45 protein-coding genes, 1 tRNA gene and 1 other RNA gene (1 of these 47 running past the window's edge) are annotated in these 57671 nt (G+C 59.4%); 13 read left to right on the top strand and 34 right to left on the bottom strand.

The window, feature by feature from the left end; genetic code table 11:
- The 3 genes from ACTQXM_RS06205 to ACTQXM_RS06195 form a co-directional block, all read right to left on the bottom strand.
- Nucleotides 1-354 carry the 5' end (the start) of a 4Fe-4S binding protein gene (locus tag ACTQXM_RS06205; RefSeq protein ID WP_154517950.1) on the bottom strand. The gene continues 900 nt to the left of window position 1, outside the view, so the window shows 354 of its 1254 coding nt (coding positions 1-354); the start codon lies at nucleotides 352-354; its stop codon lies off the left edge, out of view.
- A gap of 151 nt (nucleotides 355-505) precedes the next feature.
- The gene (locus tag ACTQXM_RS06200) at nucleotides 506-1573 is read right to left on the bottom strand and encodes a glycerol dehydrogenase (protein WP_441537280.1); all 1068 of its coding nucleotides are present in this window, start codon (nucleotides 1571-1573) and stop codon (nucleotides 506-508) included.
- Between the two features lie 151 nt (nucleotides 1574-1724).
- Nucleotides 1725-2939, bottom strand: a complete 1215-nt coding sequence (locus ACTQXM_RS06195) for an iron-containing alcohol dehydrogenase (protein WP_117794788.1) — start codon at nucleotides 2937-2939, stop codon at nucleotides 1725-1727.
- Nucleotides 2940-3439: 500 nt separating this feature from the next.
- On the opposite strand from ACTQXM_RS06195, the gene ACTQXM_RS06190 reads away from it, so the two are divergent.
- The 4 genes from ACTQXM_RS06190 (at nucleotide 3440) to ACTQXM_RS06175 (ending at nucleotide 7958) form a co-directional block, all read left to right on the top strand.
- A complete protein-coding gene (locus ACTQXM_RS06190; protein WP_154517956.1) occupies nucleotides 3440-4516 on the top strand; it encodes a hypothetical protein in 1077 nt (358 codons plus the stop codon).
- On the top strand, nucleotides 4516-5559 hold the full coding sequence (locus ACTQXM_RS06185) for a hypothetical protein (RefSeq protein WP_441537281.1): 1044 nt from the start codon (nucleotides 4516-4518) through the stop codon (nucleotides 5557-5559). The genes ACTQXM_RS06190 and ACTQXM_RS06185 overlap by 1 nt, the downstream gene beginning before the upstream one ends.
- Before the next feature lie 45 nt (nucleotides 5560-5604).
- On the top strand, nucleotides 5605-7782 hold the full coding sequence (locus tag ACTQXM_RS06180; protein WP_441537282.1) for a MurT ligase domain-containing protein: 2178 nt from the start codon (nucleotides 5605-5607) through the stop codon (nucleotides 7780-7782).
- A gap of 99 nt (nucleotides 7783-7881) precedes the next feature.
- Nucleotides 7882-7958: transfer RNA gene (locus ACTQXM_RS06175), tRNA-Glu, on the top strand.
- Between the two features lie 383 nt (nucleotides 7959-8341).
- Here ACTQXM_RS06175 and ACTQXM_RS06170 read toward each other — a convergent pair.
- A complete protein-coding gene (locus ACTQXM_RS06170) occupies nucleotides 8342-10429 on the bottom strand; it encodes a glutamine synthetase III family protein (protein WP_154517961.1) in 2088 nt (695 codons plus the stop codon).
- 494 nt (nucleotides 10430-10923) lie between these two features.
- Between ACTQXM_RS06170 and ACTQXM_RS06165 the strand changes: the two genes are divergently transcribed.
- The 6 genes from ACTQXM_RS06165 (at nucleotide 10924) to ACTQXM_RS06140 (ending at nucleotide 18288) form a co-directional block, all read left to right on the top strand.
- Complete coding sequence (locus tag ACTQXM_RS06165) at nucleotides 10924-11796, top strand: methylenetetrahydrofolate reductase (RefSeq protein ID WP_441537283.1); 873 nt, start codon at nucleotides 10924-10926, stop codon at nucleotides 11794-11796.
- Nucleotides 11796-12584 (top strand): hypothetical protein, encoded by a 789-nt coding sequence (locus ACTQXM_RS06160; RefSeq protein WP_441537284.1) that lies wholly within the window; start codon nucleotides 11796-11798, stop codon nucleotides 12582-12584. The genes ACTQXM_RS06165 and ACTQXM_RS06160 overlap by 1 nt, the downstream gene beginning before the upstream one ends.
- A 9-nt stretch (nucleotides 12585-12593) precedes the next feature.
- Nucleotides 12594-15152 carry a homocysteine S-methyltransferase family protein gene (locus tag ACTQXM_RS06155; protein ID WP_441537285.1) on the top strand — a complete coding sequence of 853 codons (2559 nt, stop codon included), beginning with the start codon at nucleotides 12594-12596 and terminating at the stop codon, nucleotides 15150-15152.
- A gap of 108 nt (nucleotides 15153-15260) precedes the next feature.
- On the top strand, nucleotides 15261-16625 hold the full coding sequence (locus ACTQXM_RS06150) for a PFL family protein (protein ID WP_427719427.1): 1365 nt from the start codon (nucleotides 15261-15263) through the stop codon (nucleotides 16623-16625).
- A 318-nt stretch (nucleotides 16626-16943) separates the two neighbouring features.
- Complete coding sequence (locus ACTQXM_RS06145) at nucleotides 16944-17831, top strand: methyltransferase domain-containing protein (protein WP_441537286.1); 888 nt, start codon at nucleotides 16944-16946, stop codon at nucleotides 17829-17831.
- Between the two features lie 157 nt (nucleotides 17832-17988).
- On the top strand, nucleotides 17989-18288 hold the full coding sequence (locus ACTQXM_RS06140; RefSeq protein ID WP_427795027.1) for a YhbY family RNA-binding protein: 300 nt from the start codon (nucleotides 17989-17991) through the stop codon (nucleotides 18286-18288).
- Nucleotides 18289-18350: 62 nt separating this feature from the next.
- Here the strand turns inward: ACTQXM_RS06140 and ACTQXM_RS06135 are convergent, their stop codons facing one another.
- The 12 genes from ACTQXM_RS06135 to ACTQXM_RS06080 all read right to left on the bottom strand — a co-directional run bounded on the left by ACTQXM_RS06135 (nucleotide 18351) and on the right by ACTQXM_RS06080 (nucleotide 31879).
- On the bottom strand, nucleotides 18351-21188 hold the full coding sequence (locus ACTQXM_RS06135; RefSeq protein WP_441547624.1) for an AfsR/SARP family transcriptional regulator: 2838 nt from the start codon (nucleotides 21186-21188) through the stop codon (nucleotides 18351-18353).
- Nucleotides 21189-21886: 698 nt separating this feature from the next.
- On the bottom strand, nucleotides 21887-22615 hold the full coding sequence (nagB, locus tag ACTQXM_RS06130; RefSeq protein WP_427747557.1) for a glucosamine-6-phosphate deaminase: 729 nt from the start codon (nucleotides 22613-22615) through the stop codon (nucleotides 21887-21889).
- Nucleotides 22616-22887: 272 nt separating this feature from the next.
- Nucleotides 22888-23355: a PTS sugar transporter subunit IIA gene (locus tag ACTQXM_RS06125; protein WP_427719420.1), complete on the bottom strand. Its 468-nt coding sequence runs from the start codon at nucleotides 23353-23355 to the stop codon at nucleotides 22888-22890.
- 100 nt (nucleotides 23356-23455) lie between these two features.
- Nucleotides 23456-24793: a phosphoglucosamine mutase gene (gene glmM / locus ACTQXM_RS06120; RefSeq protein WP_441032412.1), complete on the bottom strand. Its 1338-nt coding sequence runs from the start codon at nucleotides 24791-24793 to the stop codon at nucleotides 23456-23458.
- 123 nt (nucleotides 24794-24916) lie between these two features.
- Entirely contained in the window at nucleotides 24917-25312 is a 396-nt protein-coding gene (rpsI, locus tag ACTQXM_RS06115) for a 30S ribosomal protein S9 (protein ID WP_022094634.1), read from the bottom strand.
- A gap of 2 nt (nucleotides 25313-25314) precedes the next feature.
- Nucleotides 25315-25758: a 50S ribosomal protein L13 gene (rplM, locus tag ACTQXM_RS06110; protein WP_370450665.1), complete on the bottom strand. Its 444-nt coding sequence runs from the start codon at nucleotides 25756-25758 to the stop codon at nucleotides 25315-25317.
- Between the two features lie 157 nt (nucleotides 25759-25915).
- On the bottom strand, nucleotides 25916-26794 hold the full coding sequence (locus ACTQXM_RS06105) for a patatin-like phospholipase family protein (protein WP_441032408.1): 879 nt from the start codon (nucleotides 26792-26794) through the stop codon (nucleotides 25916-25918).
- A gap of 501 nt (nucleotides 26795-27295) precedes the next feature.
- Nucleotides 27296-28927 carry a recombinase family protein gene (locus ACTQXM_RS06100; RefSeq protein WP_441537288.1) on the bottom strand — a complete coding sequence of 544 codons (1632 nt, stop codon included), beginning with the start codon at nucleotides 28925-28927 and terminating at the stop codon, nucleotides 27296-27298.
- Nucleotides 28928-29036: 109 nt separating this feature from the next.
- Complete coding sequence (locus tag ACTQXM_RS06095; RefSeq protein ID WP_441537289.1) at nucleotides 29037-30026, bottom strand: HaeIII family restriction endonuclease; 990 nt, start codon at nucleotides 30024-30026, stop codon at nucleotides 29037-29039.
- A 20-nt stretch (nucleotides 30027-30046) separates the two neighbouring features.
- Nucleotides 30047-31012, bottom strand: a complete 966-nt coding sequence (locus tag ACTQXM_RS06090) for a DNA cytosine methyltransferase (protein ID WP_441547623.1) — start codon at nucleotides 31010-31012, stop codon at nucleotides 30047-30049.
- Nucleotides 31002-31250 carry a ribbon-helix-helix protein, CopG family gene (locus ACTQXM_RS06085; RefSeq protein ID WP_144090235.1) on the bottom strand — a complete coding sequence of 83 codons (249 nt, stop codon included), beginning with the start codon at nucleotides 31248-31250 and terminating at the stop codon, nucleotides 31002-31004. Before ACTQXM_RS06085 ends, ACTQXM_RS06090 begins: the two co-directional genes overlap by 11 nt.
- Before the next feature lie 41 nt (nucleotides 31251-31291).
- The gene (locus tag ACTQXM_RS06080) at nucleotides 31292-31879 is read right to left on the bottom strand and encodes a ParA family protein (RefSeq protein WP_441537291.1); all 588 of its coding nucleotides are present in this window, start codon (nucleotides 31877-31879) and stop codon (nucleotides 31292-31294) included.
- Nucleotides 31880-32243: 364 nt separating this feature from the next.
- On the opposite strand from ACTQXM_RS06080, the gene ACTQXM_RS06075 reads away from it, so the two are divergent.
- Nucleotides 32244-32597 carry a hypothetical protein gene (locus ACTQXM_RS06075; protein ID WP_441537292.1) on the top strand — a complete coding sequence of 118 codons (354 nt, stop codon included), beginning with the start codon at nucleotides 32244-32246 and terminating at the stop codon, nucleotides 32595-32597.
- On the top strand, nucleotides 32590-32868 hold the full coding sequence (locus ACTQXM_RS06070) for a hypothetical protein (RefSeq protein WP_427853631.1): 279 nt from the start codon (nucleotides 32590-32592) through the stop codon (nucleotides 32866-32868). The genes ACTQXM_RS06075 and ACTQXM_RS06070 overlap by 8 nt, the downstream gene beginning before the upstream one ends.
- 39 nt (nucleotides 32869-32907) lie before the next feature.
- On the opposite strand, the gene ACTQXM_RS06065 is transcribed toward ACTQXM_RS06070, so the two are convergent.
- From ACTQXM_RS06065 to ssrA, 6 genes are all read right to left on the bottom strand, one after another.
- A complete protein-coding gene (locus ACTQXM_RS06065) occupies nucleotides 32908-34158 on the bottom strand; it encodes a hypothetical protein (protein WP_441537293.1) in 1251 nt (416 codons plus the stop codon).
- 275 nt (nucleotides 34159-34433) lie between these two features.
- Nucleotides 34434-34892 carry a plasmid mobilization relaxosome protein MobC gene (gene mobC / locus ACTQXM_RS06060; protein ID WP_441537294.1) on the bottom strand — a complete coding sequence of 153 codons (459 nt, stop codon included), beginning with the start codon at nucleotides 34890-34892 and terminating at the stop codon, nucleotides 34434-34436.
- A gap of 301 nt (nucleotides 34893-35193) precedes the next feature.
- A complete protein-coding gene (locus ACTQXM_RS06055; RefSeq protein WP_441537295.1) occupies nucleotides 35194-35514 on the bottom strand; it encodes a hypothetical protein in 321 nt (106 codons plus the stop codon).
- A gap of 3 nt (nucleotides 35515-35517) precedes the next feature.
- A complete protein-coding gene (locus ACTQXM_RS06050; RefSeq protein WP_441537296.1) occupies nucleotides 35518-37383 on the bottom strand; it encodes a DNA primase family protein in 1866 nt (621 codons plus the stop codon).
- Nucleotides 37384-37395: 12 nt separating this feature from the next.
- Nucleotides 37396-37617 (bottom strand): helix-turn-helix domain-containing protein, encoded by a 222-nt coding sequence (locus tag ACTQXM_RS06045; RefSeq protein ID WP_022542943.1) that lies wholly within the window; start codon nucleotides 37615-37617, stop codon nucleotides 37396-37398.
- A 1166-nt stretch (nucleotides 37618-38783) separates the two neighbouring features.
- Nucleotides 38784-39147: a transfer-messenger RNA gene (ssrA, locus tag ACTQXM_RS06040) on the bottom strand.
- 239 nt (nucleotides 39148-39386) lie between these two features.
- Between ssrA and ACTQXM_RS06035 the strand changes: the two genes are divergently transcribed.
- Nucleotides 39387-39821, top strand: coding sequence for a hypothetical protein (locus ACTQXM_RS06035; RefSeq protein WP_427719414.1), 435 nt, complete (start codon nucleotides 39387-39389; stop codon nucleotides 39819-39821).
- Nucleotides 39822-39880: 59 nt separating this feature from the next.
- On the opposite strand, the gene ACTQXM_RS06030 is transcribed toward ACTQXM_RS06035, so the two are convergent.
- The 12 genes from ACTQXM_RS06030 to ACTQXM_RS05975 all read right to left on the bottom strand — a co-directional run bounded on the left by ACTQXM_RS06030 (nucleotide 39881) and on the right by ACTQXM_RS05975 (nucleotide 57378).
- Nucleotides 39881-40396 carry a type II toxin-antitoxin system VapC family toxin gene (locus ACTQXM_RS06030; protein ID WP_441537297.1) on the bottom strand — a complete coding sequence of 172 codons (516 nt, stop codon included), beginning with the start codon at nucleotides 40394-40396 and terminating at the stop codon, nucleotides 39881-39883.
- The gene (locus ACTQXM_RS06025; protein WP_441537298.1) at nucleotides 40393-40746 is read right to left on the bottom strand and encodes a hypothetical protein; all 354 of its coding nucleotides are present in this window, start codon (nucleotides 40744-40746) and stop codon (nucleotides 40393-40395) included. The genes ACTQXM_RS06030 and ACTQXM_RS06025 overlap by 4 nt, the downstream gene beginning before the upstream one ends.
- Nucleotides 40747-40889: 143 nt before the next feature.
- Nucleotides 40890-41312 (bottom strand): hypothetical protein, encoded by a 423-nt coding sequence (locus ACTQXM_RS06020; RefSeq protein ID WP_441537299.1) that lies wholly within the window; start codon nucleotides 41310-41312, stop codon nucleotides 40890-40892.
- 820 nt (nucleotides 41313-42132) lie between these two features.
- On the bottom strand, nucleotides 42133-43809 hold the full coding sequence (gene gatB, locus ACTQXM_RS06015; protein WP_427795986.1) for an Asp-tRNA(Asn)/Glu-tRNA(Gln) amidotransferase subunit GatB: 1677 nt from the start codon (nucleotides 43807-43809) through the stop codon (nucleotides 42133-42135).
- The gene (gene gatA / locus ACTQXM_RS06010; protein WP_441537300.1) at nucleotides 43809-45323 is read right to left on the bottom strand and encodes an Asp-tRNA(Asn)/Glu-tRNA(Gln) amidotransferase subunit GatA; all 1515 of its coding nucleotides are present in this window, start codon (nucleotides 45321-45323) and stop codon (nucleotides 43809-43811) included. The genes gatB and gatA overlap by 1 nt, the downstream gene beginning before the upstream one ends.
- A complete protein-coding gene (gatC, locus tag ACTQXM_RS06005) occupies nucleotides 45323-45634 on the bottom strand; it encodes an Asp-tRNA(Asn)/Glu-tRNA(Gln) amidotransferase subunit GatC (protein WP_035136890.1) in 312 nt (103 codons plus the stop codon). Before gatC ends, gatA begins: the two co-directional genes overlap by 1 nt.
- Before the next feature lie 167 nt (nucleotides 45635-45801).
- On the bottom strand, nucleotides 45802-46719 hold the full coding sequence (locus ACTQXM_RS06000; RefSeq protein ID WP_441537301.1) for a class C sortase: 918 nt from the start codon (nucleotides 46717-46719) through the stop codon (nucleotides 45802-45804).
- Nucleotides 46720-47763: 1044 nt separating this feature from the next.
- Nucleotides 47764-49521, bottom strand: a complete 1758-nt coding sequence (locus ACTQXM_RS05995) for a SpaA isopeptide-forming pilin-related protein (protein ID WP_441537302.1) — start codon at nucleotides 49519-49521, stop codon at nucleotides 47764-47766.
- Between the two features lie 114 nt (nucleotides 49522-49635).
- A complete protein-coding gene (locus ACTQXM_RS05990; protein WP_441537303.1) occupies nucleotides 49636-51306 on the bottom strand; it encodes a SpaA isopeptide-forming pilin-related protein in 1671 nt (556 codons plus the stop codon).
- Nucleotides 51299-54457, bottom strand: coding sequence for a SpaA isopeptide-forming pilin-related protein (locus tag ACTQXM_RS05985; protein ID WP_441537304.1), 3159 nt, complete (start codon nucleotides 54455-54457; stop codon nucleotides 51299-51301). Before ACTQXM_RS05985 ends, ACTQXM_RS05990 begins: the two co-directional genes overlap by 8 nt.
- A 588-nt stretch (nucleotides 54458-55045) precedes the next feature.
- Nucleotides 55046-55867: an HAD family hydrolase gene (locus tag ACTQXM_RS05980; protein WP_441537305.1), complete on the bottom strand. Its 822-nt coding sequence runs from the start codon at nucleotides 55865-55867 to the stop codon at nucleotides 55046-55048.
- 224 nt (nucleotides 55868-56091) lie between these two features.
- Nucleotides 56092-57378: an MFS transporter gene (locus tag ACTQXM_RS05975; protein WP_441537306.1), complete on the bottom strand. Its 1287-nt coding sequence runs from the start codon at nucleotides 57376-57378 to the stop codon at nucleotides 56092-56094.
- Between the last annotated feature and the right edge of the window lie 293 nt (nucleotides 57379-57671).

The raw sequence follows: 57671 nt of genomic DNA, 5'->3' as shown, positions 1-57671 counted from the left end.
GTCGTCATACAGGTTTTTGGGCGCCAGGCGCGGCGAGATGATTGCCTCGGTCGGACAGGCAGCGGCGCACAGGCCGCACTTGCGGCAGGAGTCGAGAATCTCGATGGAGTCTTCCTCGACCTCGATAGCGTTGACCGGGCACACATCCATGCACGCGGAGCAGCCACTCTTTTCGTTTTTGCAGGTCAGGCACGGAATGGTGTTGCCGCGCGGACGCTCCTTGTAGTCGGCGGGATTCCACTGCGGCGCCGACGGATCGAGCGCATCGGTCACACCGCCAAGCGGGTTTTTAAGAAAGTCGAAACCCTTGCTGATCTCGATAATGTCATCAAACAGATCGTGTTCCTGCGCCATGCGCGGCCCCTCCCTGAGCAGTGCAAACAAGCAAGAGATAATGATACGCCATCGGCCCACGCCTCGGGCAAATTACATGCGGCGCATCATTGAGACAAATAGCCTATGGCCTATCGCCGCCTCGATTGCACAAGGTCAATCAAGCGCCAAGCTATGCCTCGCACATGAGCTGCACGAGCTTTTGTTTGGTCACCTTGGCCTGTTCGTTAGCCATATTGCGCTCGTTCTTAAAAGTTGCGTCCGCAACGCTCAGCAGGTCATCATCGGAAATCTCACCAAGGCCCAGCTCCTCGAGTGTCGTCGGCAGACCAACGCACTGGCAAAACTCGAGCACCTGATCAAGCTCGGGCGCGCGCTCCAAACGAAGCTGCACCACCAGGCCAAATGCCACGGCCTCACCGTGCATGGCCTTGCACTCGGGCAGAATCGTCAGGCCGTTGGCGATAGCATGCGCCAACGCCAAGCCACCGCTCTCAAAGCCGACGCCCGAGAGTAGGATATTGCACTCGACCAGGCGCTCAACCGCCGGCGATATACGGCCCTTTTTGAGATCGCGCTTGGCAGCGACGCCGCACTCCATGAGTGTGTCATAGCAGGCACGAGCCGCAACCAAGGCCAAGTGTCCCGGCGCGCCACCGTGCTCGTTGGCGCCGTGCGCCGCGGCGCACGAACGCGCCTCGAAGTACGTTGCCAGTGCGTCGCCCATGCCAGCGACCGTCATACGCAGCGGGGCTGCCGCGACCACGCCGGTATCGACCACAACCAAATCTGGATTCTTTTCGAGCATCAGATAGCGGTCGAACGACCCATCCTCGTGATACAGCACCGAAATCGCGCTGAACGGACCGTCCATCGAAGCCGCCGTGGGGCATACACACAACGGCAACTCGGCATAAAACGCAACGGCCTTGGCGATATCGAGCATCTTGCCGCCGCCAATACCCACCACCATGTCGCAATACTCAGCCTGGGCTTCCTTAGCCATTTCGACAACGGCCTCTTCCGTACACGGACCGTTGTAAATCTTAAAGAACGGCTCGCTTAGATCTTCATCCAGAAATCCATCGACGATCTGCTTGCGCAGCCGGTCCTCGGTGCCTTGGTCAAACAGGACATAGGCGGAGCATCCCAACCACGACAGGTATCTGCCCTGACGCGAAAGTTCGCCCGGCCCCTGAACATACCGGCCGGGACCGCCATAAACCATAGGAAGTGCCATACGAGAATCCGCCCTTCATCAAACAACGATTGGTGCAAAGCCACCTGTCCCCTTGTGGCAACTTGGCGCATTGAGGACAGGTTAGATTGCACCATAGAAAAAGGGTCCCGCGCACAGAGCGCGAGACCCTTATCAGAACAATGTGTGCCGATTAGAACGTGACCGGGGTGTCGGTGTAGACGCACTCGAGCAGCTGCTCCATCTCCTCCTGAGACGGCTGGCGCGGGTTGGAGCCCGTGCAGGCGTCGAGGATGGCGTTGGCGGCAACGTCGTGCTTCTTAGCCTCGAACTCATCGTAATCGATGATGGACTCGTCGGCCTTCACGCCCTTGGCACCGTAGTTCTTGATGCCCTGCGGGATGTCGAGCTTGTCGTTGAGGTCGCGAATCTCCTGGACCAGAGCCTCGACCAGCTCGTCCTCGGTCTCGCCGGCGAGGTGCAGGATCTCCTTGGCGATGAAGGCGTAGCGGCTCTTGGCGCGAGCGTCCTTGGCGTTGAACTGGATGACCTTGCCCAGGTACATGGCGTTGGCGCAACCGTGGATGATGTGGTCGCCCTCAAAGGCGGCACCGGTCTTGTGAGCCATGGAGTGGACAATGCCCAGCAGACCCGAGGAGAAGGCGATGCCGGCGATGCACTGGGCGTCGTGCATGTGCTGGCGGGCCTCATGATCGCCCTGATAGGACTTGGGCAGCCACTCGACGATCTCGCGGATAGCATGCAGGGCGTTGGCGTCGGTGTACATGGAGCCAGCGGTGGAAACGTAGGCCTCGATGGCGTGAGTCAGAGCGTCCATACCGGTGTGAGCGCACAGCTTGGCGGGCATGGTGTAGGTGAGCTCGGGGTCGACGATGGCGACATCAGGGGTGATGTTGAAGTCGGCCAGCGGGTACTTGATGCCCTTGGCGTAGTCGGTGATGACGGAGAACGCGGTGACCTCGGTAGCGGTGCCGGAGGTAGAGGAGATGGCGCAGAAGTGAGCCTTCTGACGGAGCTCCGGGAAGGAGAACGGGACGACTGCCTCCTCGAAGGTCTCCTCGGGATACTCGTAGAACAGCCACATAGCCTTAGCGGCATCGATGGGCGAGCCACCGCCAATGGCGATAATCCAGTCGGGCTGGAACTCGGTCATGGCCTCGGCGCCCTTCATGACCGTCTCGACGGACGGATCGGACTCGACGCCCTCGAACAGCTTGACCTCGAAACCGGCCTCCTTGAGGTCGGCCTCGACGTCCTGCAAAAAACCGCCGCGGCGCATGGAGCCGCCGCCGGTCACGATGATGGCCTTGCTGCCCTTGAGGTTCTTCACCTCGTGGCGAGCGCCCTCACCAAAGTACAGATCGCGAGGATTGGTAAAACGTCCCATACTGTGCCTCCTAAACAAGCCCCTCTTAGACTTGCGTATATAACGGAGCACCCGATTGGCTCCGTTAGGACCGTTTTGCGCGTTGCCGGCGATGACAATGCGCGATGTCTAAACGTCTCAACGCTCAGACAAATAGTATTTTACCGTTCTGGTTGGTCAGTTATTTACCGAAAGTCGACAATGATGAAACGTTTTTTCTATCCCTGAAGACCCTTATGCGGCATTCATACTCCCAAGCTGGGCAAACGTTTTATCAAGGTTGACCACATATCCAGGGCAGGACTGTGCCCCTCCAAAAGACACACCGTTCGCCGCCAAAAACCGACCGTTTGCGGCACCGTGATACCACTCGGTCGTCCAAGGTGTCGACATTTGTGCGACATCCGTCTTCGTGGTGCAAAGGTGCATGTCCAAGTGCGGCGGTCCCAATGTGCCTCATGCGGGTAAACTAGAACCTTATATAGAGACATTTGAACCCTAACCGCAGCAAAGGAGGCCCCATGGCATTCGATCCCATTCAAGAAGATTGCCATCGCCTCGTTCTTGAGGCCTTGCGCCGCGACAATATCCCGCTCACCGACGGCCCTGCCGTAGAGCGTCTGATGGAACAATTCACCCGCAACCCCGCGCCGCTCATCGTGCACGACCGCGACCGCGCCGGACATCTGATTGCCAAGGTAGTCGAGGCTGTCGACTACCGCATTCCCTTTATCCCTGACGATACCCAGGCAGAGCAAGAAGAGACCGCTGCCGAAAACATGCTTCGCGAGGCAGCCGCACTCGACCCGACCAACTGGGACGCTCAGCGCATGTTGACCGCCCTCACCGCTAACTCCAACGAGGAGTACGTACAGTACTTGGTATCCAAGCGCGATGAAGTCGAGCACGACCTGGCACTCAAGATCGCCTCGGCGCAGGACCCCTACGAGCGCGAGGCCGCAGGCGACCTTACACGCCGCCCCTACCTGCGCTGGCTTGCCGCCCTTGCGTCGCGCGCCCTCATTAGCGGCCGTTACCGCCTGTCGCTCGAAACCGCAAACCGCAGCCTGGACTTTGCCCCCAACGATCCGGCCGGTGTCCGCCACACTGCGATGCTCGCCATGGCAAAACTCGAATACCCCGCCGAGGAGCTCAAACGCTTTCGCTCTGCCCACTCCGTCCCCTATCTTGCCAACACGCCGCTGCGCCGTCGTCCCAAGGACGCGGAGCGCGACTTAGACCCGTGGACGCTCATCGCGCTGATGAGCGCTGCCTGGCGCGAGCTGGACTACGAGGGCGCCGAACACTACTTGCGCATCCTTGCGCGCTCGTGCCCGCACGCAGCCGAGGCGCTTTACTTTCAAACCGAGTTTCCCGATGGCGTCTATGCCCGCGTCAACGTGGGCGTGGGCTCCACCGACGAGCTTGTCCTTGCGCTGTCCGAAGCGACGCCGGTACTGCAGGAGGGCTTGGGCGCCCCCGACAACGCCAGCTTTGCCGCCTGGGTCGCCACCAACGATATCGTGCGTTCCCAGATTGACGAGCGCATCCTGCGGGCGGCCGAGCAGGGCTTGCCGTTTAAGGGAGGAGACCTCTAATGGATCCGAGCGTCTACATCCCCGCCTACCTGGAGCGCGCCTACGTTGCGTCGCACCCCGAACTCACCGATGCAGCACGCGATCTTGTCCATAACGACGTAAGCGTCAACCCCCATAAGTATGCGCAGACCGAGCATGCCCAGGCGCTGCTGTCCTATGCCGGCGTTCACCGCCACCTGCTCGACGAGCTCCATCGTATCGAGGATATGGGCAGCGATGAGGAGTTTGAGCAGACGCGCAACCGCCTGTTCGACGATATGCGCGATGAGCTGCTCAAGATCGTCCGCATCGATGCGTATGTCTTCGATGCCCAGCTGCTTGCCATCATTTTGGCGGACACGCCCGTCGACGCCTGCCTGGGCGACCTGATGAAGCTCGAGGCGACCACAGCCGATTACCTGCGGCAAAGCGTGCCCGGATTCGATATGGAGGCCCCGCACTACTGGACCAACAAGGTGCTGGCAGACGGCGTGACGGCGGCCGATCTCACCGTGAGCGAGCCGGCGCTTATCGGGTGGCTCCACACGCTCGAGGCCATCTCGCAGCTGTGCATGGCGAGCGCTCGCTACCGTGCTGCCGTCAACTATTCTCGCCGTGTTCTTAAGGCGGAAGGCTATCCCACCCGAGCTGCCGGCACCGTGCTACTCGCCCTCGCTCGTTTGGAAGACGAGGACGGCTTTTTTGCCCTGGCCCACCAGCTCGAGGAGCAGATGGGGGCCGATGCCCTCGAGAACTCCCCCTGGTACCTACTCGCCCGCACGATCCTGCTGTTCAAAACAAACAAGATGCGCCCGGCGACACGCGCCCTGCGTGAGTTTGCCAACCGCTGCGAGGGCGGCGCGTTCTTTTTGCTGAACCCCATGTATCAGACGCCGTACCTTCCCTGCCGGCCCGAGCCGCACGACCCCTGGGACCTTTCGCACCAGGCAGTTTGGGAGGCCGACGGTATCATCTCGGATACTCCCGACTTTGCCCCCTGGGCCAACGCTTGCGAAGACGTATCGCAGCTTGCCCAGGAATTTGCGCGCCGTTATGGCTTTTAACGGCACGATCGCCACGACCATGTCATTCACGTTAGGAACGGCTTCATGAACTTCCGCTCATCTCTCGCCTGCACTTCGAGCGATATCGCCCGCTGGGGGCTGCGCTCCATCCTTAAGCGCCAGGGCGGCGTACTCCCCGGCCGCATCGCCATGAAGATCGACCCCGAGCTGCTAAGCGACCTCGCGAGCCTTGTCGACCGCAGCGTGGTGGTCACCGGCACCAACGGTAAGACCACCACCTCCAACCTCATCGCCGACGCCGTTGCCGCCAGCGGCGCCACCGTGGTATGCAACCGCGCCGGCAACAACATGGAGCCGGGCGTGGTGGGTGCCCTGCTCGAGGGCCGCAGCGATCTTAAGCGTGCCGCCAGCAGCAAGCGCGTAGGCGTCTTTGAGTGCGACGAGCTCTACACGGTGCGCGTCTTGCCCAAGCTCAAGCCGACCTACTTTGTGCTGCTCAACCTGTTCCGCGACCAGCTGGACCGCTACGGCGAGATCGACCACACCCAGGACGTCATAGCCCACGCGTTGGAGCTTTCGCCGGCAACGACGCTCATCTATAACGCCGACGACCCGCTCTGCGCCTCGATCGCCGCACGCGTCCCCAATATGAGCATCGCCTTTGGCATCGACGGCGCCACGGGCACCGAGTCCGATCGCATTAGCGACTCGCGTTTTTGCTCGCAATGCAACGCGCCGCTGGAGTACGACTATGTGCAGTACGGCCAGCTCGGCGCCTATCATTGTCCTTCGTGCGGTTGGAGTCGCCCCGCGCTGGTCCGTCGCGTGACAGGCGTTGAGCTCGGCTGCGACGGCTACGGCTTTGACCTGACCTTTGGACCCGAGGCAAAAGCGCCCGCAACGCACATCGCCACGCGCTACAACGGCCTGTACATGGTCTACAACGTTGCCGCCGCCTTCTTTGCGGCGCGCGAGTTGGGCGTGGACGCAGTGCATCTGCAGCCCACGCTCGATGCCTACGTCCCCGCCGGCGGACGCATGGGCCGCTGGGAGATTGCCGGCCGTACCGTCGAGGCAAACCTGGCCAAAAATCCCGTGGGCTTCGATCGCCAGATCCAGTCCATTAAAACGGCAGGCGGCAGACTCTGCGCCTTCTTCCTGAATGACAACGACGCCGACGGCCACGATGTCTCGTGGATCTACGACGTCGACTTCGAGCGCATCGCCGATACCCCAGGGCTTATCGCCTTTGCCGGGGGTACGCGCGCGCACGACATGCAGGTGCGCCTGAAGTACGCCGGCATCGACGCCGCCATCATCTCGAATATCGAGCAGGCGATCGGCGCCGTGGCAGATGAGGCAGCCGATGACACCTTCTACGCCGTCGCCAATTACACGGCATTCCCGCCGCTGGTCAAAGAGCTCGACGGACTTAAAGACGCCGATGCGAGCTCGGTTGCCTCCTGCGCCGTAACACGCACCGATGGCAGCGCCGTCCCCACCGATATTGCGCCGGTCGAGCTTCCGCGCCCGCTGCGCATCGTCTATCTGTATCCCGATGCTCTCAACCTCTATGGCGACGGCGGCAACGTCATCGCCCTCGAGCGCCGCTGCGCCTGGCGCGGCATTCCCGCGCGCGTGGACGAGGTCCGCATGGGCGAGACGCTCGATCTTACCGACGCCGACATCGTCATGATGGGCGGCGGTGCCGACCGCGATCAGTTGGCTGTGGCACACGAGTTGCTCGCTCAAAAGGACAAGGTTGCGACATATGTTGAGGACGGCGGCTCGTTGCTCGCTATCTGCGGCAGCTATCAGCTGCTCGGTCGTTCGTACTATATGGGCGAAAATCGCATCGAGGGTCTAGGTGTCATCGCCGCCGAGACCGTGCGCGGCTCCGACCGCCTGATAGGCAACGTCGCTGTCAAGACCGACCTGGCACCCGAGCCCTTTGTGGGGTTCGAGAACCACGGCGGCCGCACCCTGCTCGATGCAGAGGCCACGCCGCTCGGAACATCTGTCGCCACGGGCACCGGCAACAACGGCGACGACGGCTTTGAGGGCCTCATCTACAAGGGCGTCATCGGCACGTACCTACACGGACCGGCACTGCCCAAGAACCCCGAGCTCGCCGACTGGCTCATCGCCCATGCCCTTGAGCGCCGTGGCGATGCACAGGCCGCCGCCCTGCTGCCGCTCAAGCCCCTCGACGACACCTACGAGCACGCCGCCCACGACGCCGCGATGAAGCTCCTCCCCTAACGCCCCGCCACCACAAAGGGACAGGCACCTTTGTGGTGGTTTTTCAGTTTGCCAACGATATGTGAACGAATAAAAAAGTCTGCTATACTCTTTCCCGCTGTCCCCATCGTCTAGCGGCCAAGGACGCCACCCTTTCAAGGTGGATATCGCGGGTTCGAATCCCGCTGGGGGCACCATTTAAAACGAGAAGCCCGTTACCCTCGCGGTGGCGGGCTTTTTTCTACCCCAACGCCGGGATTCGAACCCGACAGGGTGCGGAGCTGAGGAAACGCGAAGCGTTTTCCAGCGCAGCACGCAAGGAGCGAAGCGACGCAGCGAAGGCGGGCGGCGCCAGCCGCACGCGGACATCCCGCTGGGGGCACCATTTGAAACGAGAAGCCCGTTACCCCCGCGGTGGCGGGCTTTTTGCTACCCATGTGCCGGGATTCGAACCCGACAGGGTGCGGACCCCGGCAAATCGGCGGCAAAACGGACTCCAAAGCGTCCTTCGCAATCAAAAAGCCGGGGCCCGCGCGATGCGGACCCCGGCTTAATACCGTGACGATATGTTGGCTATGCCCTACACGTAGAACAGAATGTCGTCGTAGGTCGGAACCGGCCAGTAGTCGGCGGCCACGATCTCCTCCATGGCATCCACGGAGGCACGCAGCGTATCCATAGCGGGAACGACCTCGTGTGCATACACATTGGCCTGCTCCTGGCCATCGAGAGCCTCGGCCTTCTGATGCACGGCATCGAGCGCCTTGATGGAGTCGTTGATGGCGGTGATACCGTTGCAGAGCTTGTTGAGCGTGTTCTGCTCGCACTGCATGGCGGCCTCAGCACCGGCGGCACGAATTGTCTCAAGGCCCTTAGCGACCTTGGTGGCATAGGCAGTGATGACCGGACGATAGGTACGACGTGCCTCGCGAATCATCGTGGTAGCCTCGATGTTCATGAGCTTGTTGTACTTCTCGAGCTTGCAGTCGTAGCGGCACTGAGCCTCGGCCTTGGTCAGAACGCCCGTCTCCTCAAAGAGCGCGATAGCCTTATCGGAAACAAAGGCGGGAAGAGCGTCGGCCGTGGTCTTGTTGTTGGCAAGGCCGCGCTTCTCGGCCTCGATGGGCCACTCGTCGGAGTAACCGTCGCCGGAGAACAGGATGCGCTGGTGATCGGTCAGCACCTTCTTACAGTACTCGAGCGCGGCGTCCTGGAACTTATCCTCGGGCGTACCCTCGAGTGCATCGGCGAAGGACTTGAGTGACTTGGCCACGGCGGCATCGAGCACCAGGTTGGAGTCGGAGACGTTCTGCTCGGAGCCGCAGGCACGGAACTCGAACTTGTTGCCGGTGAAGGCGAACGGAGAGGTGCGGTTGCGGTCGGTGTTGTCCTGCATCAGCTTGGGCAGGGTATCGGCGCCCAAGTCGAGCACGCCGCGCGTGGCATGGACGGAAGCCTTGCCATCGATGATCTTCTCGACGACCTCGGTAAGCTGGTCGCCCAGGAAGATGGACATAATCGCCGGAGGAGCCTCGTTGGCGCCCAGACGATGGTCGTTGCCGGCCGAGGCAACGGAGGCACGCAGGAGCTCCTGGTAGTTATCGACGGCCTCGATCACCGCGGTGAGGAAGACGATGAACTGCAGGTTGTCGAGCGGGGTGTCGCCCGGATCGAGCAGATTCTCGGACTCGGTGCCAAGCGACCAGTTATTGTGCTTGCCCGAACCGTTGATGCCCTCGAAGGGCTTCTCGTGCAGCAGGCAGACCAAATCGTGGCGGGAGGCGATGAGCTTCATCTTCTCCATCATGACCAGATTCTGGTCGATGGCCTCGTTGACCTCGCCATAGACGGGGGCGAGCTCATGCTGGCAGGGAGCGACCTCGTTGTGTTTGGTCTTGGCGGGAATGCCAAGCGCCCACAGCTCATCGTCCAGGTCCTTCATATAGGCCGAGACGGTGGGGCGGATAGCGCCAAAGTAGTGCTCCTCGAGCTCCTGGCCCTTGCAGGGAGCAGCACCAAAGAGGGTGCGGCCGGTGATGACCAGGTCCCTGCGCTTGCGGTAAGCGTCCTTCTTGATCAGGAAGTACTCCTGCTCATCGCCCACGGAAGGAACGACCTTCTTGGGGGTCTTACCAAACAGCGCCAAAACGCGCTTGGACTCACGCGAGAGCGCGGTCATGGAGCGCAGCAACGGGGTCTTCTTGTCCAGGGCCTCGCCCGTGTAGGAGCAGAAAGCCGTGGGGATGCACAGGACATCGTCCTTGATAAAGGCGGGGCTGGTGGGATCCCAAGCGGTATAGCCGCGGGCCTCGAAGGTGGCACGCAGGCCGCCGTTGGGGAAGCTGGAGGCGTCCGGCTCGCCCTGGATGAGGTTCTTTCCCGTAAACTTGGTAATAGCGGTGCCGTCGTGGTTGGGTTCGAGGAAGCTGTCGTGCTTCTCGGAAGTAATGCCCGAAAGCGGCTGGAACCAGTGCGCGTAGTGCGTCGCGCCCTTGGAGATGGCCCAAACCTTCATGGCATGGGCAACGGCGTTGGCCACATCCAGGTCGAGCGGCTCACCGTCCTCGAGGGTTGCAGCAAGGCGTTTCCAAATGTCCTTGGGGAGGTAGTCCTTCATGACTTCCTCAGAGAACACCATGGTCCCGAAGCGGTCAGTAAGTTCGGCCATACGGAACTCCCTTCGTATCGGCACCGCGTGAGAAGCGGTGTTGATTACTAACGAACGAGTCATAGCTTAGACTCGACGTGTTTCCGCGACATTACCGTTATGTTGCCGTCGCGAAACTAATCAATGAGGTTACCGCATCGCGGCGATGTTGCCACCCTCAACAGTCAATCAACTGTATAAATTGCAGACCTCTCGCATGGTTTACGGGTAGTCTTTTTGGGACGGGGCTTTTTTAGCTGCCCTATTTAAATATGGTCTCAAGCTTTGGAGGCGCCGGATTGGGTAGCTAAAAAAGCCCCGTCCCAAAAAGACTACCCTGCGTACCTGGTTGATGGGGTAAAAAAGCTCCAAATTAGCTACGCTGTTATAGGGAATGCCGATAGCGAAGCATCTTCGATTGATATTTCCAAATAGCGAGTAAAACTCCACCGTAGCACAGCGGTGCTGTAGAATCCTTTCAACACATCACGCTAATGTATCTAAAGGAGCACGATATGCGCCTCGACGATGTTTTTAAGCAGGCAGCATCCCAGAGCACCACGCCCGTTTCGTTTGAGATGTTCCCGCCCAAGGGCGAGCTTACCCTCGACACGGCTCGCGAGGTGGCTGGCAATCTGTGCAAGCTTTCGCCGAGCTTTGTCTCGGTCACCTGCTCGGCCGGCGGCTCGGGCAACGGCTCCGCCACCGCCCCCATCGCGCATATGATTACGAGCGAATTCGATACGCCCTCGGTGGCGCACCTCACCTGCGTTGGCCGCACGCATGCCGATATCGCCGCCAAGATCGACGAATACCGCTCCGCCGGCGTAGAAAATGTGCTGGCCCTGCGTGGCGATCTTCCCGCCGGCGCGAGCGAGGATGACAAGCCCGCCTCGGACTACGCCTACGCCCGCGATCTCATCCCCGAGCTCGTCGACGCCGGCTTTTGCGTGGGCGCCGCAGCCTACCCCGAGGGCCACATTGCCTGTGAGAATCTCAACCTCTCGGTCGAATATCTCAAGCAAAAGCAGGACGCCGGCGCGAGCTTCTTTGTGACGCAGCTCTTTTTTGATAACGAGTGCTTCTACCGTTTTCGCGAGCTTGCCGACAAGGCCGGTATCTCCGTGCCCATTACCGCGGGCATCATGCCGTTTATGGGCAAGTCGCAGATCAGCCGCATGGTCTTTATGTGCGGCGCGTCGCTGCCCTCCCCCGTCATCAAGATTCTCGCCAAGTACGAGAATGACCCCGAGAGCCTGCAGGCAGCCGGTGTAGATTATGCAGCCCGCCAGCTTTGCGACCTTAAGGAGCACGGCGCCGACGGCCTGCACTTGTACACTATGAATCGTCCTGCGATCGCCGCAACTATTATGGAGCGCCTGGGGTAATGGTAAAACCGCACATCGATACAGCTTTTGGTGAAGTGCCGGCCGACCTTGCGTCGCCGGCGCTCTACCGTATCGATGACGCCCACCATCCCCGCGTCAATCGTGCCGAGATGCTGCGGTATCTGGGTTACGGCGGCCAGCAGATTGAGCCCGAGCTGTCGCATCGTATTGAGCTTGTCGTTGAACGTTTGGAACTGGACATTGAGCCCCGTGGCGTGCGCCGCGTATTTGCCGTCGATGCCATGGGCGTGGACGAGCAGGGAGAGCCCAGCATCCGTCTGGTTGGAACCAACGTTGAGCTGCGCGGTCGCGATATCTATCGACATCTCAAAGACGCCCGCTTTGCCGCGCTCATGGCATGCACCCTCGGCATGGACGCCGAGCGTCGTCTGCGCACCACGGGAGCCCAGCAGCCCCTAGAGGGAGCCGTGCTCGATGCCGCGTGCTCCGCCTATGTGGAAGCTGCCGTCGAGCAGATGGACCAGCAGGTCAAGGCTGCGGCCGCCGCACACGGACTCGCCGGTAACTGGCGCTTCAGTCCCGGCTACGGCGACTGCCCGCTTACGGCTCAGCGTTCAATCGTGGCTGCACTCAACGCCACGCGGCTCATCGGGCTTACCGTCACACCTACCAGCCTGCTCATGCCCACCAAGAGCGTGACCGCGGTGATCGGCCTGTTTGACGGCGAGGTCCACGACGCCCAGAATCGCCCCACCTGCAATATCTGCCGCATGCGCGAGCACTGCCGCTTCCGCGCCGCCCACACCACCTGCTATTCCAGCCATTAGGAGCCCCCGATGTTTACTCCGCTTATCACTCATGATCTGGACGGCGCCGCGCTGGCGGCGCCCGTTGATGCTGCCCGCCGCAAGGGCGCCACGTACAAGACGCGCACGATCGACGACCTTCGCATTAAGGACGATCGCCTGCGCGCCGCCATCGAGGGCACGGGGCACCTGCTGTTCGACGGCGGCATGGGCACCATGCTGCAGGCGGCCGGCATGAAGGCCGGCGCCCTGCCCGAGCTGCTCAACTTTGAGGAGCCCCAGGTCATTACCGATATTCAGCGTCAGTATGTCGAGGCCGGCTGCGATGTGATCACCGCCAACACCTTTGGCGCCAACGCCCACAAGCTCGACGGTGCCGCCACCGTGGCAGATGTCTTTGCCGCCGCCGTCGCCTGCGCCCGCGCGGCCGGCGCCCGCTACGTCGCCGGCGATATCGGCCCCATCGGTGCGCTGCTTCGCCCCTTGGGTACCCTCAGCTTCGACGAGGCCTATGACCTCTTTGCCGAGGAAGTGCGCGCTGGCGTCGAGGCGGGTGTGGACCTCTTTATTATCGAGACCATGACAGATCTTGCCGAGATCAAGGCGGCGGTCCTTGCCTGCCGCGAGAACTCCGAGCTGCCCGTCTTTGCCACCATGACCTTTGAGGAGGACGGCCGTACCTTCCTGGGCACGAGTCCCGAGGTTGCCGCTATCACGCTCGACGCCATCGGCGCCGACGTCCTGGGCATCAACTGCAGCCAGGGACCGGCCGAGCTCCGAGGGCTCGCCGCACGCATGCTCACCGTTACCGACAAGCCCGTTATGGTGCAGGCCAACGCGGGACTGCCCCACGTGGACGACGACGGTAACACCGTCTTTGACATCCAGGCCCCCGAATACGCCAAGGCCGTCGCCGGCATGATCGCCGACGGCGTAAGCGTCGTGGGCGGTTGCTGCGGAACCACGCCGGCGCACATGGCAGCGCTGCGCACGCTTATCGACAACCACACGCCCAGCCCGCGCCACCGCAAGACCAGCATGTCGGTCACGAGCGCCCAGACCGTGGTTGACCTTCCCTGTGACGGCCACAAGATCGCCGTCATCGGCGAGCGCATCAACCCCACCGGGAAAAAGCGCCTGCAGCAGGCCCTGCGCGACGGCGACCTGGACTACGTCGTAAGCCAGGGCATCAGCCAGCAGGAGCAAGGCGCCGACATCCTGGACGTCAACGTGGGCCTGCCCGAGATCGACGAGGTCAAGATCATCCAACAGGCCACCGAGCAGCTCCAGGGCTCCACGCTGCTGCCGTTGCAGATCGACTCCACCGACCCCGCAGCCGTCGAGGCCGCCGTGCGCCGCTACGCCGGTAAGCCCATCATCAACTCGGTCAATGGCAAGCAGCAGATCATGGATGAGGTCTTTCCGCTGGTCGCCCACTACGGCGCCAACGTCGTCGGCCTCACGCTCGACGAAGGCGGCATTCCCGATACCGCCGAGGCTCGCTTCGCCATCGCCGAGCGCATCGTGGCCGAGGCCGCCCACTACGGCATCGGACCGGACCGCATCCTCATCGACTGCCTGGTCATGACCGCCTCGACCAATCAACGCCAAGCCGAACAGATTCTGCGCGCCATGTCCCTGTGTAAGGAGCGTCTGGGCGTCAAATGCGCGCTCGGCGTGTCGAACATCAGCTTTGGTCTGCCCGCCCGCCCGCTGCTGGGCTCGGTCTTTTTGGCTGCCGCTTTTGGCGCGGGCCTGGACGCCCCCATCATGAACCCGGGCTCCAAGCGCTTTATGGATACCGTCTACAGCTATCGCGTCTTGAGCGTTGAGGACGAGGGCTCGACCGGATACATCGAGCGCTACGCCGGCTGGACCGATCCGTACAAGATCGCCGCGAACCCGGCGGCGGCTCAGACAGTATCGGCCGACACTGTGCCCGCCGCTGGCACCGACGGCACCGACGGCAACGACGACCCGATTCGTCGCATGGTCGTCTCGGGCCGCAAAGGCGAGATTGCGGCCGAGACCGAGCGTCTGCTGGCAGACCACGACGCCATGGACCTCATCAACAACCACTTTATCCCCGCCCTCGACGAGGTTGGTGTCCTCTTTGACCAGGGAAAGTTCTTCTTGCCGCAGCTCATGGCCTCGGCCGAGGCCGCGCGCGTGGGTTTTGACACCATCAAGCGCCTGATGCCCGCCGGCGAGATTGCCGACAAGGGCAAAATCTGCGTGGCCACCGTCAAAGGCGACATCCACGACATCGGTAAGAACATCGTCAAGATGCTGCTCGATAACTACGGCTATACCGTCTTTGACCTAGGCCGCGACGTCGACCCGCAGGAGGTGCTCAAGACCGTACGGGAGCGCGACATCAAGCTCGTCGGCCTCTCGGCGCTTATGACCACCACGGTCGTCGCTATGGAGGAGACCATCAAACTGCTTCATGCCGAGGTGCCGGACGTCAAGATCATCGTAGGCGGCGCCGTACTCACCCCCGAATACGCCAAGCAGATCGGCGCGGACTACTACGCCAAGGACGCCGCCGAAAGCGCTCGTATCGCCGAAGAGGTCTTTGGGCAGTAACACAACGGAAACAACCGAGCACCAAAACGTGCCGCATGCGCCACTTGGCACGTGCGGCACGTTAGAATAGACAAGACTATGCTCGTTTTGGCAGATAGGAGTGCAAGGATGGCGATCACGCCCGCAGAAATCGCGGAAACCCGCGGAATGGTTGAGGAGCAGAACCTCGACATCAGGACCATCACCATGGGTGTTTCGCTCATGGGTTGCGGCGACGAGAACCTCGACCGCATGTGCACGAAGATCTACGACCACGTGACGCACACGGCTGAGCATCTGGTCGAGACCGCCGAGAACCTCGAGCGCGAGTACGGTATCCCCATTGTCAACAAGCGCGTTTCCGTCACCCCGGTGGCGCAGATCGCCGCGTGCTGCAAGGATGAGGACCTCACCCCCATCGCGCATGCCCTCGACCGCGCGGCCGAGACGCTCGGCATCGATTACCTGGGCGGCTTCTCCGCACTCGTCCAGAAGGGCATCGGCGACGCCGACCGCCGCGTCATCCAGTCCATCCCCCAGGCGCTCGCTACCACCAGCCGCGTCTGCTCCAGCGTCAACGTCGCCAGCCTGCGCGCCGGCATCAACATGGACGCCGTGCTCATGGCGGCTCAGACCATCATCGATGCCGCCAAGCTTACGGCAGATGAGGATTCCGTCGGTGCTTCCAAGTTTGTCTGCTTTGCCAACATGGTCGAGGACTCCCCGTTTATGGCGGGCGCCGTTCACGGCGGTGGCGAGGCCGACGCCGTCATCAACGTAGGCGTCTCGGGCCCCGGCGTTATGGCCGCAGCCCTGGAGAAGCTGCCCGATTCCGCATCGATGATGGAAGTCGCCGAAAAGATTAAGCAGACCGCCTTTAAGATCACCCGTGCCGGCGAGCTCATGAGTCGCGAGGCCGCCCGTCGCCTAGGTGTCGAGAAAGGCATTGTCGACCTGTCGCTGGCGCCTACGCCTGCCGTCGGCGACTCCGTCGCGCGCATCCTCGAGATCATCGGCGTGGGCACCTGCGGTGGCCCCGGCACGACCTGCGCGCTCGCCATGCTCAACGATGCCGTCAAGAAAGGCGGCGTCATGGCCAGCTCCAGCGTGGGCGGTCTCTCGGGCGCCTTTATCCCCGTGTCCGAGGACGCCGGCATGATCGCCGCCGTCGAGGCCGGCGCGCTTTCGCTCGAGAAGCTCGAGGCCATGACCTGCGTGTGCTCCGTTGGCCTGGACATGATCGCCATTCCCGGCGACACCCCGGTCGAGACTATCGCCGGCATTATCGCCGACGAGATGGCCATCGGCGTCATCAACAATAAGACCACGGCCGTGCGCGTGATCCCCGCCATCGGCAAGGGCGTGGGCGACTGCGTCGAGTATGGCGGTCTGTTTGGCCGTGCGCCCATCATGCCGGTGAACCCCAACGCCGGCACCGTGCTTGCCCACCGCGGTGGACGCTTCCCGGCGCCGCTGAACTCGCTCAAGAACTAGCTGAGGGGGACTGGCGAGGAGCCCCGGTGAGGGCAAATATATAAGGTCGCCTGCTCGGACAGTCCTGACTCGCACGGAGAGCACATTAAGTGCTCTCCGGCTCGTGCGGAACTCGCGATCGACCTTATCTATTTGCCCTCACCGGGGCTCCCGCACAACGGGACCTCAGTTGGGTTCTATCCCGGTTGCAGTTGCTTCGCTCCTGCACCACTTGGCTGGTGCGGCGGTTTGGCGTTGGAACGGTTCTTTTTCTGATATATGCTGGTTGCGGCTCTTCTTTTGGGAGGGGCCGCTTTTTTGTTGTAAGGGGGATGGCCCGTGGCTGATGGTGTAATTCAATCTGAGCTTCTTTCTGCGGATTGGAATGGCGAATGGATGCGTCTACAGGCTGCTCGGCGGCGGGCTGATGATTCTTTTGAGTGGGACAAACGTGCTCGGCATTTTCGTCCACTGGAGACTGCCCCCTACGCCCGAGATTTTATAAAGCTGCTGGCGCTTGAGCCCGGCGAGTCGGTGCTCGATATGGGGTGTGGGGCTGGGTCGATTGCTGTTCCGCTTGCTCAGGCTGGACATCCCGTGATTGCCGCTGATTTTTCCCCTGCTATGTTGGGCACGCTTGATGCTGGCATTGAGTACTATGGGCTCGAGGATCGCATTACACCGCTTGAGCTTGCTTGGGATGATGACTGGGATTTGGTTGGACCGGTCGCGAAAGTGGTAGATGTTGCCTTTGCGAGTCGCTCGGTTACTACGAACGACCTAAAAGGCGCGCTTGCCAAGCTCGACCGTACGGCTCGGCGGCGTTGTGCTGTCACGATGGTCGCCAACTCCAGCCCGCGCTATGACCTGCACGTGATGAATGCCATCGGCGCCTCGGTTACCCGCAGCAATGGTTTTGTGTACGCCTTTAACATCCTTATTCAGATGGGTGCACTACCGCAGGTCACGTATTTTAAATCGCCCCGTCGTGACACCTTCGATAGCCTCGAGGCCGCCGTGGCAGACCTCTCCCGTATGCTCGAGCATGGCAACGAGGATAAGATCGATCGTCTGCGCGACTATATCGCCCAACATATGATCGACAACCCCCATGCCGGCGAGCCGGGATCCAAGGGCGTGCCGCAGGGACGTTACATGCTCGACCACATCCGCAAGGTCCGATGGGCGTTCATTGCCTGGGAGCCGGTCTCTGCGCCCCGACCGTAGCCCATCTAAAGTATGCATCGTCTACCCGCCCGGCATCCGCATTCTTTGCGAACTGGCAAACGCGCTCCACACCGCGCCGTTCCTGCGCTATCGTGGGACAGCTCACGTAGATTAAGGCCCCATCGCGGGGCGCCCCATACATAGAAAGCGAGATCCCATGGCACTGACAGGAGCCCAGGTCAAGCAGCTTCGCAGCATGGCCCATCACCTCAACCCCGCCATCATCATCGGTAAGTCCGATGTCAACGAGGGTACCGTCGAGCAGACGGCCGCCTACCTGGAAAAGCACGAGCTCGTTAAGTGCTCCGTGCTGGACGGCTCCAGCCTTTCTGCCCGCGAGGCCGCCGAGGAACTCGCCGAGCGCTGCCACGCCGACGTCGTTCAGGTTATCGGCCGCAAGTTCTCGCTGTATCGAGAGTCCTCGCGCAAGGATATTGAGAAGATCAAGCTCGTCTAAGGGCCGATCGGTTCACACAGAGCAAGCCTGCGGGCGTCCGAATGATACGGGCGCCCGTTTTTTTATCGCTCAATGAACGGTCGGTTGACCCTGCTTTCGACCAGACGCTCGTAGAGACGCTTGGTCTCGGGCTCGGGAACGCCTGCGACCTGTTCCTTAAGATGATGGATATGCCCGCTATAGAGCTCGACGATATCGCGGCGTCTCCCCGCCGCTCCGTACACGCGCATGGCGCATCGCACCATGTCCTCGCGTGCGGTCTCCTGACGTAGCCCCGCTTCTACCAGCCAGATTGCCGACTGCAGGTCGTTTTCTTCCAAGGCAGCGCTTGCTCCCACAATCATGCAGTCGATAAACTTCGACTGCATGATGCGGCGCATGCGCAAAAAGTACGTCGGATTGCAACCGTTGGGGATATACAGCGGTCCGGTATAGAGCTGTTCGATTTTAAGACACAGCTCGACCAGGTGAGGCCCACGCACTCTTGTGCGATTACCCAAAATCTCGCGGCTTATCTGCTCAAATAGCTTCACATCGGTCTTAACGTAATCCCTGTTGAGGCCAAGGCAGTCGTTTTGGATCAGGACGCACGACTTGCCATCTGGCGTGGGTCCCAAAGCGGATCGTAAGCGTGACACAGTCGAATACAAGTTGTTACGGGCGCTACTGTACTCGGCATGTGGCCACAGTTCCATAGCCAAGGTCTCGCGATCGACAAACGAATCGATACCCAACGCAAGCCGCTCGGCAAGCGTTGCCGCTTTCTTACGACGCCACATCTTGTCTGTGATGGGAAATCCGTCGCGCTCGGCACGAAACGCGCCAAACATGCGAATCTCGATATGATCGATAGCGTCGACGGGTTCGACCTCGCCGACCTGGAACAGCCGCTCGCTCTCTCCCTCCAAATCGTCGCGCAGCGAATATCGCGATAGCTCACGCACCGGGAGCTTCTTTCGAATCTTGGCAGCAGGCTCGCCCAGGCAATGCATCGCAAGGCGTGCAAACAGCCGATACGCTGGCTCCAGAATCCCAGAACGATTCATAGACATCCAGGCGGCAAGATCGCTGTCACGGCCCGCAGACGCCAAATGCAGCGCTACGACCCAAGCCTCCGCGCCGCCGACTTGTGTCCGACTTAGGTCGAGCAGCTCTGCCTCTTCTCGTACCGACACCATCGACGTATTGCGAAGGCTTGATGCACGCTCCAACAGCAACGCGTTGTCGCGCATGTATGCGATCGACTCGTCAGCAAGCTTGAGTACCTGGACCGCGCGGAACTTCGCGTTGACCGGGCGCCCCCCGGCGAGCGCCTGCCAGCCTTCGAGTAGCAGGCCAAACAGCTGGATTTGATTGTCACGCACGCGCACGGCAAAGCGATCGAGCTCATTAAACGCCGTATCGTCAGTCATTGGCAGGCCTGCAAGCAGACGCCGTGCCGCCAGCACCATACGCACCCAGACAGCCGGTGCCTTAAGCCCACGAGCATCGAGTGCCTCCCGTGTTCGAGACATCTCGTCGTCACGCTCATCGATTCCCATAAAGGACCCATCGAAGAGCTCCACCAACATCCGATCTGCCCGTATGAGAATCTCTGCAATATCGAGTTCGCAATCATATACCTTGTTCGCCTTGAGTCCCGAAAGTACTGCGCCGTCTTTCGCCTGTTCGGTCAGCCGGCTCTTAACCTCGATATGCGCCGACAGCATATCGAGCGCAGCACAAGATGCCTCATTTTTTGGAAGAGCAGGATTGGCTGGAAGCCCAAGCTCGCAATCTCCATAACAGACGACCGTAAGCACCTGGGCGACTTTCCAAGAAACCAAATCAATCTCGCGGACCGACTGTGCGCTCGCATGTTCGACAATCGAGGCCATATACCGGGCCAGTTTAGTATTCGAAACGCTTACCGCCGCCAAATAGACACCAAGTGCCTCGGTGGGCGTCGGCTCCAACGCGGGCTTGTCGGCATCCGTCGTCCTCAGTACCGTGCGACAGACATCCCCTCCATGCCCAGTCAGAGCCAAATCGACACCATACTGTCCAGCAAGCTCAAGGACGGCGTCGCGATCCAAAAAGGCATCTGCCAAATCCATCGCAGCATCGCATCGGCCCGCCTTGAGCAGAATGCGTGCCGCGCGCATAACGAGCTCTGGACGAATTTCCGCAACCATTTTTCGTAATCTCAGGCGTGCGTTATCCTCGGTGCCCATGCACGTAAAGCTTCGGTCGACCGGATCGACACCAAAAATCGGATAATCACGAACAAGATAGGACTGATCGATCATGGAGAGCCTGACACCGCATGCCTCAAGTTCCGCAATCTTGCCCTCGCCCATCAGGGCCATCACGCACGCCACGTTAAATAGGGCGCCGTTATCGATTGATGCCATATCGGCAAGTGCCGCACCGTACACGTTGACAATCTCGTTTTCGAGCAAGCTGGCAACGTCGCCCTCTCCGTACAGCCCCGTCTGCATAGCCGAAACCAACTCGGGAACACCCTGTGTGAGCTGGTAAAAATCGAGCGACGTGCTAATCGAGAACGCCGATGCCCAAGCCGAATACTCATAGGCATGCACCTTGAGCATCTGCGCATTGATCTTGACCGAGTCACCCAGCCCGCGAATCAACTGGCGATTTGAGGGGCGGCAGGTGACAAAGACCCCGATCCCCATAGTGCGCAGGCCTCGAATTCGATCGATAAGCTCCTCGGTATCTTGCTGATCGAGGTTGGGGACGTTATCAATCGCAATCAACGATCGCGGTTTGTCCTCAAGTTCATCTGTGACCACTTCGAGCTGCATAAATACCTCGCGGGCAATCGCGCGGTCAGCCTCGATGATTCGTACCAGACCGCGTGTCGGGTCGCTTTTGACTTCCTGAGTGTACTGAAGCAATATCGATGTTTTCCCAAACCCATCTGGTGCATAGAGCAACACAATGCCCGCCTTGCGGCCCTTGACAATCAACTCGCTCATCAAGCGATCACGTCGGACCATATAACCTGTGCCCAATGGCGCCAATTCGAGATCGTCCGTATCGTTCAGCCCGTTCATCATGCTCGCTCCTTACCTCGGCCACATGGACACCGTAATCGCAAGACAGCCCAAGCCATCCCGTAAATCGAACGACGCAGAGTTTTAGGTTGTCTTTCGGTTCGCATTTGGCAAGTTTTTGTTCAGCGAGCGCCGATTGAAACTTTTCCCCCAACCAACCGGTCTTTGCGCAGGTCAATGCGCTTGCCAGCATGTCCCACTCATTTGGCAGTGTAACGCAATGGGGCTTGTAATATTTTGTTGCGCAACTCGCCTACGCGCTGCTACCGTTTGCGACTCATTAGTAGCATATTTGAATAGAATATGCTAGAGAATGCATCACACTATACGAGGCACCACCGTCAAGCTTTTGGCAAGCTAATGTTATGCACACCATAAAGCCCGCGCTCATTCTGATTCCGCTGGCAGATATTGCGGACGGACGCAGCATAGGGGCCCATGAGTCTATAAGCTAGCCGCCATCCCGCATATGCATAATAAAAAAGGCCCCCGCAGAACGGGAGCCTGTAACAAAGTAATAACAAATCGCTCGGATTGTACTACTCGCAGAGCGAAAGGGCAGCCTCGTCGGCAACGACGACGCAGTTGGTGTGCAGCTGCAGGATCGAAGCCGGGCACTCGGGCGTAACCGGGCCATAGCACATATCGTGCACAGCCTGAGCCTTGGCCTCGCCGTTGGCGACGACCAGGATCATGCGGGCATACATGATGGTCTGGGTACCCATGGTGTAAGCCTGGCGGGGGACGTCGTCGATGCTATCGAACAGGCGGCTGTTGGCCTGAATGGTGCTCTCGGTGAGGTCGACGCAGTGCGTACCCTTGGAGAAGTGGTCATCGGGCTCGTTGAAGCCAATATGACCGTTATTACCAATGCCGAGCAGCTGCAGATCCGGGTAACCGGCGGCAGCGACGATCTTGTCGTACTCGGAGCAGGCAGCGGCGGCATCGGGGTTGGAGCCATCGGGCACGTGCGTGTTATTCAGATCGACGTTGATGTGATCGAAGAAGTTCTCGCGCATGAAGTAGTGATAGCTCTGGGGATCATCGTGCGAAAGGCCGCGATACTCGTCCAGGTTATAGGTGCTGACCTCGGAGAAGTCAATATCGCCCTTCTTGTACCAATCGGCGAGCTGCTTGTAGGCGCCAATCGGAGTGGAGCCGGTGGCAAGACCGAGCACGCAATCGGGCTTAAGGATAACCTGCGCCGAGATGATATTGGCGGCCTTGCGGCTCATATCCTCGTAGTCTTTAGCTTTAATGATCTTCATTACGCATCCTTTCTCGTAGAAGAGAGGCAAGGCTCCCCTTACAAGCACTTGCCCGCGGCCTGCGTCGGCCGCAACCAACGTGTGCGGCCACCAGGGCGAGGTCGCGTAATGTATGTATCTCGTGTCTAGCCGCGTCGAGGCCCCTGCCCGTCCACGGTGACCCGAAGCCTTTTAGCCTCGGACATTTTTCATCTTGCCACGAAGGGCGCCCTCTTTCAAGGGCGCCCTTCGTAAACGTGTTTGAATTGTAGGCCAAAGGGCAAGCGAACGAGTTAGCGCTCGCGAGCGACGATGAGCTGATCCATCTCCTCGACATGCTCGCCGACGGAGCCCTTGATGCTCGAGAACTCAACAGAGTTGCACACCAAAATGGGAACCGTCACATCGTAGCCCTCGGCCTCGATTGCCTCGCGCTCAAACTCGATAAGCACATCGCCCTTATGGACGATATCGCCCACCTGTGCATGCACGGTAAAGTGTTTGCCCTCGAGCTGAACGGTATCGAGTCCAACGTGGATTAAAACATCCAAGCCATCGACCGTGTTGAGCGCAACGGCGTGTCCCGTTGGAAAAATCGCCTCGATCTTGGCATCCGCAGGTGCAATCACGCGCGTGCCCGTAGGCCGAATGGCAACGCCTTGGCCCAAAAGGCCAGTGGCAAACGTCTGGTCGTTAACCTCGGAAAGCGGAATGACATCGCCCGAGATGGGAGCATCCAGCGTAAGGACCCGACCACGCATACCAAAAGACCTTAGGACTTTAGTGAACATGCTCCCCCTTGGACATACCAATAATCAAAACCAGTTTACTAGTTTACCACTTGGCATTGGTTTTTGACCATTAGGGGAGTTCGCGCTTGACAACCTCGACGATGTCGTCAACGACGCGCTGAGTCAGCTCGTGCGTCTCGGCCTCGGCCATCACGCGAACCAGCGGCTCGGTACCGCTCGGGCGCACCAGAATGCGGCCGCGACCGTTAAGCTCCTTCTCGGCGGCAGCGACAGCGTCCCAAATGGGCTGGCAATCGTCCAGACCGGCCTTGTTGTCGGAATGCACGTTGACGAGCACCTGCGGGTACTTCTTCATGATGCCGGCAAGGTCGGTGAGGGTGCGGCCAGTGCGCTTGAGCACGGCCAGCAGCTGCAGCGCCGTCACCAGGCCATCGCCGGTGGTGTTGTGCTCCAGGAAGATGATGTGGCCGGACTGCTCTCCGCCGATAACGGCGCCGTCCGCGAGCATGCGCTCCAGCACGTAGCGGTCGCCCACGGCGGTCTGCACCATCTCAAAGCCCTGTTCCTTCATAGCGATGGAAAAGCCCAAGTTGCACATAACGGTCGAGACGATCTCGGAGTTGGCGAGCTTACCGCGAGCGGCGAGGTCAGAGCCGCAGATGGCCAGGATGTAATCACCATCGATCTCGTTGCCCTCGCTGTCCACGAACAGCACGCGATCGGCGTCACCGTCGTGGGCCAGGCCGATGTCGGCGTGGGTGCGCAGCACGAGCTCGCGCAGGGGCTCAAGATGAGTGGAGCCGCACTCGACATTGATGTCGGTGCCACAGTAGTCGGTATTGATGGCGTGGACCGTGGCGCCCAGACGCTGAAGCGCGGCAGGCGTGGTCTGGCAGGAAGCACCGTGACCGCAGTCAACGGCAACGACCAGGCCGTCGAGCTTAAGGCCGTCGAGGGTGCTGATAGCGTGGTCGACGTATGCTTTGCGAGCGTCCTTCATCTTGATGATGTGGCCCACACCAGCGCCGGTCGGCAGCGTGTCGGCAGCCATGGCCTCCTCGGACATGACCCAGGCGCTGATCTCTTCTTCAACGGCATCGGGAAGCTTCATGCCCTTGCTGCTAAAGAACTTGATGCCGTTAAACTCCGGCGGATTGTGCGAAGCGGAGATGACGATGCCGCCGTCGAGGTCGTTTTGGACGGTGAGCAGCGCCACGGCCGGCGTAGGAATAACGCCGCAGCAGTGCGGGCGACCGCCCTCGGCCATAATGCCAGCGGTCAGAGCGCTCTCGAGCATGGTGCCCGAAAGACGCGTGTCGCGGCCAACGCAAATGTCCGGACCGAGGAACTTGGTCGCCGCACGGCCAAGGCGAAACGCGAGGTCGCACGAGAGGTCGGCGTTGGCGACGCCACGGACGCCGTCGGTGCCAAAGATGTTCTGGGGCATAGGATCGCTCCTTCCCAAGTGGGCAAAACGCACTCGCCCACCCTAGTCGAAAAAGAAAAGCGGGACCCGCCGAGCAATCGGCAGGCCCCGCTTGTACATTGTATCTCGTAAGGAGATAAAACCTTAGCGCTTGGAGAACTGGGGAGCGCGGCGGGCCTTCTTGAGGCCGTACTTCTTGCGCTCGACCACGCGAGCATCGCGCGTAAGGAAACCGGCCTTCTTGAGGTCAGCACGGTAGTCGCCAGCGTTCAGAAGAGCGCGAGCGATGCCCAGGCGCAGAGCGCCGGACTGACCGGAGATGCCGCCGCCATCGCACAGAGCGATAACGTCGAACTGACCGGCGGTATCGGTCACCTTGAAGGGAGCAAGGGCGTTCTCAACGAGCTGATGACGGCCGAAATACTGCTCGGCGTCACGCTTGTTGATGGTCACCTTGCCGGTGCCGGGGACGAGACGGACGCGGGCGACGGCGTTCTTACGACGGCCGGTACCCTGGTAGACAACGGTGTTCTCAGCCATCTTTAAGCCTCCAGCTCAATCTTCGTGGGGTTCTGGGCAGCATGCGGATGCTCGGCACCAGCGTAGACCTTAAGCTTGGTCATCTGGGCACGGCCGAGGGTGGTCTTGGGCAGCATGCCGCGAACGGCGCGCTCGATGACCTTCTCCGGGTGCTTCTCCATAGCCTGGTGGAAGCTCTCAGCCTTGAGACCGCCGTTGTAGCCGCTGTGGCGATAATAGGTCTTCGTGTCGGCCTTGTTACCGGTAAGCTGGACCTTATCGGCGTTGATGACGACAACGAAGTCGCCGCAGTCGCTGTTGGGCGTGAACTGGGGCTTGTTCTTACCGCGCAGAATCATTGCGATCTGGGTGGCAAGACGGCCCAGGACAGCACCATCGGCGTCGACGAGAACCCAGTTGCGCTGGACCTCGCCCTGCTTGGCGTAGTGAGTCGATTTCGAAATCACTTAGACTCCTCCATGTACAGTACGTGTTGTTACAGAGATTCACGGGGCTCTGCAAGTAACCCGTCCATATTACCCCGCTCGTCGCCCGAGTCAACAGGTATTTTGGCTCTGACCAGACTTTCTGCACATGTCGTCCATCGGTAATGATGTCGCGACGCTAGCGCTCGACAAATGCCTCGATATCACTCAGCAGATGCTTTGCCTCCTGGCGACCCTGAATATACAGGTCGAGAAGCTTTGCCGGATCGTGCTCGACGTGACCGACCTCGACAGGCTTTTGCGGGGCAACGACCAGCGCGCGGCCCTCGCGCTCATACTTCCACAGATGCATGCGCTGGATGTTATAGCGGTCGTGGCGCGTCTCGATAGCCTCGAGCAGATAGGGGTAGTCGGCATAGCGGGCGCGTGCGGCAGGCATAAACTCGTAGGGCTTTTTCTCGTACGAGCGGTCCTGCGTGACAATGACAACCGCGCGATCGAAGCCCGCCTCCTCCAGCACGTGTTCGATGGGGGCCGAATCGGCTACGCCGCCGTCGACGTATTTGTGCCCGTCGATCTCGACCGGCGGCGTCACCAGCGGCAGCGACGTCGAGGCGCGCACGGCATCGAGGTCGAGCACGGCGCTTTTGACCGGCAGGTATGCAGCGGTTCCAAAGAGCATGTCCGTCGCGACGGCGTACATCTCGATGGGGCTCGCGTCGAATGCCTCGTTGTCAAAGGGATCCAAGCGGTCCTGGACATCGTTGAAGATGAAGTCGTAACCCACGATGGAACCCGTGGAGGCAAACGATGCGGCGCCCATGAAGCGGTTGTCGTTGCAGAAAGCCAGGTTGATGCGGTTGGCACGGCCGATCTGGTGCGACTTGTAGTTCACGCCGTTGAGGGCGCCGGCCGATACACCGTAGACAGCCGGAATCTCGACGCCAGCCTCCATGAGGACGTCGAGCACGCCCGCGGTAAACTGCCCGCGAAAACTGCCGCCCTCCAAGACGAGCGCGACCTTGCCGGCGTTCTTTGCCTTATCTTCTGCCGTCATGTTGACCTCCTACTGTTTCGTTTTGGCCTTCTTCTACCCAGTTTTGAGATGGAGAGCGCATGGGTTTTGGAGTTGAGGAGGACGGGGCGACTGGCGGAAAGCACGTCCCGTTCTGGGGGGCGATTCCGAGATGGACTTTCCGCCAACAACCTATCCGGAAAATGCATCCCATTCTGAGCGTAGATTCTGGGATGCAACTTCCGCTTGAGGCGTCAACGTGAGTAGTCAATTTGGGACGGGGCTATTTTAGCTGCCCTTTGACTGTCGACGAATTATTGGGGACCGGAACTAATATCGACTGGCTTATAGGGGTAGCTAAAATAGCCCCGTCCCAAATTGACTACTCCACCTTGTAGAGGCTTTGCGCGGAGAATCCGCGTATTTGCTTCGCAAATCCGCACCGGCTTCGGCCGCCTGCCGGCGTCCTCGCCCGCGGGCTAAAAACGCTTACGCGTTTTCTTTACGCCCGCGCCCTGCATAGAGTTCGATTCTCCGCGGTATCTATATGTAATAAAAAAGCAGGTAGAAACACTTCTCTACCTGCCTGTAACTATTGGTGGAGCCGAGGGGGAAGCAGTCGAACTCGGCGGCTTCCCCTTTAACAAAAGGGGATTCGTCGGTCCAATACTCATCCAGCGAGAACCAGTCCCGCCACGTGATTTCCTGCTTGTCGTCCTCGGAGAACCACATGCTCACGACGAGCTTGTCATCGTAAAGATAGACTTTATCCACGAAATACTCGAAGACCTGGTCTCGAATCTCCGGGTCGTTCACGTCGGCATGCAGGAACTTGTCGAAGTGCGCCTGGATGCTGTGCCTGTCCTCGCACAGCGACACGCGGACGTTTTCCGTCCCTATGGCATCGTTCAGGGCGCTCTTCTGCTCTTCGAGCTGCGTGAGGCGTTGTGTCACCGTATCGCTGACCACGCCCCTCTCGATGACCTTCACGAGGTTCGCAAGGCTTTTTTCCACTTCCCTGCGCTTCGCCTCCAGCGCTTCGAGATACGCGGTGTCGTCGTGGCTCTTCTCGTAATACTCCGCCGCATCCAGAGCGAGCGCCGTCACGTTCTCCTCGTCGTCGACGATGTTGTGCAGGGCGAACAGCACCATGTCCTCCAAGTCCCGCTTGCGGGCCTTGTGCAGGTGGCACTCCTTCCTGCGCTGGGCGGAGCAATAGTAGTAGTAATACGTCCGTCCCGTCGCGCTCGTACCTGACACGCCCTGCATGGTGCTCCCGCACTCACCGCAATAGAGCTTGCCCGTGAGCCAATAGCGCGGAGCGTCGCTGCCGTCCATGCCGTGCGCCCGCTGGGAACCCTTGCGCTTGTTCTCGGCGAACCGCCTTTGCGCCCTATCGAAGGTCGCCTCGTCGACAAGGACGGGCATTCCGCCGGCGACCGTGATGTCGCCGTGGTGGTACTCGCCGATGTAGGCGCGGTTCTTGAGCATCTTGTTCAGCATGTTCACGCTGAACTTCGCGTTCCTCGGCGTGCGCAGGCCCTGCGCGTTCATCTCCTCGGCGATGGTCTTCAGCGGCTTGCCCGACGCGTACTCCTTAAACGCCCACTGCACGAACGGCGCCGTGTTCGGGTCAGGGATGTACTTCTTCGTGGACCTGTCCACGTCGTAGCCGAACAGCTTGTGGCCGTTGTACAGGGCGTGCTGCGCGTTGTAGTCCATGCCGCGCTGGATGTTCTGCGACAGCTGGCGGCTGTAATACTCCGCCATGGCCTCCATCAGCCCCTCGATGAGGACGCCTTCGGGTCCCTCCGTCGGGATGTGCTCGGCCAACAGGTGAATCTCGCATCCCGCGTCGCGGATTTTCTTTTTCGCCATCGCCAGAACGTATTTGTCGCGTCCCAGACGGTCGGTCTTCCACATGATGAGGGTATGAGGACGGATTTTTGCGACTTCCGACAGCATCTGCTGGAACCCCGGTCGTGCGTCCGTGGTGCCGGATATTGCCGCGTCCTCGTACTCCTGCACGATTTTGAAGCCGTGCGCATCCGCCCATTCGTGGGCAAGCTCGCGCTGCTGGTCGATGCTCGCGTCGTTTTGCGAGTGGGACGAGAAGCGATAGTACGCTATCGCAAGGTTGTTGTCGTTCGGCGCGAATTTCTTCTTACGTGCCATAGGTTTACCACCCCCTGTAATTTCTGCTTATAGGCTTTCACGTCTATTCTTCCTCTGATAGATGGCTCGCCGCTCTCACGGAACGGCGAGCATCTCAATGTTTATCTCGCTAATCCCAAGGTTCAACCTGCGCAAATAACGTAGATGGGAAAGAAATCAACTGGACATCAAACTTCAAAGACGGTTCAATCCTTGAACTTGCGTTATGCAGTCTCATTGAGATTTCCCATCCGTTATCGCATACGACATGAATTGTATTTTGCGACCTCACACCATTAGTTTCCTTGAAACCAATGTGATAGAACCTTGTCGGCACCTTCAAAATAGGCACTGTGGTAATTGATTTATGACCCTCAGACGCCTCATTCAACGTGCCCATCACGTTGATAGCTTCAACACGAGTTGTTCTACGCGCATCATCAGTTATGACTTTGTAAAAGTCATAACGTCCTATCAAATATCGAATGAGCCTTTCAGGCACATCGTCATAAGTCTCACTCAATCGCCTTAATTCATCCATAAACGACTGTAAAATCGGTTCATAGTAGTCACCAGCTTTATCTGGCAAATCCGACCATAAAGCAGGCGTCCCCAATTCTTTACTATCGTCACGCAACTGCCTAAGTTGTGTGAATTTCGGAACCACTTCCGAGAAATATGTTCGCGAACACGGATGGTCAAACCATTCAGCACCAAAATCAATCATATCTGAAAGACGACTGTGCTTAACCGCATGGTGGTTATGCTTGCAGGAAAGTCCAATCTCCCAACGATGACCCCTACGAATGCATAAAACATCTCGAACATCTCCAGCAATACCTGCGGCATCTGCCTGAACGGACAACACAAGCGGCGTGTCATTATCCGCATATTCCAAACGAGGCTCCAAACGGGTAATAACCCTGGCAGCTGCATTCGCCGCATCCATAAAATCATTCTGTTTCTCACCTGCGGTTTCGAAACAATTTTTAGCAGTGCGCATCTGCGCAGTATCTTCCACAATTACATCCTGCGTATCTTTGTATTTGTCATAAAGTGCAATAACGCAGGCGTATTCAAATGCTTTGCCCAGCTTTGTCTGGCTACCTGATTTAGCCACGCACATTCCTCCCTTCTCGATTAAATCTTTTCCAACGTCTCTCGTACACGCACAGCAACCGCTTCCGCCAAGTTACATGGCACCGCATTACCAATCTGCTTGTATACACTGGTCAAATCACCGCAGAACTTCATATCAGCAGGAAACGTCTGAATCGCAGCTGCTTCCTGCCAGCTCAAACGACGAGTCTCACCGTCTCCGAATTGCCAAACATCTTTATCAATCTTGACCATATCCGGCGAACCCGGCCACAGCGTCACCTGCTTGGCCATAGCAGGAATGGTGTAACTCACTTCATCCCAGCCGCGTTTGCGATTCCGAGACATATAACGACTGCTATACGGAGCCATGCAGACGTCCCCATCGCCCGGAGCAGGAACATTCTTCAACGCCTCCCGAAGCGTAACAAGGTTATCGCTCGATTCAGGATATACGAACTCGTCAATGCCCAAATCCTTACGAAGACCGACGATAATCACTCGCTCTCTGTCTTCGGGCACGCCGTAATACTTTGCGTTCAACAACTTATACCGTACGTCATAACCGCAGTCTGAGAACGCCTCAACAATCGCCTCGATAATCTGTCCGCCGCCCATCGTGAGCAGACCTTTCACGTTTTCTCCGACAAAAGCCAATGGACGCTTCGCCTTAACAATGCGCACATAATGCTTGTACAGAGAATTGCGACTATCGTCCAACTTACGCGGACCAGACAAGGAAAACCCTTGGCACGGGAACCCACCGAGAATAATATCGGTATCGGGAATATCGTTCTCAGAAATCTGTCCAATATCGCCGCATACTACAGTTGCGTCGCTCCAACGACGGAACGTATCGCATGCATCCTTGTTAAAATCATTCGCCCAAACCGTCTTGAAACCGGCACGCTCGAATCCAATATCCAATCCGCCTGCTCCGCAGAAAAGACTCGCCTGTGTCATTTGTTTCATTTTGCCATCTCCTTTTCTTATTTTGTTACCACTCATGATTCGCGATGTACTCGTCGGCAGCCAGACGGAAAAACGCGGACAGGCTCAGCCCGTGAGCCTTCGCAATCGCCGTCAGGCGCTCCTTATCGCTTTTCGTCATGGAGACCAACGACGTGGCACGCTCCTCTGATGCATCGGCGGAAACGCTCGCCTTGGCCTCCTTCTTATCGTGTTCCTTCGCGGCGTCTGCTTCGAACTTGTCAAGCAATGCCGCCATATCTTGTTTCTTCGCCATATCCTACCTCCTCGCATAGATACTCATTATCTAACAAGTATCTAATGAGTATCTATCCTTTTCAACTGCTTCTTCTCGAACGGCAGGCCCGCAAGAATGCTGACCTTGCGGCACATCATGCGGACCGCCTCGGCGGCGGCACCGTGCCTGTCCACGTTCACGACGGATTTCCGCATGCCCTGCGCCTGCACGATTGCCTCGGACTGCGGAACCTTGACGACGTTTTTCGCCCATGGCTTCTTCTCAAGCCACGCCATGAACGACGCGCACATACGAAAACGGTTCGTCCCGTTCACCACGATGACCAGCGGGGCATTCGTGTTCTTCGTCACGATAGAGACCGTTCGCGTGAACGGCTCGATGTCGTTCGGCGTCGGTCGAACGGGGATGACGATGACGTCCGCACCGGAAACGAGGTCGCTCAGATTGTCCGTCAGCACGCCCGGCGTATCGACGATGGCAACCTCGGCATCCTCGACCTTCTTCGAAGACGACGCGTCCTTATACTGACCGTCCAGAGAGTAGAGCGACGCGGGCACGCCCTGTCGCACATAGCTCTCGTAAAGCTCGTTGGCTATCACCGACTTACCGGTGCCGCCTTTCTCGCAAACGACTGCGATTGTCTTCATATCAGCACCTCCATCCTATCAAGACTATATACTCAATATCTACATTATAGCTACTGAATAAATAAAAGTCAATATGCAGTAGCTATCGGAGCACGTCCTTTTGCAGACCGGAGCAGGGGCTTTGTCTGGGCTTTTGCTGGTCTCCAAACGGGCTTCACGCCCTCGCTTCGCTCCGTCCGTTCCGCCGCATTTTCCGAATCCGTCTCATAAATGAGCGGACGCCGAAAAACCCCGATTCCAGCCCCTTGCGCGTACGCCCGTCAACAGCCCTTCTGAAGGTCTCTTCGTAGCCCGCGAGCGGACTGCACCCATACAGGACGCCTGCGGCGTCGGGTGCCAATCCGAAGAAAAAGGAGGTCCGTATATGGACAGAGACCGATTTGAATCCAACAGCCCGCAGGAGGAGGCCATGTGGAGGGCGCAGGTGCTCAGGCGCACCGCCCGCATCTGCTCGGCGAAGGCCAAGGAGCTTGAGCGCATGGCTAAGGCCGATGCAAATGCCCCCATGCGCGACAGCGGCACCCTGAAGGACGTGCTCAAGCGCATCGACAACGTGATGGAGTGGCGGTTCGTGAACGCGTTGGGCGAGGTCGTCCTCGACGGGGACATCCTCACGGAGAGCATCGACTGCGAGACCCTGCGAACCATGCGCTACTGCGTGGCGGAATACCTCAAGCGAATCGAGGAGCGGGAAGCAGAGGAGGAGAGCGATGAGTGACTACGGCATCAAGACCTACGCCGACCTCGCCGAGACGTGCGGCGGGATGGTGCTCGCAAACGAGATTGCCAACCGCCCGCTCGAACCCGTGAGCGGGGACTGGGCACCGTGGGACGAGATTTTCCAGTGGTACATCGTGCAGGACCCGTCGTTCCTCATGGAGCACACCGACGAGCCGGTGTTCCACGACGAGGAGCTTGACCTGTACGTGTGGGGAATCACGCACTTCGGGACCAGCTGGGACTACGTGCCAGCACCTGAAATCCATTGAGAAAGGGAGCAGCTTGACGCTGCTCCCTTATCTTTTCGGCTACTCGCCGAACTGCGTGCCCTTGCCCGCCGACCTCGGCGCGCTTGGGCTGGCACTTCGCGCCCTGGCATAGCGTGCCCGCATGGTCTTGGCATGCGCCTTGGACTCGCGCTCGTCCTCGTTGGACAGCGCCTTCTCCGCTGCCTTGAGGCGCTTCTCGGCGTCCCACATGCTCTTGCGGGACTCGTAGACGCGCCTCTCCGCCTCCTCGCGCTGCCTGCGGCGCTCCTCCGCGAGCACCTGCTGAATCATCATGCGCAGCATCATGGCGGTCATGTCGGCCATCATGCGGGACACGGGGTCACGGGCGTTGCACCCCGCCTTGGCGAACACGTGCATGCCGGCCAGAAGCCCCGGACACGGGTGCTGCAGGGTGTCGCGTGCCTCCTTGGAGGCATAAAACTCGCGCCTTGCGGCGTCCACGTCCTCGCGCAGCTTCGCCAGCTGCTCGTCCGGGTGGTTGCGCGCCTCCACGAGCCTCTCGTAGCGCTCGTCCAAGAAAGGCTTGCCCTCCTCGCGCGAGCGGTGGATGTGCGCCTTCTGGAGGTCGGACGCCATCTCCGACACGTACGCCCGGTCGAGGCCGTACACGTCGAGAGCGAAATCCGCAGAGGGCTGTTCTGCCGGCTCTGCCGTCTCGGGCACGTCGGGAAGGACCTCCGGTGCCGGGGCGTCCTGCTCCTGTGCCTCAAGCTCGCGCTGCTTCGCCTCGAAGTACGCCTCGATGCCCTCGCGGGTCAGGTCGTCGGCGAGGTTGGAGGCACGGCGCTTGCGGGTGCGGCGCTTCGGTCCCCACTCGTCCACAGCCTTGTAGGACCATCCCGTCGTGACCTCGCCGGTCTTCCCGTCGGTCTTCGTGGTCTCCTTCAGCGTCACGCCGCTCAACTCAAGATTGTGCCTGAACTCGTCCAGCGTGCCGGAGCGGTCGCGGGCATCCGCCACCCTGTCGCCGAGACGCCGGTCGAAAGAACCGGGCTGGAACGTCTCGCGCTTCTGCTCCCAGAGGGACATCTCCTTGTCCGCTCCCAGCACCTGAAAGCCGCACGCACGACTCAGCTCATCATTGACCGCCTTCACACGCGGAGCGTAGAGGCTCGTGTCTCCCTTGTTGATGACCTGCCCGGTACGGGCGTCGTGGTTCGCAATGGTCGCGTGCGCATGCACGCAGCCTCCCTCGCCGTCCACGTGCATGGTGACCCAGCACATGGAGTCGGGGGCAAGCTCGTGGCACAGCGTGTACGCGTACTCCATGCCACGCTGGATGTCGTCGGCCTTGCTTGGGTCAAGCTCGTCGGTCGCCCATGAGATGCGCAGCTCGTAGCCCTCGTTTACCGCGTTCGGGTGGCGATGCTTCTGCCCCTCGCAGTAGACAATGAAATCCCCTCTTGAGGCGGCGTCACCCATCTGCGCGGCGATGCGGTCCGTGCCGTTTTCCAGATGAGCGCGTCTGCGCTTTCCCTCGCCGAACTCGGTGTACGACATGCGCCCGCGCACGTTCGGAAGCGACTGCACATGCGTCGTTGACATCAGACATCACCTCCCGTCTCCACGTACGCCTGCAAATCCGCACGCAGTCCCTCGACTTGCGCCCGGAGCCTGTCCACCGAATCGCGGAACTCGCGGAACGCTTCCGCCTCGTCCTTCGTCCTCATTTCCTCACGCGCCGCGTCGAGCATTCCCATGCCGCTCAAGCGCCGGTTGCGCGCTCGGGCAATCTGATTCATGTTGACGCCGATGCGGTTCAGCTCGACACGGACACGGTCCAGGGCCGGGACGTCCAGAACCACCTTGCGGCTGGGCGGCGCGTACCGACTCGCGTACAGCTCACCGCGAAGAAAATTGGAACGCGAGCACGTCCCGCGCTGCTCGTCCAGCAGGGAAAGCTCCGCGTCGTTCATACGCACCTGAACCACCTTGTCACGGCGGTCTTTCACGTACTTCTGGCGCGTCGCCTTCCCGCTTCTTTTTTCATACGTTTCCGCCATGCGGAACACCTTCTTTGCTGCTATCCGAAACGCCCGCCTGCGGCGGACAATCCGAAATGCCGTTTTCGGCTAATCTCACAACGTCTCTGCGCAAAGGGGAAAAGAGCAAGCATTGACTTCGTACGTACAAATTGCGATTCTCGCAATTTGTCCTACTCCGTCAGCTTGCGAGGGGGCGGCTGCGCCGTCCCCTTCGAACCCCCGCCTTTTGTCCACCGAGCCTCGCCCGTCCGTGTCGGACACGGGAACGACTTCCCCTGTCCGACATGGAACCCGAATCCCTCGGTGGAACCCGGCACGGCTACCCTTGGTAGGCCGCGCCGGAAAAACCGCCGTGCGCTTCCGACGACTCTCCAGCTTCTGCGGTAGGAACATGACCGGAATCCGCAGCGCCAGCGGCGCGCGCATCCGGCGTTCCGTGTCCGGTGTCCGGCTTCAGTCCCTTGACGAAGTCAAGGACCTCTTCCGCCGAACCCATGTCCTTCACTTCCGGGAAAACCGCCACGAGCGCGTCGGCGTAAGCCTTCGTCCTCGCGGCCTGCGCCTCGCGGCGCAGCTTCTTCGCCTGAGCCTCTAACGCACGTGCCTTCTCGGCCACGTCATCAAACCTCTTCGTTGCCATAATCTATTCCTCCTTAATCGTTGAATCGTCTATGTCATAACCGCCGTCGAAGAAGGCGGTCGAGATACGCACGTATCCGCGATAGCTGTCTTTCGGGTCCGGCATGCACAGACGGCTGTTACTGGACCCGCGATAGGACTTGTTCATCCACTCCGTCACGTCGTATTCGAGAATCAGCGGCTCGGGGAAATCCATACGCCCGGTGCTTCGAACACGCTCCTGCAACTGCCAGCCCTGTTCCTCGGCAAGGCCCTCGATTGATTCATAAAAAGCGTTTCGGCCGAGCATGCGACCGGATGGCTGATTGCGCTGGAACCAATGGCGGTACAGGTCGTACAGGAACTTGCACGGGAGCAGATGCCAAGACGCCGCAGGGAAAATCTCGTCGGCGAACTGGCGCAGGGGGTCGTTCGCCACGCGGAAATCATCCAGAAGCGCCGAGCAGGCATCCGGCTCATCCAGCTCGTAATAGTCGGTCTCGGCGAGCACGCGGTAGAGCACGTACTCAAGAACGTCCTGACGGTTCAGGTAGTCGTCCTTGATGTACTTGCGCTCGCATCCCTGAAATCGCTTGTCGAACGGAATCACCAGCAGGCGGCGGTACATGGATTCGGACTTGTCGCGGAGCTTCGGCAGCTCGTTGACGCACTGAATCATGAACCCGCGAAACAGCACGTTGCGGGGTGCCTTGAACTTGCGATTCAGCTGGAAGGGGTCGCCCGTGATGACGCTCTTGAGCGCCGCCGCGTCGTCCACGAACGTCCCCGTGTCGTTCTCGTCGGTAATGACGGCGGACACGCGGGTCAGAGGCTCCAACATGAACGGCTCCGAGAAGTTCTTCAGGGGAATGGATGCCCAAGCGCCCGACCCGCATAGGTTACGCAGCAGGACACACAGCGTGCCCTTGCCGTTGTTGCCCAGCGTCGAATAGAACCATGCGCTCTTGTTCCAGCTCACGTTCGGGCGGATGACGGCTCCGATGATTTGCCATAGGAGCTTGACGATTTCCGGGTCGTCGGAAAGCTCGTTCATCCAAGAGACGACGTCCCAATCGGTGCCGTCATCACCGTTGTGGATGACGGGATTCGGCGCATGGTCGACAAAATCAATATGGGATTTCGCCAGAAAGACCAGCTCGGGGTCAAAACCCATCAGAATCTTGTGGCCGTAGTCATAGATGCCATTGTTCACGGCAACGAGGTCTTTGTCCGTGCACGCCCTCTTCTTCTCGCAGATGTCGCGAAGGGTGGCGACCGTCTCGGTGACGCCCTGCGTGGTGATTGCCATGTTGTAGCTGCGAATCAGGCGCGTCAGGACCCCTTCGGTCGTGTCATAGCACCCCTTGTTCGGACCGCTCTCCTGATAGACGCCTATCTCGAAGTTGCCGTCTTCGTCAGCCCTGTTGCAGGGTATCGCGATAGCGTGATGCAGCTCGCGCAGGACAATGGCAATCTGCAGGAAATGGAGACCCGACAGGCGCTTGTAGCGCTCAGCGCCCTGCTTCTCATCCGGGTAGGCGTCCTTCCGCTTCGCTCCAGGCGCCGCATTCGGGTCGCGCTTGCCCAAGTTGTACGCGTCGATGCAGCGGTTCGTCAGCGTCAGAAGCTCGAACTTGAGCGTGTCGCGAGAGGGAGGGTCCTCGGCGTCGATGCCCTGAAGGTAGGACAGGGCGGCGTACGCGAGAAGATTGTCGTACGCGATGCTCTGCTCTTCGCAGAACGACACGATGTCCGCTGCACAATCATCGGGCAGGCACAGCCAGCCCTTTTCCTCTTGAATATCAGGCGCATCTGCGCTAAAATATTTATATATAGATTTGGCCGTCCCGGAAGCTGTGCAGGCGTCGGGGCGGTTTTCTTTTGCCTCCATGTTCTCACCTCCTTAATTCGTCAGCTCGACGTGCTTCACGTTCTCGTTCTTCCACGCCTCAAGGTCATCCATCTCATAGCGAACCGTGCTACCGACCTTGTAGTAATTCGGCCCCTTGCCCTGAGAGCGCCAGACGCGGAGCGTGCCTGCGGTAAAACCGAGGAAATCCGCCGCCTCATACGTCGTCATGTAAGAGGGCTTCGACCCTTTCACTTGCTGCTTTGCCTTAGCCATAACCAGCCACCTCCATGTTCAAAATCCTTTTCGCGAAACAAAAAAAGCTCCCGTGGAAACCGAAGAGGGACAGAGGCGCAAAGCCTTGTCTATCTCGGTTTCCACGGGAGCTTCGTGTTCGTTATTTCGCCCGTGACGCACGGCCTATTCGACCGAGCGCTCGGCTCCTATTCCCGGTAGCAACCCCGCATCAAGGACGGGACGGGTGCTGAGCCATTTATCTATACAGCTTTTATTATACGGCGTTAACACTAACTTTGCAACACTTATTATTTCGTTACCCCTGCTCAGAGCCTATTTCCGCTCGTTTATGGGCAGAAATCAATTCAAAAAAGTTCGCTCGCGCCCCCTGAAAAATCGGCGGGGGAAGAAGACGTACGCCAAGGATTGCGGGGTCTGTTCCAGTTTTGTTCCAGTTTGTTCCAAAAAAGTTGGAACAAGATTTTTCCGTGTTTACCTGCGGTTTTGCGCGATTCGCTAAATCTTGTTCCAACTCCGTTTTTCGAATTGGAACAGGATTTTTACGTGTTTACCTGCGGTTTTGCTCATTTGTTCCAATTGTTCCGGTTTCTAACAAGTTTTATATATATACATACATATATAGACCCCTTCCTATATTTTTTCTCTTACGCGTAAGTTAAAAATAATTGGAACAAATGGAACATTTACTAGAAATGCCTGGTAGATACGGGAAAAACCTGTTCCAACTCCGATTTTGCGAATTGGAACAACTGGAACAAATCGCACTTTTTCAGGAAAAAACCCTCATAAATGAGCGTTAAATCGAATTTCAAAACTGGAACAAAAGTTCTCAGCGTTAATAGATATTAACGAACGGCCGGCAAAATGGAACGAGGCCCATGCCGCACCCCTTCTGTACGTCCACCCACATCCGACTGCCGCCCGCAGGGCGGCCACCCTTGCATCGAGCGGATGCGAGATGCACATGGGCGCTCGAACGTCCTCAGACCGCTTCAGAGGCGTTTTAAGGCACGAAAAAAGCCCGAGGGGTACACGAGTACCCCAGCGGGCTTAAAACGCCTTAAAACGCAACACACGGCGTTTCGCATCGACGAAAACGGAAAGGGGACGCCATCAGGCGTCCCCCAACCTATACACAAGCGCAAACTCGTTCTTGTAAAAGAAGAGTTCGACGCTTCCTCTTTTGGTGGAGGCGCGGAGAATCGAACTCCGGTCCACGAAAGCCCCCTGATTGGCATCTCCAAGCTCAGTCGCTGGTTTAGTCTCGGACGCTTTGCGCGCAGCGACACGCTCGCGGCATCCCAACCGGTTCGGTCTTAGCCCGCGCCATACCGATTACGTGCGCGGGAGCATTCCCCTAACATGACGTCGCGCCGGTGTCGGGGAAATCACCGGGTTGACGCGCCGCTATAAACTAAGCAGCGAGAGCCATAGGCTCAAAAGAAGAGTTGTTGTCAATTCAATTTGACGGTACCCCTGTTTAACGAGGCGAGGAGACCTCGGCTTGCTTCCTCTCTCAGAGCTATCGTGTCGAAACCAGTCGCCCCCGAATGTTGGGAAAGTCTGGATGGTATCGGGCCTGCAAACACCCGATAGCCGTCGACTTTTCAAGGAACACGCGGGGTAAACCCCGCTCGTGGATAGCTATCTTACCACGTTCTAAAGGCAGACAGCTGCTCTATGCACGAGCTGTGAAGACCCTAATGTGCACCATACTTCGCATTTTTGCCACTGAACGCGTCACGTATATTTTCGCCAAGCAAAATTGACCCGTCGAAAGGACAGTTATGGATACCAAGCAGCAACTCGTCAATGCCCTCGCAGGCCTGGGCTCAACCATTACCGAAGCTATGGATGTCATCGAAGGCTTTGTCCCCTGTGGACATCCCGCCCTCACGGTATCGAACGCCCTTGTTGCGCTGGACGCTGACGATGATGCAGCTCTCGCCCAGCAGTTTGAGACCGTCGCGGGCTTTATCGACCACGTGAGCGAGAACCGCGGCGTGGCCGCCTACCACGGCATCGAGGTCGAGCTCGCGGGTCCCAAAGCCGATCTGCTCGCAGCAATCCGCGAGGTAGGCGCCCTTATGCAGACCGCAGGCGTCAAGAACACCCAGGTCAACGAGTGGGTCTACCGCAGTCTAGCAGCACTAAACGATTCCGACGAAAAGGCCGCCGAGAAGCTCGTCGAAGCTCCCGTCATCAAGGCAGCGCTTTTGTAATTAAAGGATGCGTGGCCTTCTGAGCGCCGACGTTCCGAAGGCCACGCAAACAGTTCGCGCTAACCGATAGCCGCGCCACCACGTTCGGCCAAAGCTAGAATCGGCATCATTTGGCGCGGGGTCTTTGCTGCAAGATCGGCATGTTCGAGCAGCTTGCGATTGTTGGTCACCAAGTAATCGATCTGCGCGCGCTTGCACGCGGCGAGCACCAAGTTGTCCTCGTAATCGCGATGGAGCGTCAGATATTTGTCGGCTAGCCACAGATCGGATGCATCAGCGCCCACGGCCGTGGCGTTTTCGGTCATGTTCCGAACAAACGCCAACGCCGCATCGCCAATTGCACGGACAGATGCCTCGTCGAGCGCTCCCCCGTCGGCAAGAACGCTACGCTTCAGCTCGTGTTGGACAACGTGCAGCACGTCCTTGGCGATATGCACCGGAAAGAACAGCAACGCCCCCGCCTCCGTCGCCTGCCCAATAAACGCACGCGCGGCAAGCGACTCGGTATGCTCGGCGCAAAACGAATCGACCCATACGTTGGCGTCCACCATGATCTTAAGGGGGCCTCCGCTCACAGGATCATCCCCTTTTGGCGATAATGCTCATCCATGGCTTCGGGATAGACTGTGTCCCAGCTGCGGTCATCAGACGCAGACGATGTATCGATGCCCAGGTCCGCGTAAAGCTGATCCACCGCCGCCCATGATGCGACAAACGGCGAGGTGGCACCAGCACTAGGCGGTTGGTCGTCAACGGCCGACAACACCTCTTCGCACGAACCGCCACCCTGCGCCACCTTGGCCACCACCTTTTTGATGAGCCCGGGCAGTGTCCCGCCCGAAATCCGCAGCGCCTCCTCGGCACGGTTCTTGACCTGGCGATCCACGCGAACGTTCACCTGCGCCATGCCGCTAGCAGCACCCACGTCGATCTCACTCCCTTCAATTGCTAGCCTCGATAGCAACTCTATATAGAGACGCTATCAAATGGTCAAATGCAAAAGGCCTGCGCCTGGACGACACCGATGCCGTCTGGGCGCAGGCCAGATAACGTGGGCAAACACGTCTGCTAACGCAGGTAAGCCTTCGCGTTGCTCAGGCTGTAGGCGATCGTCGAGCCGTTGTGCAGCAGCGACGATGCCTGCGAGGCAATCGTGCCGGTAATGCCCAGTGACAAGAGCGCCGAGTTGGTGAGCATCACCTTAGAGTAGGAGCTCGTCAAACGATCAACAAGGCCCTGGCTCATACGGCGCAGGCGCACGATCGCAGCAAGATCCGTATCGGTCAAAGTGCGCGGAACCGATGATGGCGCGACGCCCTTCGATGGACGAAGCGATGCCGTGCGCCACGATGTACTCGACGGCAGCATGCCGCACGCGATGCCCTGCACGCAGGCATTCTTTACCGGAGCGCTGGCGAGCAGCTTGATGCCAGCCGTACCAAGCAGAAAACCGCCACCGACAAGCAGGGTGTTAAACGTCGGCCTCTTCATGTTGCTTCTCCCTTTTGCCGCATTGGACACGGCACGGTGCCTCAGCACCCAAGTGAATAAGTTTGCATGAGCACACTTTTGGATAATAGTTAAGTAATACTAACTATTAAGGTCAAAAATGGTTAACTTTCTGGAAATCTTAGGGTGCAGACCGGCCGACTTTCGACAATCGGTCTGCCGCAACGTACATCTCCGGCATCCAAGAAAGACTCTCCCCCGTCCCAGCAAATCGAGGTCTAATACTTTTCCCGAGAAGTGAACGAGCAAAATCGGACCCCTGAAGCATCCGCATTTTTTAGTAACAAAACCGCAGGGAAAACTCGGCAAAACCGCAGGAAACAGCGTCCAAATAGTGTCGATGCTTCAGAGGTCCAAATAAGGTCGTTCACTTCTCGGGAAAAGTAGTATTAAGCTTCGCTTTCCACAGCCCAAAAATGTGACCAAGGGACCGTCCCTGCGCCACATCCACAAAAAAATGAGGGTGCAAACGGCACCCTCATTCACCAAATTCCATTCAGCCCGACTGACCAGAACGGCTGAGTCGCCACGGAACCCGGGAGCCCCGGCAGGGCGGGCGCTTGCTCAAAATGAGTTCCCTTCAAAAACAATGGGCGCGCCAACGGCGCGCCCATTCACTCTATTTCCATTCAGCCCGACTGACCAGAACGGCTGAGTCGCCACGGAACCGAGGGGCCGGGCGCAGGGCCTTGCCTCTCAATGAGTTCCGCACGAACAGGAGGCGCCAGTGGCGCCTCCGTCGTGAGTCAGGACTGTCCGAAATTGAGAGGCAAGGCCCTGCGCCCGGCCCCTCGGTTCCCGCTTACGAGAGCGACGTTCTCAGCAACTCGTTGAAGAGCTTCGGGTTGCCCTTGCCGCGGCTCGCCTTCATGCACTGGCCCACCAAAAAGCCGATGACCTTCTGGTTGCCGTCACGATACTGCTGTGCCTGCTCGGCACAGTTTGCCAGCACCTCGTCCACAATCGGCTGCAGCGCGCCGGCATCACTCACCTGACGCATACCGCGCTCGTCGACGATCTTGTTGGGGTCGTCGCCGGTCTGGGCCATGGCCTCAAAGACCTCGTGAGCCTGGTTGGAGCTGATGGCATCGGTCGCCAGCAGCTTGGCAAGCGCTGCCACCTGAGCCGGCGCGATGCCGGACTCGACGAGCGACACGCCCGCGCCCTTAAGGTAGGCGATCATCTCGTTCACCAGCAAGTTTGCAACCGTCTGGGCCTCCTTGCCAGCCATACCGGCAGCGGAGGCCTCAAAGAACTCGGCAAACTCCGGGTCACCGGCGATTTGCTCGGCATCGGCCGCCTTAATGCCAAAATCGGCCTCAAAACGGGCGCGCTTGGCATCGGGCAGCTCGGGAATCTCACCTCGGCAGCGATCGATGAACTCGTCGTCCAGATCGAACGGCGCCAAGTCGGGGTCGGGGAACAGACGATAGTCGTCGGCCGTCTCCTTCACACGCATGACCACGGTGCGCTTGCGGCTGGGCTCCCAGTGGCGGGTCTCCTGATAGATAATGCCGCCCTCCTCGAGCACCTCGGCCTGGCGGCAAATCTCGTAGGCAAGGCCGTCGTGCAGGCTCTTAAACGAGTTGAGGTTCTTGAGCTCGGTTTTGGTGCCCAGCTTGGTCTCGCCGCGGCGGCGCAGCGACACATTGCCGTCGCAGCGCATGGAGCCCTTCTCCATGGAGCAGTCCGAAATGCCCAGCGTCACAAAGATGCGACGGAGCTTTTCCATAAACAGGCGAGCCTCCTCAGGCGTACGCAAGTCGGGCTCGGTGACGAGCTCGATCAAAGGCGTGCCGCAGCGGTTGTAGTCGACGAGCGACTCGGCGGCGGCGGTAATGCGGCCCTCGGCACCGCCCACGTGCACCATCTTGGCAGCGTCCTCCTCCATGTGGATGCGCAGAATGCGGATGGGCACCGTGTAGGAACCGTCCTCGCGACGCTCGGGCATCTGCAGGTTGGACGCGTCATAGCTGGCCAGATGGCCGGCACGCTGATTGCCCTCGCGCATGGTCGACGTCATGGACGTGGACAGGCCCTCGGCGTTGGCCGAGGCGCTCGCCAGGCTCTGGGCCTCGGCCTCGCCAAACGCGCAATCGGGGCGCTCTGCAGCGCCGCGACCAGTCACGTCCAGGTCCAGGTGACCGTACATGGCAAAGGCGACCGGACCCTGCGTGGTCTGGAAGTTCTTGGCCATATCGGGATAGAAGTAGTGCTTGCGGTAGAACATCGAGTGGCGCTGGATCTCGCAGTTGGTGGCGAGGCCGGCCTTAACGATGCTCTCGATGGCGCGCTTGTTGGGCACCGGCAGGGCGCCGGGCAGGCCCAAGCACACCGGACACACGTTGGCGTTGGGCTCGTCATCGTGGCTGAGCTTGCAGTTGCAGAACATCTTGGTATCGAGTGCGGTGAGCTCGGTATGAATCTCCAGGCCGATCACGGCCTCCCAATCCTGCAGGACCTCGGAAAGCTCCTTCATTACAGCTCGCCTCCCTTCCCGGCAAAATCGGGTGCGACGGAAAGCACGGGCGCACCCGTGGCGGCATCGGCAAAGCCGCGCTCCAGGGCGCGGGCAAACGTGAGCAGCTGACGGTCCTTAAACGCCGGACCCACCAGCTGGGCAGAAACGGGCAGCTGAGTATCCTCGCCCAAGCCCAGCGGCACCGAGATACCACCGTTGCCGCAAATGTTGAGCGAGATGGTGTACAGGTCGGAGAGGTACATCTGCGTGGGGTCGCTGATCTCGCCAAACTTAAAGGCCGTGCGCGGCGAGGCGGGCATGAGGATGGTGTCCACCTTGGCATACGCGGTGTCGTAGTCCTGCGTGATGAGCGTGCGGGCCTTTTGCGCAGCGTAGTAATACTTGTCGTACACGCCCGAGCTCAGCAGGTAGGCGCCGAGCATCTGACGGCGCTTGGCCTCGGCGCCAAAGCCGTGGGCGCGCGACAGCGAGCTCTGGTCGGACAGGTTGGCGCAGCCCTCCTCCTGATAGCCGTAGCGAATACCGTCGAAGCGGGCCAGGTTGGAGAACGCCTCGGCCGGGCCGATGACGTAGTAGGCGGCGATGGCGGCATCCAGGTGCGGCAGGTCGACCTCGACCAGCTCGGCGCCCTGGTTCTGCAGCTCCTGGGCGGCGCGCTGAACAGCGGCCTTGACCTCGGACGTCAGGCCCTCGGCCTCCATAAACGCGGGGATGATACCCACGCGCTTACCCTCGATGCTATCGTTGAGATGCTCGGTAAAGTCGACGGCGCAATCCTGGCTGGTGCAGTCGTAGGGATCGTGGCCCGCGCCGGTAAGCGCGTTCATGGCCAGCGCGACATCCTCGACCGTGCGGCCGAAGGGGCCCACCTGGTCGAGCGACGAGCCAAAGGCGACCACGCCGTAACGGCTCACGGCGCCATATGTGGGCTTAAAGCCCACCACGCCGCACAGCGACGCCGGCTGGCGAATGGAGCCGCCGGTGTCCGAGCCCAGCGAGAGCGCGACCTCGCCCGCGGCGACGGCGGCAGCGGAGCCGCCCGAGGAGCCGCCGGGCACGCGCTCGGTATCCCAGGGGTTGTTGGTGCGGTGGAACGCTGAGCTCTCGGTGGAGCTGCCAAAGGCAAACTCGTCCATGTTGGCCTTGCCCATGGGCAGGCAGCCGGCATCGAGCATGCGCTGGACGCAGGTGGCGGTGTAGACGCTCTGGTAGTTCTCGAGCATGCGGGAAGCGCAGGTGGTGCGCGTGCCCACAAGGTTCATGTTGTCCTTGATGGCCAGCGGCACGCCCGCGAGCGGGGGCAGCGGCTTGCCTGCGGCACGATCGGCATCCACGCGCGCGGCGGCCTCGAGCGCAAGCTCGGGCGCCACCTGCAGGAATGCCTGGACCCCGCCCTCGCGCGCCTCGATGGCGGCAAGGGAGGCCTGGGCCACCTCGGTAGCGGTAAAGTCGCCAGCGGCAACGCCCGCGGCAATCTGGACAGCGGTAAGGGAATCGAAGCTCTGCGCCATTACTCGCTCTCCCCCTCTCCCAAAATGGACGGCACGCGGAAGTAGCGGTCGCGCGCGCTGCCGGCGTTTTCGAGCGCAACGTCGAGCGGCAGGTCGCGCTCGGGCTCGCGCAGGTCATCGCCCATCACGTTGGACAGGCTTCCGATGGGATGGAACGTGGGCTCCACGTCGGGCAAGTCATATTGCAAGACGGGCTCGAGCATCTGGACGGCATCGTTCATGTAGGACGTCATCTGGGCGAGCTCGTCATCGGTCAGTGCGATCTTTGCGTACTCGGCGATACCGCGCACGTCTTTCTCGCTGAGTGCCATAGGCGCTCCCTTCCGCATAACAGTTAAACCGCTCTAGTATACAAGGCAACGCCGGCTTGGAGCAGGCGCTTTACCCAAATGCAGCGAAAACGTAACGAGGGCGGCGGGTTGATGCAAAAACCGTCACATAGGGGACAGGCACCTTTGCGGTGGTTCCGAGCGATGTCCTATGCCGAGGCCTTGGCCTTGCGGCGCTTGCGGACCGCGTGGATCACGATGTCCAGCAGCAACAGCGCAATGGCCACAACCACGATGAGCACGGCAAACTCGCGCTTGCCCCAGTGGCGGCCGGCCAGCGACTTTTGCTTGTCGACGTCCTTCTTGTTGTACTTGGTGCGCACGCAATGCACCAGCAGGCGATGGTCGTTCACGCCGTAGGGCGTGCAGGTGACGAGCGTAACCTTGTCTGCGCCGGGCTCGATGGTCAGCGACTCCATCTCCTCGGGCAGCACCACCTCGGAGTCCACCATCTTATAGGCGAGCGTCTTGTTCATGGTGTGCAGCAGCACCAGGTCGCCGGGCTCCAGCGAGTGGATGTCGTCGAACATGCTCAGGTTGCGCATGCCCGAGTGCGCGGTGAGCACGCAATGCGTCGAGGTGCCGCCCACCGGCAGGCTCGTGCCCTCCAGGTGGCCGACGCCCGCCATAAGGACTTCCTCGCTCGTGCCGTGGTAGATGGGCATGCTCACGTCGATGGAGGGGATCTCGACCCAGCTCATCATGGGGTCGCGGTCAAAGATGAGCTGCTGGGCGTAGGGCTCGATCTGGTCGGCGGGGAGCTCGGTGGCCTCGCCGGCAAGCTGCTCGTTAAAGGAGCGCGCCTGGAGCAGGATTCGCTCGCGCTCTTCGGCAGACAGCGCGTCCAAGGTGCTGGACACGGTGCTGATCTGGTTGAACACGCCCGAGGCCTCAAGCCGGTCCAAGATCCACGGCCAGGTCATAAGGCCCACGCCAATAAGGATGATGACGATGGTGATGAGCCGGTCGGCCCAGCGCGGCAGTCGCTTGCGACGGCGCTTAGGTTTTGGTTGAGGTTTGGGCTGAGGGCTTGAGCCGCCGTTGTCCGCGGCGTTATTGCTCTTCATATGTTTGGCGCCCTGCACCATCGCCGGTCACTCCTCTTCAACTCAAGTTGTCTAAACAAATAATAGCCGATTAGCGAGCTTCCACGCCGGACAACGCAGCTTGACTGCACCGTCCAGTCGAGGATAAGCCAGCATTTGAGTTTTCAAAATGTCCCGGATCGGCGGGGCGATTCGGGATACAATGTCAATAGGAAACGACGCACCCCGCGTAAGTGTTCGAAAGCGCGGGCGGCCTAGTTTTCTGGTTTTGTTAAATGCCCGGGATCCTACCCCCGGGCATTCTTATTTGCGCTTGTTGCGGCGCAAATGCCTTCTACCGTCCGCACCGCGCGTGCGCCTACGGACCTTAAACCGAACCTCATACGAGTCTAGAAACGCGATGACGAACGTGCCCACCGCCGCGAGGGCGGCGAGCGCGTTAAGGAATTTCAGCATTTGGGGACCTCCGATCGAGTCGTCGGCCGCCCGCGCACGGGATGCGTCGCAAAGCCATTTTACTGCGAGCGTATGCACCCGCAGCTGGTAAACGCGATTTTGACAAACATTTGTTCGATAGTTATAAACACGATTCCTCATCCAGCGGAACCTGGCCGCATTGTCCGGGTTTGCCCGACGTGTTTGCGTTTTCAAATGTCCCGGATCGGCTGGGCGATTCGGGATACAATGTCAATAGGAAACGACGCACCCCGCGTAAGTACTTAGGAGCGCGGGCGACCAGTTTCCGACGTTGTTAAATGCCCGGGCCTCTAACCCCGGGCATTCTTATTTGCGCTTGTTGCGGCGCAAATGCCTTCTACCGTCCGCACCGCGCGTGCGCCTATGGACCTTAAACCGAACCTCATACGAGTCAAGAAACGCGATGACGAACGTGCCCGCATCGGACGATGGAGGATGGCTGCGTTATCCAAAAAAACGGGGCAGACTCCAGTGCGGAGTCTGCCCCGAAAAGAGAATGGCAAAGCAAGAACGTAGATGGACGAGAAAAGTGTCCGCAAGTCTCATGGCCATCACATCCCACCTGCCAAAGGGATGGGTGAGCAAGCGTTACTCCTGCTCGGACTCCTCAACCTGCTTACGGCTGCGGATGAGGTGTGCCACGCCGATGCACAGCACCGCGCCACCAGCGATCCAAGTGAAGGTCACGCCGTTGAGGCCGGTCAGCGGGAGGCCGGAGCCCTTCTGGTCGACAATGGTAAAGCTGAGTTTGCCGGTAGACGCGGTAGCCGAATTTCCCTTCACAACACCACTTGCTGCCTGGATTGCAGAATCCGCACTAGGGGTAACATCATCGCCAGCCTGATTGAGCGTGCGGCTGATAGTAAAGGTCACGCCGTTTGCCGCGGAGTTGTTGTAGCCAGGGGCGGGCGTAACCTCTGTGAGAACGTAGGTGCCCTCGTCGAGACCGACAACGTTAATCTTGCCGTCGCCGTCGGTTGCCAGCTTGGCCTTTGCTTTATCGGTCGTCTTGACGCCATTTGCCATGATATAGCTGTCGTCATCGCCCTGCTCTCGCAGCGTAAACTCAACGCCCTCGAGCCCCTTTTGGTCATTATCAGAACCGACCTTGGTGACGTCGATGCCGTAGGTGTAGTCGTAGGCAGGGTGCTCAACCGTGGTGCCAGTACCGTTGGCGTGTGGGTTGTTGGAATAGGTCAGCGTAACCTTATTTTTCTGAGACTTGCCAACCAACCCATTGAATTCTTTTTTGATCTTACCATTTTCAAAGATCTTGGCAGGGTCGAGCTTGGCCTTGTACTCGACGGTCACCTTCGAGTCACTGTTCAACCCAATGGCAGTGCCATCCTCGCCCTTGCAATTCTTGAGATTGGTGAAGTCGACAGTAATCGTATCGTCCACGTAGTTGGCGGTGTAGCCAGACTTGACCTCGGTATTGTTGATCTTGACCATGACATCGGGTGTAGTGCCGCCAGTCTTAAACATGGGCGTCATGGATTTGGGCAGCTCATCCTTGAAGGTGTACGTGTAGGTGCTGTAAGTGTTGATGTTGCCCGCAACGGTGCCGGTCAGCAGGTAGTCGACATAGTCGTCCATCTGAGAGTCAGCAGCCTTGTTGGGATTCTCGAATGTACCGAACGTGCCATCCTGTGCGTCATCCTTAACTGCCTTAGTCACAGTGGGAACCTGCTTCTTGGGAGTTAAGTTCTCAGCGGAACCGCCAACAATGGCGAAAATGGGCGAACTGAAGGTATCCGTGTTACCCTTATCAGCATTAGCATTCTTGCCGACACTCTTAGTCACGAAGAGCCAGTAGCCAGTATTCAGACCAGTGAAGGTGCCATTGGCGCTCGTTTGGCACTCATCCGTCCCTTCAGTGATATTGGCGTCCTCCAGTGCCTTGGCAATCTTATCGAGGGTCGTTCCGGCGTCAAGTGCAGTACTCTTGTCCGTACCTGACGTGTACTCCGCTTTGGTTTTCGATTGAATCCAGTCAGCCCACTCTTGAGCATCCACGCCAGAGGGCTTTGTGCTATCAGTAGTGCTGGCAAACGCCCCCGTCACAGCATCCCTAACGGCGTCCGACGCCCACTTGATATCAGAAAGCGTCTTGGGGCCATTCCAGCCGTCGCTATTCTTATCCTGTGTGACCGTTGCCTTGAAAATCTGGATACCCTTAAAGGTTGTATCCGTGTAGATATCCTCCTTGATCGTCACGTTGCCGCTCTGGGTCACCTTCGGCGTACCCGCCGCAAACGCCATGGTCACCGGGGCCATGACGCCGCCGAAGCTCAGCGCTGCGGTGAGGCCTGCCGTTACTGCCAGGCGTGCGATGTTCTTGTTCATGCTCATCTTCTTTTCCTCCATTTTCCGGTTGATTCTCATTCGATCGGTCATCATCTGTCTGTATCTTAGCCTCTACTTCGCTACGTCTCGCCCCGCTCTCTGTGGGGCTGCCAGCTACTCTTTATGGCTGCCACCTCCCCGCTTGACCAGGAGCGCGACCACGATGAGCGCGGCTCCGGCGACCGCTGCGGCGGCCGCGGCGTACATTGCCATATCGCCAGTCGAGGGCATAAAGCCTCCGGTGGTAATGCTAGGGGGTGTGCCGGTGGGCGTGTTGATGAGCGACGCCTCCAGGCTGCCCGTCGACCCGTCCGCGCTGTCGGCGCGCAGGGGCGACTCGGCCGTGATGGTGAGCTTGGGCTTGGCGGCGGCCACCTGGTCGACGTCCAGGCCCTCGGCCTTGACCGTCACGGAGCGCGTGCCCTCAAAGGCGGTATAGCCCTTGGGTGCCTTGAGCTCGCGGACCTCCAGCTTGCCCGAGTCCACGCCCGAGACGGTCACGCGGCCGTCCTCGCCCGTGGTGACGGTGGCCTTGCCCTCCGCATCCCACGTGCCGTCGGCCGCTAGCGTACGACCGCGGTCGTCGGCGATGCTCAGGACCGCCCCGGCAAGCGGCTTGTCGCCGTCGCTGCCGCGCTTGGTGAGCGCGAGATCCCAGGTGTAGGCGCACGCATCGTCGCTCGGCGTGCGGGTAAAGCCGGCGTCGCCGGACTGGTCGGCAAAGGGAGAACGCGGGTAGCGCAGGTAAACTTCGTTGGGGTTGCCCTTCGCAATGCCGTGGTTGCATGCGCTGTTGAGCGGTGCATTATACACGGCGACCACGCGGGCGCCCGCGGTGAAGGCGTCGGCCCCGCCGAGCGTGGCGATGAGGTCGCCGGTGCGCACGGTGAAGGTCTTGCCGTCGGCCGCCACCTTGGTGGCGCACTGGGCCGTGATGTCGGTCCAGCCCTTCGCGGGGTCGGTGCCGGCTCGGCCGTCCTTGCCGGCCGAGACGGCGTCGAAGCCGCCGTCCGCGCCCGCCGCCACGTATACGCGCATGCTCGCGGCCACCTTGGAGGGGTCGAGCCCCGCGCTCATAGTGTCGACGAACCGCACCGTATAGGTGTCGTAGGCGGTAAGACCCGCCGGGACCGTGGCCGAGAGGCGCCAGTACAGGTCGTCGGCGACCGTGGCGTCGGCGGCCTTCTGCCAGGCGGCGGTGCTGTCCTCCAACACGTGTTTGGCGACTCTGGGGGTCGCCGCCTTGGGCTTGACGGTGACGGCGCTGCCGCCGACCAGGGCCATGATCGGCGCGGTGCCGGCCTCGTTCTGGGCGATGGCGTCGTCGTCGGCGACGATGAGCCAGTAGCCGCAGGGCAGCTCGGCCGTCGTGCCCGCGTTAAGGGCCACGGGCACGGCGCCAGAACTCTGGAGGGAACGAGCAAGCTGTGCGCTCAGCGCGCTCGTAAGGTGGGAATCGGTGTTGAGCCACTCGGCAGCTTCCTGCGCTGTGGTCTGGGATTTGGGCATGCCGGCACTGTGCAGCACAGGCATTGCGGCGTCGCACACGTCGTCGCTTGCCCAGGCGAGGTCGGTGGCGATTTTAGCGTCGTTGTCGCCGTCGACAACGTTGGCGCTAAAAATCTGGTAGGCGTCGTAGCTGCTCGCCACGGTGCCGCTCACCGTGATGGAACCGGTCGAGGTCGGCGCGGCCTGCGCGGAAGCGGGGAACACAACCGCGCAGGTGCCGATCAGGAGGGCAAGCAGCGCAAACAAGATCGGGAAGGAGCAAACTTTCTTATTCACGACGCTCACCTCCCTTCGCATTCGCCTTGCGACGAATGTGCATCCAGGCCGCAGCAGCGCAAAGCACCGCCGCACCGGCAAGGTACGTCAGAGTGACGCCCGACATACCAGAAAGGGGCAAAGAGGTGGAGTAGGTGTTGGTGAAGGTGGAGGCGGGAATGGCGTCGGGCGCAGCGGCGGAGGGTTCAACCACGACGCCCTGCCCGTTCTCGCCAAGGGTGTTGCCCATGTCGTCCTTCATCTGCGTAACGGTGGTAGAGGTGGTAAGACCGGTGTACTTGCCAGTGGTCTCATTCATGACGGCCTTCACCGTGACGGCAACCTGGTACTCGGCCTTGGAGTAGCGGAGCTTATCGATGGCACCGGTGGCAGGCGCGACCTCCTTCACCGTGTAGGTGTAGGTCCTGGCGTAGTCACGCGCCGTACCGGGGGTATCGGACAGGTGCGACTTGTTGAACGTCATGGCGCCAAAGGTCGCCGTGATGTTGTTGAGCTTGTCGGCGTCGGTCTCCCCTGCTGCGGGTGCAATGGAGAGGTCTGCCGGGTTAGGAATGGGCACGTTGGTTGCGTAATCCCCCGTAGCCTCGATGTTGAAGTCGAACGCAACGTATTTCCCGCTGGAATCCTTCGGCCAGTCCGTATTACGGACGGACTTAGTCACCGGGATTTCCACGGACGTGGTGGTGAGAGAATCGGAGATGTACGTAGTGCCCTCAACAATGCTCGGTTTCTTTCCCTCGGTCCACGCAATGGAACCGTCCGCCTTGGACACCGTGAACTCGTAGGTTGTCTGGTTCAGCTCGTAGCCAAACGGCGCCTGGGTCTCCGTGAGCGTGTACGTGCCCGGCAGCAGACCCTCGAGCTTGAACTTGCCATCGGCGGGATCAGAATCTGCCCACTTGTTGCTGACAGCTTCCGCATTCGTATCGTTATCAATCACAGTCAGGGATGCAGCGTCCGGAATTTCGGCACCATCGGCATCCTTTACCTTGGTAAGCGCCCACTCGGAACCAGCCAAAGGAGTGTGTCCCGTGTCGCTCTCCTCAACCTTGGTCCAAGACACCGTACCGGTGATCTTGGTGTTGGAGATGGCGCCCGTGGTGTTGGAATCATCGAATGAAACGAGCCTATTTCCGTTCACCGTGTCCACATGACCCTGAACATAGTTCACCTGCTCGCCGGTGTTGTTCATGGTTGCGTAGTAGATGGTGTCCGACTTCTGATAACCAGCCGGCGCCTTGACCTCGCGAATGTAGTACGTGAAGTAGTCTTTATCGTTGGGATCGCCAATTTTGGCCTTCTGATTCAAATAGTTGAACTGAAGCTCGCCATCATCCGAAGAGTAATCATTTGCACCGCCATCCGTTACCGTAACGATGGGATACGTTTCATTCTTGGCATCATCGACAGTGCCGTATATCGTCCACGAGGAACCAGAAAGCGGCGTCATGCCGTCCGCAGCGTCGACCTTGCTCCACGCAATGGCTGAGCCGTCCGGTGTATACGAGCCAGACCACGGGAAGTTGTGACGCTCCTGATCCATATCGATGACGGAAGCCGAGTTACCCTCGAGATTTGTGAAGTTGTACGCGATCTTAGGGTTGTTCATCATGAAATCTTCGCCCACGTACACACGACCGTTGGTGGTCACATGGTCATCGAAGCTTCCGTTGGGAACGAGAATCGATCCGAGCATAGCAGCGGCGGGGTCATCGTCGGTCCACTTGCCGTCCCCGCCGCCATTGCCCCAGTCGCTTCTACCCTCGCCCGCAATGCCACCACGGATGGTGAGGCTCGTGGTATCGACAAAATTCCACATGATGGACTGGGAGGCCAGCGAGTATTTCGCGCGAAGGTCTTTATCGGCGTTACTCTCATAACCGCGAGATATTTCTGTATCGCCCCACCAGAAGCGCCAGCCATTGTGGAACTCGACAGGACCAGCACCTGTAACGTTCACGACAATGGATGCGCCTTCGGGGACATTGGTGAACTTAAAGTCGACGCCGCGGTAGTAGACGCCATCCTTCAAGTTGGAGAGCTCGGAACCGGCAATGGTGAAGACCTGTTGCATAGAAGTTCCATCGCCGGTAAAGGTGATAAGTCGCTCGGTGTTGCAAATCTTATAGTTCGGGATTCTGGTATCAAGCGCACCGGAAACAGACTTCTCACTACCATCGAAAGTGAGTGTATAGCTTGTTCCCTTGTTATCGTACTTGTTGATTGCGTAGCTGTTGTCGCTAATTGCGGAACCATCCGTAACTATGCCGGTATTTGCAAACGAGGCGAGCTGTTTCGATAGCTTCGAGAGGTATCCATCTGCACCGTTGTAGCTCGAATAATCGTTACCGTTAACATTAGTCAAATCAACATTTTGATTGAACAGGTCGCTCTTCAGAGCATCCGAGCCCTCGAACCAATTACCTTGCTTTTTCACGACAGACTGGCGCCCGTTGTTAGCATTCGAATCCCAATAGGAATAGGTAATGGGACCGGCGATCTGCGCGGTATAGTCATAGCCAGGGTGGGAGTCAGTCTTTGTCGCCTTGCCGACCCAAGCACCCTTGGTCCAAGCACCAACCGTCGCAGCATCTGAGGTCGTTCCCTGACCGGTATTCATGTTCTCAATCAAGCTGTTTATGCCGGCGACCGCAAGCACCGTGCTTCCCTCCCTGGGACGAAAATGCGATCCAAAACCAACGGTGCCGAAACGGAAGCCCTGGCCGCCCCAACTCTCCTTGATAGGATTCATGGCCAGTTTGCCGTGGACCACGGTAAGGCCCTCCGCCTCAGCGGCATATGAGCCGGTGGGGGCGTTATTCGCATCAAGAGTGCTAGTTTTGTTCGGCTTACCACCGATGTACATGTCGCGGCCGACGTAGGTGGCCACGCCGGGATCGGGGGTGGAGATATCGATATTCGTACCGATACCGATAGACGTGGGCTTGTAGATGCCCTTGTTCACAGTAGTAGCCGCGTTCGCAGAGGTGGCGGCGCTATTCTGGTTTTCGGCATCCTCGCTGGTGTTATCTACAGCAGCGGACTCACTTGAGGAATCCTCCGTCACAGTCTTCTCGGTAGGAACCGTCTGGGCATCGTTGGCAATGGCCTGCGAGATCGGGGGCATAACGAGCGACAGTACCAAGCTCAAAACGGAAGCTCCGCACAAAACACCTGCTAGTACACGATGTGTCGCTTTATTACTCTGCTTAGATTTATCTGAATTTGCTTTCATCGATGTCTCCTCCCCAAGAGACCGCGATCTTGCTCTTTCACTATCAAACGTATCTGCGCAACCTGAAATTGCGCACGCTTAGTGTACATATTGTAACGATTGTTTAGACATCTGAGCAAAAATACCGACATTTTTCTAGCGGATTCTCAATTCTCTTGACATTTGCTCAGATTTACCTTCGTTTATTCGCTATCTATTTTTTGTTTCTACTGGTAATTTAGTTGCCCATCATTTTTTAATGGCATTAGATTTGTTTGCACAAATCTTTGCTCAAGAGCAAACATCCCGCTCACGGTCGAAAATCGACCGTGAGCAGTAGGTCATTAACCGGAAGGAATATCCTACCAAACTGATGAGAATGTCTTTAACCCATCGGTGGTTAGAAGCGTAATGTTCAGACAACCATATTTGTATTTGCGCGCAGATTGTAGGCATCAACTCGCCCAAATCGCCTGAGGCCACCGCAAAGGTGCCTGTCCCCATTATGGCGGTTCTCCCCCAGCGCTACAGCAGATGTTCCTCGATAAAGATCGCGATGCCGTCTTTGTCGTTGCTCGCGGTTACAAAGTCGGCGGCGGCACGGGTGGCGTCGCTGCCATTTGCCATGGCCACGCCCACGCCGGCGTCAGCCACCATGCGGGTGTCATTGTCGGCATCGCCAAACACGCAGATGTCCTGGAGCTCCATGTCGTTGAGCTCCGCCACGCGCACAAGGCCGCGCGTCTTAGACACGCGCGGATCCATGAACTCGTAGAGTCGTTGCGTGGTCTGCAGAGCAGCCGCTTTAACGGTGTCGTCGGCGAACGTCGACGCTCGCTCGATGATCTGCGGCATCGCCTCGGGCGCCATGGTAAACATCACCTTGGTCTGCGGCTCGCGCAAAAACTCGGCAAAGTCGACCACCTTGTAGGGCACGCCGTCGACACGCGACAGGTGCTCGACGCATGCATTGCTCTCGGGCACATAGAGCACGCCGTCCCGAGGGCAAACGGGCGTTGCTGGAAGGCCCGCCATATGCTTGCAGATGCGCGCGATGGTCTCGCCCGGCAGCGGATAGCTCAGCTCGTTGATGTCGTGCGCGCGGTCGATGACCTCGGCGCCACCGCAGCCCACGAGCACGTCCACCAGGCCTTCGATGCCCCAGAGCTCGTACATGGCCTCGGTCGCGTGGGCGTCGCGCCCGGTGCACAGGCCAAAGAGCACGCCGCGCTCGCGCAGGGCGCGGATCGCCGCCACGGTGCGCGGGGACACCGTGTGCCGGCTCGTGAGCAGCGTGCCGTCGATATCGCAGAACACGGCTTTGATGTGACTGAAGGTGGTGTCCATGGAGGCCTTTCTGGGTAGCGCGTCGGCGCTGAACGTGGTCGGAAATGGTGTACATGGTATACCAAGGCGCAGGCGCAGCCCGTCAAAGCAAAAGCCACCACAAAGGTGCCTGGCCCCTTTGTGGTGGCCGGACCCGCAGGATGGCATGACCCGGGGCGCAAACCATCACAACATGCGATATTTTTCGGCAAAATCGCGATTTTCATCGAATGTTGTGATGGTTTTTACTGCTTTGCGGCACGATCCAAACGCCGGCGTCCAAACAGCAGCAGTGCCGCGGGAACCGCCGTCACGACCATACCCGCCCCGATGAGCGTCTGCTGTACGCCAAACGTCGCCGCCAGCCACGGGGCAATCGCCAGCGGCGCCACGCCGGCGAACATGTTGCCAAAGCCCATGACCGAGTTGACGCGACCGAGCTGTTCGAGCGGGGCTGTCGTTTGCACGATCGTGTTGTGGAGCGGGTTGACGACGCCCCAAGCTACGCCCAGTACAATCTGGCCGACAAGGGCTACGCCCACGTACGGTGTCCCCACATAGAGCAAACTTCCCAGGCCCACGGACAGAAGCGCCACAAGCAGCGTCTTAAGGTTGACCAGGTGCGGCGGCAAGCGGAGCGCGACCACGGAGCCCAGCACCGCGCCCACGCCGCAGGCAGACGAGAGCCAGCCCATCCACTCGACACCGACATGCAGAACATCACGGTAGAAGAATGACTCCAGTGGATCGAAGGCGCCATAGCCAAAGTTCGAAAGGAAAATAATGCAGAACAGCAGGGCGAGGACGCTGTTGGTAAAGACTGTCTTGATGCTGGTCACGAAGGTGGCGCGGGTGGATTTATTGGAGTCGGAGCTTTGATTGGCAGTACTTGCCGTTGTGCTGCTATCCGCGGGAGCACTTTCGCGCGCGGCGACGCGACCTGCTTGCGGCCTAAAGCCCCAACCGGCGACGAGCGCCAGTACGGTAAAGATCATCATGAGCAAAAACACCGCGCGTGACGATGCAGCCGCCGCGACAAAGCCGCCCAGCGTGGGGCCGACGATAATGCTCACGTTGGAGGACATGGTGATGGCGGAGTTGATGTCTTTGAGCTCGACGGGGTCGTCGGTGAGATACGCCGGATAGGACGTGGCGACGGGCTGGGCGAATCCTATCACAAAGCCCAGGAGCACCGCGCCGGCAAGGACTGTTCCGGTCGCGCTGCCACAGGCGAGGATTGCCGCGCCGGTTGCCAACGTGCCGAAGATACTCGCCCGGAAATGCCGGCACGGACCCCAAGCGTCAAGCGCCGCTCCACCCGCAAAGGATCCCAGGATCACGAAGACGTTCATAAACAGGACGGCCAGCGATGTCGCAACGACCGAGGCATCGTCTGCATAGGTGAGCGTTCCGATGACGCCGATGAAGTAGCTGGTCTGAAAGCCGGTATATATGAGGAAGCGCATTGCCACCAGGTGCTTAGCCTGCGCGGACAACGAAGGGTGAGGTTTTGAGAGAAGAGATACGAGCACGGAGACTCCTCGTTTCATACGAATACGGGCGGTGGACATTCGTCGCCGTCTGTCAAATCAATCTATCCGCATGAAACATTAAGGACGCATCAGGACCCTTCTCTCCGTTTTTCGCCCGTCATGAACTACTTGGTAGATTGTAAGGCATGTCACAAAAATCTACCAAAGCAAAAACCACCACAAAGGTGCCTGTGAACTGCCTCCCATTTCTTGGACATCGGGAAATGGGAGGTTTTCCATGAGTATAGACCTCAGGGTGAAGCACGACCTGGAGTCCAGGAGGCGGGCCGTCG

The sequence above is a fragment of the Collinsella sp. LCP19S3_D3 genome, assembly GCF_052121455.1.
In the GTDB taxonomy this organism is placed as follows: domain Bacteria; phylum Actinomycetota; class Coriobacteriia; order Coriobacteriales; family Coriobacteriaceae; genus Collinsella.
This window is presented reverse-complemented; position numbering and strand designations above follow the sequence as displayed.

What these genes read in the sequence shown, in the direction of transcription:
- ACTQXM_RS06200 (WP_441537280.1), bottom strand. Translation starts at nt 1,573, where the DNA reads ATGGCACTTCCTATGGTTTATGGCGGTCCCGGCCGGTATGTTCAGGGG.
- ACTQXM_RS06195 (WP_117794788.1), bottom strand. Translation starts at nt 2,939, where the DNA reads ATGGGACGTTTTACCAATCCTCGCGATCTGTACTTTGGTGAGGGCGCT.
- ACTQXM_RS06190 (WP_154517956.1), top strand. Translation starts at nt 3,440, where the DNA reads ATGGCATTCGATCCCATTCAAGAAGATTGCCATCGCCTCGTTCTTGAG.
- ACTQXM_RS06185 (WP_441537281.1), top strand. Translation starts at nt 4,516, where the DNA reads ATGGATCCGAGCGTCTACATCCCCGCCTACCTGGAGCGCGCCTACGTT.
- ACTQXM_RS06180 (WP_441537282.1), top strand. Translation starts at nt 5,605, where the DNA reads ATGAACTTCCGCTCATCTCTCGCCTGCACTTCGAGCGATATCGCCCGC.
- ACTQXM_RS06170 (WP_154517961.1), bottom strand. Translation starts at nt 10,429, where the DNA reads ATGGCCGAACTTACTGACCGCTTCGGGACCATGGTGTTCTCTGAGGAA.
- ACTQXM_RS06165 (WP_441537283.1), top strand. Translation starts at nt 10,924, where the DNA reads ATGCGCCTCGACGATGTTTTTAAGCAGGCAGCATCCCAGAGCACCACG.
- ACTQXM_RS06160 (WP_441537284.1), top strand. Translation starts at nt 11,796, where the DNA reads ATGGTAAAACCGCACATCGATACAGCTTTTGGTGAAGTGCCGGCCGAC.
- ACTQXM_RS06155 (WP_441537285.1), top strand. Translation starts at nt 12,594, where the DNA reads ATGTTTACTCCGCTTATCACTCATGATCTGGACGGCGCCGCGCTGGCG.
- ACTQXM_RS06150 (WP_427719427.1), top strand. Translation starts at nt 15,261, where the DNA reads ATGGCGATCACGCCCGCAGAAATCGCGGAAACCCGCGGAATGGTTGAG.
- ACTQXM_RS06140 (WP_427795027.1), top strand. Translation starts at nt 17,989, where the DNA reads ATGGCACTGACAGGAGCCCAGGTCAAGCAGCTTCGCAGCATGGCCCAT.
- nagB (WP_427747557.1), bottom strand. Translation starts at nt 22,615, where the DNA reads ATGAAGATCATTAAAGCTAAAGACTACGAGGATATGAGCCGCAAGGCC.
- ACTQXM_RS06125 (WP_427719420.1), bottom strand. Translation starts at nt 23,355, where the DNA reads ATGCGTGGTCGGGTCCTTACGCTGGATGCTCCCATCTCGGGCGATGTC.
- glmM (WP_441032412.1), bottom strand. Translation starts at nt 24,793, where the DNA reads ATGCCCCAGAACATCTTTGGCACCGACGGCGTCCGTGGCGTCGCCAAC.
- rpsI (WP_022094634.1), bottom strand. Translation starts at nt 25,312, where the DNA reads ATGGCTGAGAACACCGTTGTCTACCAGGGTACCGGCCGTCGTAAGAAC.
- ACTQXM_RS06105 (WP_441032408.1), bottom strand. Translation starts at nt 26,794, where the DNA reads ATGACGGCAGAAGATAAGGCAAAGAACGCCGGCAAGGTCGCGCTCGTC.
- ACTQXM_RS06100 (WP_441537288.1), bottom strand. Translation starts at nt 28,927, where the DNA reads ATGGCACGTAAGAAGAAATTCGCGCCGAACGACAACAACCTTGCGATA.
- ACTQXM_RS06090 (WP_441547623.1), bottom strand. Translation starts at nt 31,012, where the DNA reads ATGAGTGGTAACAAAATAAGAAAAGGAGATGGCAAAATGAAACAAATG.
- ACTQXM_RS06085 (WP_144090235.1), bottom strand. Translation starts at nt 31,250, where the DNA reads ATGGCGAAGAAACAAGATATGGCGGCATTGCTTGACAAGTTCGAAGCA.
- ACTQXM_RS06080 (WP_441537291.1), bottom strand. Translation starts at nt 31,879, where the DNA reads ATGAAGACAATCGCAGTCGTTTGCGAGAAAGGCGGCACCGGTAAGTCG.
- ACTQXM_RS06075 (WP_441537292.1), top strand. Translation starts at nt 32,244, where the DNA reads ATGGACAGAGACCGATTTGAATCCAACAGCCCGCAGGAGGAGGCCATG.
- ACTQXM_RS06070 (WP_427853631.1), top strand. Translation starts at nt 32,590, where the DNA reads ATGAGTGACTACGGCATCAAGACCTACGCCGACCTCGCCGAGACGTGC.
- ACTQXM_RS06065 (WP_441537293.1), bottom strand. Translation starts at nt 34,158, where the DNA reads ATGGAGTACGCGTACACGCTGTGCCACGAGCTTGCCCCCGACTCCATG.
- mobC (WP_441537294.1), bottom strand. Translation starts at nt 34,892, where the DNA reads ATGGCGGAAACGTATGAAAAAAGAAGCGGGAAGGCGACGCGCCAGAAG.
- ACTQXM_RS06055 (WP_441537295.1), bottom strand. Translation starts at nt 35,514, where the DNA reads ATGGCAACGAAGAGGTTTGATGACGTGGCCGAGAAGGCACGTGCGTTA.
- ACTQXM_RS06050 (WP_441537296.1), bottom strand. Translation starts at nt 37,383, where the DNA reads ATGGAGGCAAAAGAAAACCGCCCCGACGCCTGCACAGCTTCCGGGACG.
- ACTQXM_RS06045 (WP_022542943.1), bottom strand. Translation starts at nt 37,617, where the DNA reads ATGGCTAAGGCAAAGCAGCAAGTGAAAGGGTCGAAGCCCTCTTACATG.
- ACTQXM_RS06035 (WP_427719414.1), top strand. Translation starts at nt 39,387, where the DNA reads ATGGATACCAAGCAGCAACTCGTCAATGCCCTCGCAGGCCTGGGCTCA.
- ACTQXM_RS06020 (WP_441537299.1), bottom strand. Translation starts at nt 41,312, where the DNA reads ATGAAGAGGCCGACGTTTAACACCCTGCTTGTCGGTGGCGGTTTTCTG.
- gatB (WP_427795986.1), bottom strand. Translation starts at nt 43,809, where the DNA reads ATGAAGGAGCTTTCCGAGGTCCTGCAGGATTGGGAGGCCGTGATCGGC.
- gatA (WP_441537300.1), bottom strand. Translation starts at nt 45,323, where the DNA reads ATGGCGCAGAGCTTCGATTCCCTTACCGCTGTCCAGATTGCCGCGGGC.
- gatC (WP_035136890.1), bottom strand. Translation starts at nt 45,634, where the DNA reads ATGGCACTCAGCGAGAAAGACGTGCGCGGTATCGCCGAGTACGCAAAG.
- ACTQXM_RS06000 (WP_441537301.1), bottom strand. Translation starts at nt 46,719, where the DNA reads ATGAAGAGCAATAACGCCGCGGACAACGGCGGCTCAAGCCCTCAGCCC.
- ACTQXM_RS05995 (WP_441537302.1), bottom strand. Translation starts at nt 49,521, where the DNA reads ATGAACAAGAACATCGCACGCCTGGCAGTAACGGCAGGCCTCACCGCA.
- ACTQXM_RS05980 (WP_441537305.1), bottom strand. Translation starts at nt 55,867, where the DNA reads ATGGACACCACCTTCAGTCACATCAAAGCCGTGTTCTGCGATATCGAC.